The organism is Chitinophaga barathri (assembly GCF_003807585.1).
GTDB classification, from domain to species: Bacteria; Bacteroidota; Bacteroidia; order Chitinophagales; family Chitinophagaceae; genus Chitinophaga; species Chitinophaga barathri.
The window spans coordinates 230,687-288,187 of sequence record NZ_RMBX01000002.1 but is presented as its reverse complement, the minus strand read 5'-3'; the positions used below and the strand labels follow the sequence as shown (position 1 = coordinate 288,187).

The following is a 57,501-nucleotide window of genomic DNA, read 5'->3' as shown; positions in this document are numbered from 1 at the left end:
ACAGGCCGGGTTGAAGTTCAAAGGCAGGTACGGAACGTTGGTTCCGCATAAAACGGACCTGAAACCAGGGCGGCTTTTATGGCAGATAAGCCCCCGGAAGCAAGCCTGAACGGCTTTTCTAATTTGTAGTACCTTTGCACCCGAATGCCCCGTACCGGGTAAACTAAATGATCTCATATGCACCGTGCAGGATTTGTAAACATCTTCGGTAAACCAAACGCCGGAAAAAGTACTTTGCTCAACGCTTTGCTGGGCGAGAAACTGGCTATTGTGTCCCCGAAGGTACAAACCACCCGCCACCGCATTACCGGCATCGTCACCGAACCCGGCTACCAGGTTGTGTTTTCGGACACGCCAGGGATCATAGACCCGAAGTACAAGATGCATGAGAAAATGATGGCCGCCGTGAAATCCGCCCTCGAAGACGCGGACGTGGCGCTGCTGCTCATGGATGCAAAAGACGATACCGAAGATTGCCTCGCCCTCTTCGATTCGCTGAAACTCAAAGCCACCTGCATTCTCGTGGTGAATAAAATGGACAACCTCGAAAAGGCAGCCCTGGATACACTGCGGGAACGCCTGGAGAAATGGGGCAAAGCCAAAGCCGTGGTATTCATCTCTGCCCTGCAAAAGAAAGGGCTCGGGGACCTGAAAAACGCCATCCTGCAGCTGCTGCCCGAAAGCGAGGCCTTTTACCCTGAAGATACCCTCACGGACCGCTCCACCCGCTTTTTTGTGGCCGAGATGATCCGCGAAAAGATCTTCCACCTGTTCGACGAAGAGATCCCTTATCATACAGCCGTGCTGGTTACCCAGTTCCAGGAAAAGGCCACCCTCACCAAGATCTCCGCGGAGATCATCGTGACCCGCGAAACGCAGAAAGGCATCATTCTCGGGGAAAAAGGAAAAAGCATCCGCGAGATCGGTTCGCTGGCAAGGGTGGACATCGAAAAGTTCCTGGACCGCAAAGTGTTCCTGGAGCTGCATGTAAAAGTGCGTGACAAATGGCGCGATAACGATACGTACCTGCGCGAGTACGGACTTATTTAAACAAGACATTTTTAAAACAAGATTGATATGCCTGGTTTTACAGTAGCAATTGTGGGACGCCCTAACGTTGGGAAATCTACGCTGTTCAACCGCTTGCTGGAGCAGCGGAAGGCCATTGTGGACGATGTGAGCGGCGTTACCCGCGACCGGCAGTATGGTTTGGCCGACTGGAACGGCAAGACCTTTAACGTGATCGATACCGGCGGATTTGTATCCCGGAGCGAAGATGTGTTTGAACGCGAGATCCGCAAACAGGTGAAGATCGCCATGGAAGAAGCCAACGTGCTCATCTTTATGGTGGACGTAACCACCGGTATCACGGACCTGGACGCGGATGTGGCAGACCTGCTGCGCCGTTCCGCCAAACCCGTGTTCCTGGCGGTGAACAAAGTGGACAACCATGAGCGCCAGCTGGAAGCCGCCGAGTTTTACAGCATGGGCTTCGAGAATATATTTTTCCTGTCGTCCATGAGCGGTAGCGGCACCGGCGAACTACTGGACGCTGTAGCCGAACTGATCCCCGAAGACGATCAGGCTATTGCCGGCGCAGATGACGGCATTCCCAAGATTGCGATCATCGGCCAGCCGAACGTAGGCAAATCCAGCCTGCTGAACGCGCTGATAGGCGAGGAGCGGAACATCGTTTCGGACATTGCAGGCACCACCCGCGATACGATCCATACCCGCTACAGGCTCTTCCAGAAAGATTTTATACTGATAGATACCGCCGGTATCCGCCGGAAAGCCAAGGTGCACGAAGACCTGGAGTTTTACTCCGTGATCCGCGCCATAAAAGCCCTGGACGAAGCTGATGTATGCCTCCTGCTCCTGGATGCCGAAAAAGGTATCGCCGCGCAAGATCTCAGCATCTTCAGCCTGGCGGCCCGTAAAGGCAAAGGCCTGGTGGTAATGGTGAATAAGTGGGACCTGGTAGAAAAGGAAACCAATACCGCCCGGGACTACGAAAAAGTACTGAAACAGCGCCTGGCGCCGTTTACAGACGTGCCCATCATCTTTGCCTCCGTAACCGAGAAACAAAGGATCTTTAAAGCGATAGAAACCGCCCTGGAGGTATACGAAAACCGCCAGCGCAAAGTGCAGACTTCCAAGCTGAACGATGTGATGCTGAAGGCGATAGAAGCGTTCCACCCGCCGGTGGTGAGGGGGACGGCTATCAAGATCAAATATGTGACGCAATTGCCCACGCAAACGCCGTCTTTTGCATTCTTCGCCAACCTGCCGGATGACATAAAAACGCCTTACAGGAATTACCTGGAGAACAAAATCCGCGAAAACTTTAATTTCCAGGGTGTTCCGGTGCGTATTTTCTTCCGGAAGAAGTAAAATTCCTGTTATTAAATAAAAATATATTTTGTATTAAAGGAATTTTGAATAACTTTGCGCCGATTTAAAAACAAAATCAACATGAAAAAATTATTCGTATTAGCTATCGCTACAGGTATGTTCGTTGCTTGCAACAACTCCTCTTCTTCTACCACTGACTCTACTACAACCGCTGATTCTGCTGCTCTGCAGTCTGCACCTGCTGCTGACTCTGCAGTAATCGTTGCTGACTCTACAGTTGTTGCTGCTGACTCTACAGTAGCTCCCGCTGCTGACAGCGCTCACAAACACTAATCAGGGTTTGCGACAAGAATATGGTCCCTCCGGCAATGCCGGGGGGATTTTTTATTGCCCCAACCCCGGGATGAGCTTCCTGCCTCCTGAGCCCATATGCCCCGCTGCCGCGGCTTCGCGCGAATTTATTGCCCCGGCTCCCTGTGAATTTTATTGTCTGCCCCGGCAGGCAATTTTGGATGTGGCCCCACGTTTATCAGGACTGACACAGCCTTTGGCACAGCAATTGTTTTAAGGGCCCAGCAAACCGAGACCGTCTAAAGATGAAAAAGTTCCTGATTACCTTGCTGCTTCTTGCCGCAGCACATATTTATACGTTCCCCCAAACCCCCGGGGACGACTATATTTTCCGCTTTCCCGGCACTGATCTCCAGGGCCTTGCAAAGCTCCCCGCCCCCGCGCGCGACAGCATCATGGATGCCTTCTCCCGCTTCGACCCCGCCCAGATCTCATTTGAAGGCACACAGATCTCCGAAGAGAACCGCACCGAGCTCAAAAGCGTGATACTGGAGATGATGGAAGCCGTAAAGACCGTCATCCGCGACCCCTCATCTGCTCCTGCGATGGAACGGAAAATGAGCGGCCTCCGGAAAAAGATGGACGACGTACAGGCAGACATCCAGCTGGATGAGGCGCTCACGGACCTGAAAGCGGATTATGAAAAGAGCCGCAGCCGCCGTACCAAAGAATTTGAAGACAGAACCTACCCCTCCGATAAAGATAAACGCGTGGCCCGCAGGGAGTTGGAACAGGAACTCCGGGATCTGAAACGGGATTACGAGGAAGACCGCGCCCGCATCCGTAAACGCTGATCCATCCCCCGTTGGTGTCATATTTAGGATTATGGGAATATGTATATTTGGACTACCGAATATACCTATAACCGTATACCTATGTTCTCGTCCAAATTGACCCTCTACGTCATCCTGGTGTGGCTTACCAGTTTAAGCCTGCCACCGCTGATCATTCTCGCCATTTTCCAGCTGAACGAACAGTCCGTTTACGCATCCTGGAGCTTTAGTTTCGTATACATCCTTGCCTTGCTGGGATCGGTGCTGTACGGCCTGCCCGGCCTGTTGTTTTTTGCATGGCTGGCATACCGCGCTTTCCGGAAGGAGGGCAGCATGAAAACCAAAAGGTTCGCCATGGTGAAAGCCGTGGGGCTGAGCGTGGCGCTCACTTTTCTTTTGTTGCCGCTGATAGACCCCGCCAATATTTTTGATGAAGGTTTTGGCTGGGGCAGGGCGTTTATCGTGCTGGTGTATCTCACCACGGCGATCGCCGCCGCATGGTGTTTCCCGCTGGAAGACCGGCCCGAAATAAAAAACCTCCCGCAATAGCGGGAGGCTCTCCAATGTTTATTTTGAACTTCTTTATTTGATCTTCGCCATTTCTTCCACCGCGCGGTCTATCACTTTATCGCCGTGATTGATCACGATGTAATAGCCTTCGCTTCTCCAGAGCTGCCTTGCCAGCAAGGCTTTCAGCCGCAGGGAGATTTCGCTGACGTCGTTCTGGCCCATCTTTTCCGTTTTCACCTTTTGTTCGTTGGCGAAGTTGCGGAAGGCGGTGAGCAGTGAATTGTCCACGGTGAACCTTGTATTAAAATCCTCCGCGTTTTTGTATTGTTTGAACGTAGCCGCGTTCGCGGTATAGTATTCATAGATGAAGTTCCCGAAAATATTGCGGGTATACAGTTCCGTTAGTAACTGGGAATAACGGGTGGTGTCGAAAGGAATAAACACATCCGGCATGATGCCGCCGCCGCCGTACACTACTTTGCCGCCGGGCGTTTTGTATTTCACGGTGCTGTCCACGGGGCGGATGCTGTCCAGGTTCAGGAACTCGCCGTGGTTGTACCGGTTGGAGATATCTTCTTCGTATGCCTCGCGCCCGTTCTGGTAGCTTTTCTGGATACTCCGGCCGCTGGGCAGGTAATACCGTGCGATGGTAAGCCTGAGCGTACCGCCATTATTCAGATCGAAAGGTTCCTGTACGAGGCCTTTGCCAAAGCTGCGGCGCCCGATGATCTCGCCACGGTCCCAGTCCTGCACGGAGCCTGCCAGCACTTCGCTGGCCGAGGCGGAGCCTTCGTCTACCAGGATGGCCAGCCCGCCTTTTTCGAATACGCCGGGGCGGCTGCACGTATAATCCTGGCGGGGAGAGTTTTTACCCTGTGTATATACAATGAGTTTCTGACCGTCCAGCAGCTCGTCCGCCAGGCGGGTGGCTGCATCCAGGAGGCCGCCGCCGTTTTGCCGAAGGTCGATGATGAGCTTTTGCATACCCAGCTTTTGCAGCTTGCGGGTGGCTTCCATGAACTCCGTATAGGTGGTGGCGGCGAATTTGTTGATCTTGATATAGCCCACACCGGGAGCGGCCATATAACTGGCGTCCACGCTGTTCAGCGGTATCACGCCGCGTTTGATGGTGATGTCCAGCTCCTTGCTGCCGCGCAGCATGGTGGCTTTTACCGTGGAGTTGCGCGGGCCGCGCAGCAGCTTGCGGATGCCGTCGTTGGAGATGCCTTTGCCGGCTACGGCCACGGAGTCGTTCACACGGATGATCTTGTCGCCGGTGAGCACGCCCGCGGCGTCCGACGGGCCGCCGGATATCACGCTGAGGATGTTCACCGTATCGCGGATGATATTAAACTCTACACCGATGCCTTCAAAATTACCGTCCAGGTCTTCGTTCACACCCTGCACATCGGCGGGGGGAATATATACGGAGTGCGGGTCCAGGTGGGAGAGGAGGCCTTCGATGGCTTCTTCCTGCGCCGCGGCAACGTCCAGCGTGTCCACATAATTATATTTCAGCAGGTCCATTACTTCCTGGATGGTGCCTTTGTTGTTCCTGAAAAAATTGCGCGAATCGCTGTTGCGGGTTTGGGGCATCTTATGCCCGAGGTACATGCCCAGCGCCAGAACCAGGGCAAATAACAACGGCAGAAACACTTTTAACTTCCTGTTATCCGACATATGAATATTTAAAACGTTGACGGGAATGACCCTTTTGCTTAACTTGTGAACAAAAATAACATATTCATAAGCAAAACATCTACATCTAAACTTTAATTTCATAAACGATTGGATATGGCTTCGAAAGTAACGCTGGTAGCGGATAGCGGCTCCACCAAAACGGAATGGTGCCTGATGGACGGTAAGCAACGCAGCACTTACCTTACACAGGGTATCAGCCCCTATTTCCAGACCAGCGTGCAGATGGAGGAACTGATCAGGGCGGAGCTGCTGCCGCAGATGGGAGACCAGGCGCCGGACGAGCTCCATTATTACGGTACCGGCTGTGCGGCGGAGCAGAACGTAAAACTGGTGCATAAATCCCTTCACGCCATATGGCCGCATGCAAAAGTATCGGTGAACACAGACCTGATGGGCGCCGCGCGCGCCCTTTGCGGGCGTGAGCCGGGCATTGCCAGCATCCTCGGCACCGGTTCCAACTCCTGTTATTACGACGGCACGGAGATCGTCAAAAACAATCCCGGCCTGGGTTTTATCCTGGGAGACGAAGGCAGCGGGGCGTTCCTCGGCCGGAAAGTGCTGCAATACTATCTCTACCAGACCTTCGACGACGAGATGCGTTTCCGCTTCGACCAGAAATTTAACGTCGGCAAAGACCAGATACTGGACAGCGTATACCGCCAGTCCCTGCCCAACCGTTACCTGGCCTCCTTCACGCCTTTCCTGGCGGAGAACCGCGGTCATTATATGATCGAGAACATCCTGGAAGACGGGCTGAATGAATTCTTTTTTAATCACATCTACAAATACAGCGAAAGCTGGACGGTTCCCCTCCACTTTGCAGGTAGCGTGGCATGGCATTTCAGGGATATCCTGGAAGAGCTTTGCCAGCTCTATGAACTGCAGCTGGGCAGGATTCTCAGGAACCCGATGGACGGTCTCACTGTTTTTCACGAAGAAGCATAATTTCTCCGATATGGCATTTACCAAAGTAACCGAACAAGCAAGTCATTACCGCCACCTCGAACAGATGACGGTGCAGGAAGTCCTGGCGAACATCAACAAGGAAGATAAAACCGTTCCCGACGCCGTAGAAAAGGCAATACCGCAAATCACGAAACTGACGGCAGCCATTGCCGATAAAATGCTGGCGGGTGGCCGCCTCTTTTACATGGGCGCCGGCACCAGCGGCCGCCTCGGCATCCTGGACGCTTCGGAATGCCCGCCCACTTATGGCGTGCCCCAGGGCCTGGTGGTAGGCCTCATTGCCGGTGGCGACTCCGCCATCCGCCGTGCCGTTGAAAACGCGGAAGACGACCGCGAGCAGGGCTGGCGCGACCTCCAACAATGGAACATTACCGACAAGGACGTGGTGGTAGGCATTGCCGCCAGTGGCACCACACCCTACGTGATCGGCGCTTTGCAGGCCTGCAGGGCAAACGGTATTACCACCGGCAGCATCAGCTGCAATCCCGGCGCTCCCATGTCCGAACATGCGGACTTTCCCGTGGAAGTAGTGGTAGGCCCCGAGTTCGTAACAGGCAGCACCCGCATGAAAAGCGGCACCGCCCAGAAGCTCGTGCTCAATATGATCTCTACCACGGTGATGATCCAGCTGGGCAGGGTAGAAGATAACAAAATGGTAAACATGCAGCTGAGCAACGATAAACTGGTGGACAGGGGCGTGAAAATGGTAATGGAGCAGCTCCATCTCACGGATTATGAGGCCGCCCGGGAATTGCTGCTGGAGTTCGGCAGTGTGAAGAAAGCAGTGGAAAGCAAAAAGTAAAAAATTATTAAATTGCCGTCATGCATGAGATAGAACCCTTCTATAACTGGCGGCACCTGTACACAGCCGAAGAAGATGAGCTGTCGCCGTTCTATGGGCGTGAATATAGTGAGTTTGAATTCTCCAACACAGTTTATAACTACTACATTCATCCCCAGTGGGATGACTTTGGGGCTGCGAACCTGTACATGAAGATCCTTTTTGCCGATTACCAGTTCAATTATGCGATCATTGAGCTGATCGGCGAGTGGAACGATGCCGTGGAAAACAACGTCATGACCCTGAAAAGAGACATCGCAGATATCCTTATATCCCAGGGCATTTATAAATTTATCCTCATCGGGGAGAACGTGCTGAACTTCTATTCCTCGGACGATTGTTATTATGAGGAATGGTGGGAAGACATCCGCGACGAAGGCGGCTGGATCGTGCTGCTGAACCTCCCCGTTCAGACCCGGCAGGAGTTTGAACGCTCCCGCCTTGAGAACTACGTAAACCTGCTGGATGAGCCCAAATGGCGAACTTTTCTCCCCCAGCACTTGTTTAATCTCGTAGATAACTGGATGATGCGCCGCCTTGAATAAGGCTTTTTGGTGATAAATATCATTTGGTTTTAATTTTTCATGTTATAAATTTGCCCGACATTTCACTTATCTTATTTATTCATACTAAAGGAAGCTTAGAACGTATCTTATGAAATGGTCGCAATTCTTTAATACCTCTATTGGTAAAAAATTGCTGGTAGGCGCTACCGGTCTGTTCCTGTGCTCATTCGTGATTGTGCACCTGGCCGGTAACTTTTCATTACTGAAAGAGGACGGGGGAGAGGCTTTTAACACGTATGCCGCCTTCATGGGGCACAATGGCCTGATCCAGTTCATCGCCTGGGGGTTAAAAATCGTGATCCTCATCCACGCAGTAATCGCCATCCAGCTTACCATCAGGAACAGGGCCGCCCGTCCTGTTAAATACGCAGTTCGCCCCGGTAACAAAACCTCCTCCTGGTACAGCCGGCAGATGGCCGTCATGGGCAGCGTTCTTTTCATTTTTATCGTTATTCACCTCTCACAGTTCTGGTGGGCTATGCACTACGGCGATATCGGCAAAGTAAGCTACGGCGCCGTTACCGAAGTAGGCAACCTGTACGAAGTGGTTTGGTTCGCATTTAAGGAATCCTGGATCGTAGCATTGTATGTGCTCGGTATGGTGGCGCTTTCGTTCCACCTCATCCACGGTTTTAAAAGCGCCTGCCAGACATTCGGCCTGAACCATCCAAAGTACAACGGACTCATCAGCTTCATCGGCGTATGGTTCTTCGGAATCCTCATCCCGCTGGGTTTTGCTGTAATACCGGTTGTTATTTACATTAAACAAATCTGATAAAGCAAGGATATTATGTTGGACGCAAAAATTCCTGCCGGCCCTCTCGAAACAAAGTGGAGCAAATATAAAAGCACCGTGAAGCTGGTGAACCCGGCCAACAAACGGAAGCTGGAAGTGATCGTGATAGGCACCGGTCTTGCCGGGGCCTCCGCTGCTGCTGCACTCGCTGAACTGGGCTATAAAGTAAAAGCGTTTTGTTTTCAGGATAGCGCCCGCCGCGCGCACTCTATCGCTGCGCAGGGTGGTATCAACGCTGCCAAAAACTACCAGAACGACGGTGACTCCGTGTTCCGTCTTTTCTACGATACCGTAAAAGGTGGCGACTACCGCGCCCGCGAAGGCAACGTTTACCGTCTTGCCGAAGTGAGCGCCGCCATCATTGACCAGTGTGTGGCCCAGGGCGTGCCCTTTGCCCGCGAATACGGCGGCCTGCTCAGCAACCGCTCTTTCGGCGGCACACAGGTACAACGTACATTTTACGCCGCGGGGCAAACCGGCCAGCAATTGCTGCTCGGCGCCTACTCCGCCCTCCAGCGCCAAGTATCCCTTGGCAACGTAAAGATGTACAACCGCCACGAAATGCTCGAAATTGTTAAGGTAGACGGCAAAGCGCGCGGCATCATCGCCCGCGACCTCGTAAGCGGCAAACTGGAAAGACATTTCGGCCATGCCGTGCTCATTTGCAGCGGCGGTTACGGCAACGTGTTTTTCCTCTCCACCAACGCCATGGGATCTAACGTAACAGCTGCCTGGAAAGCCCACAAACAGGGCGCTTACTTCGGCAACCCCTGCTTTACGCAGATCCACCCCACCTGCATCCCCGTTTCCGGCGACCACCAGAGCAAACTCACGCTCATGTCCGAATCGCTCCGCAACGACGGCCGCATCTGGGTACCCAAAAAGAAAGACGATAACCGCAAGGCTACCGATATACCCGAAGAAGAAAGGGATTATTACCTCGAAAGAAGATACCCCGCCTTCGGTAACCTCGTACCCCGCGACGTGGCTTCCCGCGCCGCCAAAGAAAGATGCGACGCCGGTTATGGCGTAGGCGCTTCCAAAATGGCGGTATACCTCGATTATGCTGAAGCGATCGTGCGTTATGGCAAGATCGAAGCGAGCAAAAAGAGCCTGGACCATGCCAGCGAACAGGAGATCATTGCCATGGGGAAAGCCGTGGTAGCCGAGAAATACGGCAACCTGTTCGATATGTACGCCAAGATCACCGGAGAAAACCCATACGAAACCCCGATGCGCATTTACCCTGCGGTGCACTACACCATGGGCGGCCTCTGGGTGGATTATGATCTGATGACCACCGTACCCGGCCTCTACGCCCTCGGCGAAGCGAACTTCTCCGACCATGGCGCTAACCGCCTCGGCGCTTCCGCGCTTATGCAGGGCCTGGCGGACGGTTATTTCGTGATCCCTTACACCATCGGTAATTACCTCGCGGACGAGATCCATACCAAGCCCATCCCGCTGGACCACCCGGCGTTCGTGGAAGCGGAAAAAGCAGTGAAAGGCCAGCTGGACACGCTCATGGGCATCCAGGGCAAACACTCCGTGGATCACTTCCATAAAGCGCTCGGCAAGATCATGTGGGACAAATGCGGTATGGCGCGCAACGCCAAAGGCCTGCAGGAAGCCATCACAGAGATACAGGCGCTGAAAGAGGAATTCTGGAAAGACGTGCGCATCCCCGGCAAACAGGAGGAGTTTAACCCCGAGCTGGAGAAAGCCGGCCGCGTGGCGGACTTCCTGGAACTGGGCGAGCTGATGTGTAAAGACGCACTGCAGCGCAACGAATCCTGCGGCGGCCACTTCCGTGAAGAATCACAAACGGAAGACGGTGAGGCCAAACGTAACGACGATGAGTTCGCATTCGTAGCAGCATGGGAATACAAAGGCCCGAGCAGCTCAGAACTGCACAAAGAACCGCTCACGTTCGATATCGTTCATCCTTCGCAGCGTAGCTACAAATAAAGTTGATAAGGGACATATAAATCTAAAATTATGAAGCTCACATTAAAAGTTTGGCGCCAACAGAACTCGCAGGACAAAGGACGTTTCGAATCCTACCAGGTTTCGGACGTATCCACAGACATGTCTTTCCTGGAGTTGTTTGACGTACTGAATGAGCGGTTGATCAACGAAGGCAAAGACCCGATCGCATTTGACCACGACTGCCGCGAAGGCATCTGTGGCGCCTGCTCCATGTATATAAACGGCCGTGCACACGGCCCCTGGCACGAAACAACCACCTGTCAGCTCCACATGCGCGCCTACAACGACGGCGATACCATCGTGGTGGAACCCTGGCGCGCGGCTGCTTTCCCGGTGATCAAAGACCTCGCGGTGGACCGCAGCGCCTTTGACCGCATCATCCAGGCGGGCGGATATATTTCCGTGAATACCGGTAATGCTGTAGACGCAAACGCTATTCCCATCGACAAAGTAGATGCGGACGCCGCATTTGCCGCCGCTGCCTGCATTGGTTGCGGAGCCTGCGTAGCTGCCTGCAAAAACTCTTCGGCCATGCTGTTCACTTCGGCTAAGATCTCCCAGCTGGCATTGCTGCCGCAGGGCCGTCCCGAACACAAACAACGCGCTGAAGACATGGTGGCGCAGATGGACAAAGAAGGTTTCGGCAGCTGTACAAACACCGGCGCCTGCGAAGCGGAATGCCCCAAAGGTATTTCCATCACAAACATCGCCCGCCTCAACCGCGAGTTTATCACAGCAGGTTTTACTTCTAAATAAGCTGTACTACAAGATTATAAGTAATGAAGCCGGCCGGTTGGCCGGCTTTGTTGTTTTGATGGTTGTATAGAACGATTATTGAATGATATAGAAGACTGCGAGCATATGAATTTCTTCTTTAGGAATTAAATAATATTGCGGTGCTTTGTTTGCTAAAAATATTAGTATATTTGAAATTAAAATTGTTTGCCTAATAGTTTATTTTTGCTAAAAGTACTCTTATGGAAGAATTGATATTTATGGTAGAAGAAAGCCCGGAAGGTGGTTATACAGCCAAAGGATTAGGCGTGTCCATTTATACTCAGGCAGAAACAATAGAGGAATTGAAGACAGCTGTTATCGATGCTGTGCACTGCCATTTTGATGATAACCAAAAAAGAATCATCCGGTTACATATTGTCAGAGAAGAAGTAATAGCTGCATGAGAATACCCCGCGACCTTACTGGACAAGATCTTATAAAGCATTTAAAACCCTATGGCTACTTTGTAACCCGACAAACTGGCAGCCATATCAGACTTTCCACCGAACAAAATGGACAACATCATATCACCGTTCCTAATCATGATCCGTTAAAAATAGGAACGCTGTCAGCAATTCTCGGGGATGTGGCGACTCATCTAAATAAGACCAAAGAAGCGTTAATGCAGGAGCTTTTTGGATAAATGTTTCATTTTTTAGCATGTTAGCGCCTTCCACTTCCTGGAACAATCCTTTCATATAAGCACATTACCTGCTAAAACAAGCCCGGCAAGGAATGTGAACCATCAGGCCCCCGCTTATACAATCACCATTGCATTTTCCCGCCCGCTGTATTATCTTGGGCATATGTCTACAAATTCCCGTCGCAAGTTCATCAAACAACTTGGCAGCACCGCAGCATTGCTGGGAGCAGGTTCTCTCAGCGGCCTGGCAGCAGACCCGGCCATTATCCTTCAACCCGAAAAACGCATCAGCCCGAACGATAAGATCCGCATCGCCGGTATCGGCATGGGCATCATGGGTTTCGGGGATGTGAACACCGCTTTGAAAGTCCCGGGCGTGGAGCTCGTGGCAGTAGCCGATCTGTACGACGGCCACCTCGAAAAAGCAAAATCCGTATATGGCAACCACCTCTTTACCACCCGCGATTACCGCGAGATACTGGAAAGAAAGGATATTGACGCCGTAGTCATCGCCACGCCGGACCATTGGCACGATACGCAGAGCATTGCCGCCATGGAAAAAGGCAAAGCCGTGTATTGCGAAAAACCCATGGTGCAGCAGATATCAGAAGGCCACCAGGTGATCGCCACCCAGCAGCGCACCAAAGCCGTGTTCCAGGTGGGCAGTCAGCGCGTGAGCAGCATTGCCCTCGCGGAGGCCCGTAAACGTTACCTCGCGGGGGACATCGGCCGGCTGAACCTCGTGGAAGCCAAAATAGACCGTCACAGCGCCCTGGGAGCATGGCAATATTCCATCCCCACGGACGCTTCGCCCAAAACCGTGGATTGGGACACCTTCCTGAAAGACACGGCCAAAATGCCCTTCGACCCGGTGCGTTTTTTCCGCTGGAGAAACTACCAGGCCTACGGCACCGGCGTACCCGGCGACCTGTTCGTACACCTCATCACCGGCCTGCACTTTATGATCGGCTCCAAAGGCCCCAGCCGCATTTACAGCACCGGCAACCTCGTACAGTGGAACGATGGCCGCGATGTACCGGATGTAATGGTTGCCATCTTCGAATACCCGGAAACAAAAGAACACCCTTCCTTCCAGATGCAGCTGCGCGTGAACTTCGCGGACGGCGGCGGTGGATCGGAATACACCCGCCTGATAGGCACGGACGGCGTGATGGAGCTGGGCTGGAACGACTTTAAGATCAAACGCCACAAACTCCCGAAAGCCCCTGGATATGGCGGCTGGGATACCTTCAATACCTTTACCAAAGCCCAGCAGGAAGCCTACATCAAAGATTACAACGCCAAATACAGCGAAGCGGACCGCGCCCAGATCAAAACGGAGGAATCCGCCTATAAGTCACCCGCGGGCTACGACGACCGCCTGGACCACTTTACGAACTTCTTTGAAGCCATCCGCAACGGCAAACCCGTGGTGGAAGATGCCACCTTCGGCCTGCGCGCCGCAGGGCCGGCCTTGGCAGCCAATGAGAGCTATTTCCAGAAGAAGCTGATAGACTGGGATCCGGAGAATATGAAGATCCGCTAGATAATTACAGGAATCGGGGCCACTGGCCCCGATTTTTTTAACCCTATATTCCTTAAATTTAGTAATCCTAAACCTGTATTATGAAATGTAACAGCCTCCCTTTGCTTGCTTTAGTGATACTAACGGCCTGCAACAATAAAACAGATAAAAAGACAGAGAAAATGAATGTGACACCACCAGTGGCAGAGAAGATAAAAAAAGAACTGACGGTCCACGGAGACACCCGGATCGATAATTATTACTGGCTCAATGAAAGAGAGAACCCCAAGGTGATCGCTTACCTGGAAGCGGAGAACAAGTATACGGACACGATGCTCAGCCCCGTTAAAAAGTTCCGCGAAGACCTCTTCTCCGAGCTGAAAGGCAGGATCAAGGAAAAAGATGAAAGTGTGCCAGTGTTCAGCAACGGCTACGTGTACTACGTGCGGTACGAAGAAGGCAAGGAATACCCGATCTATTGCCGCAAAAAAGGCTCTGACGCGTCGCCCGAAGAAATATACCTGAATGTGAACGACCTGGCCCAGGGCCACGAATATTACCAGGTAGCCGGCACCAGCATCAGCCCGGACAACAAACTCCTGGCGTATGGCGTGGACACTGTAAGTCGCCGCCAGTATAACATTTACATCAAAAACCTCGAAACAGGCGAAGTATACCCTGACGTAATGGTGAATACCACCGGCGGCAGCACCTGGGCGAAAGATAACAAGACCCTCTTTTATACGTACAAACATCCCGTGACGCTCCGTTCTGAAAAGATCTACCGTCATACCCTGGGTGCCGACCCGAAAAAAGACGTGATGATATTCCATGAAAAGGATGAAACCTACAACACCTACGTAGGCAAAACCAAATCGCGCGACTTCATCGTGATCGGCAGCGGCAGCACGCTTTCTTCTGAATACCGTGTACTGGATGCGGCCAGTCCCACCGGGGAGTTCAAAGTATTTCACCCGAGGGAAAAAGATATGCTGTACGACATCGATCACCGCGGCGATAAATGGTACATCATCACGAACTACGAAGCTAAAAACTTCCGCCTGATGGCCGCACCGCTGGCCAGCACCGGCAAAGCCAGCTGGAAAGAAGTGATCCCCCACCGCACGGACGTGCTGCTGGAAGGCATGGACCTCTTCAACGACTACACCGTGCTTTCCGAAAGAAAAGGCGGCCTCACGCAGTTGCGTATTATGAACAACAACGGCACCGAACATTACCTGGACTTCGGCGAAGCCGCCTACGTGGCCTCCACTTCCTCCAATCCTGAAATGGACACAAAAGTGCTGCGCTACAGCTACACCTCGCTCACTACGCCCAACTCCACGTACGATTACAACATGGACACCAAAGCCAAAGAGCTGAAAAAACAACAGGAAGTGATCGGCGGTTATGATCCGAAGAACTATGTAACAGAACGCATCTTTGCCAAAGCAAAAGACAGCACGCTGGTGCCTATCTCGCTGGTATACAAAAAAGGATTTGAGAAAAACGGTAAAGCGCCGCTGCTGCTCTACGGTTACGGCTCTTACGGCGCCAGCATGGACCCTTATTTCAGTTCCAACCGCATCAGCCTGCTGGATCGCGGTTTCTGCTACGCCATCGCGCACATCCGCGGCGGGCAGGAGCTGGGCCGTGCCTGGTATGAGGACGGTAAGATGTTCAAAAAGAAAAACACTTTCACAGACTTCATCGATTGCGCGGAGTTCCTGGTTGCGAATAAATATACTACCAAAGAACACCTCTACGCCATGGGCGGCAGCGCCGGCGGCCTGCTGATGGGCGCGGTGGTGAACATGCGGCCGGACCTCTTCAAAGGCGTGATCGCGGCGGTTCCTTTCGTGGACGTGGTAACCACCATGCTGGACGAAAGCATTCCCCTAACCACCGGGGAGTTTGACGAATGGGGCAATCCCAAAAACAAGGATTCTTACGAATACATGAAATCCTATTCCCCGTACGACAACGTGGAAGCAAAAGAATACCCGAACATGCTCGTGACCACCGGTCTGCACGACTCGCAGGTACAATATTTTGAGCCTGCCAAATGGGTGGCCAAGCTGCGTGAAATGAAAAAGGGAGAGGAGATACTGCTGATGGAAACAAATATGGAAGCGGGCCATGGCGGCGCCAGCGGGCGTTTTAAAGCGCTGAAGGACGTTGCCCTGCAATATGCGTTCCTCTTCTACCTGGAAGGGATCGAAAAATAAACAATGCACGTCATCATAGAAACGGTAAGGGCTGCCCCATCGGGGCAGCCCTTTTTAACATAAGCATAATTCAGAAATTCGTCGGGGCTTCCGGGCCGGTTAGTCGGTTCACGGAATGGGAAGTTTAAATATGTTTGAACTCTTTAGACACCTTTTTGAGCCTGAAACCTACGGAGATCAAAAAAATTCCCAGGAAAAGCGCATAGATCCCGAGCCACCAGGATATCACCACTACGCCCGCGATAGGTTGCATAAACAGCAATATCCCGAAAATAACCGAAAAGATCCCCGCAACGATCAGCATCCATTCACCGGTGATCTCTTTCCGGAGGCGGATGGCGATGACAATTTCCAGGATCCCCGTAACAACCGACCACAAAGCCACCAGCGTAACCAGGAACAGGGCGGTGATGCCCGGCATGAACAGGGCAATGAGCCCCGCCGCGATCCCGGCCAAGCCTACCAGCACAAACCCCCACCAGCTGCGGTCCGTCTTCATGACCGTGAAGCCGTGAATAAGCGCGAAAATGCCGTCCACCAGCAGGTAGGCCCCCAGGAAGACCACCAGGATGGCCAGTGTAATGGCAGGCCAGATGAAAGCCACCAGGGCAAAAAGTACGGCCAGCACGCCCCTGAGCACCACCAGCCACCAGTATTTCGCAAGTTCATGAATCATAGGGTTACTTTTTAGTTGTAATTGATAACAGTACATATCGGAAAATTGTTCAATAACGATGGTTAAATGCCCGGGCGGAATCCATGGAGTTATGCCCGGGATTTCGTAACTTTGCGGCTTCAAATTCACAAGCCAGGTATGATCAGTGTTAAAAACGTCACGCTTTCTTTCGGCAAACGGGTGTTGTTCGATGAAGTAAATCTCAACTTTACAAAAGGGAACTGCTACGGCGTCATCGGCGCAAACGGGGCAGGCAAGTCCACTTTCCTCAAGATCCTTTCCGGCGAAATAGAGCCGAACAAAGGAACTGTGGAAATCACCCCGGGCGAGCGTATGTCCTACCTCAAACAGAACCATTACGAGTTTGATGAGGTAACCGTGCTCAATACAGTCCTGATGGGCAATAAAAAGCTCTGGGAGATTGCGCATGAAAGGGATTCCATCTATGCGAAGGAAGACTTTACCGAAGAAGACGGTATGCGCGCGGGCGAACTGGAAGCAGAATACGGCGAAATGGGCGGTTATACCGCCGAAAGCGACGCCGGTGTGCTCCTGGGCGACCTGGGCGTGAAAGAAGACCTGCACCAGGCGCTGATGAAAGACCTGAGCGGCGCCATCAAAGTAAGGGTGCTGCTGGCACAGGCCCTGTTCGGCAACCCGGACATCCTGCTGTTGGACGAACCTACGAACCACCTGGACGTGGAAACGATCGGGTGGCTGGAGAACTTCCTGGCTGATTATGAAAACATCGTGATCGTGGTGAGCCACGACCGTCACTTCCTCGACGCCGTGTGTACGCACGTGGCGGATGTGGACCGTGCCAAGATCAAAATATTCACCGGTAACTACACCTTCTGGTACGAATCAAGCCAATTGATCGCGCGCCAGGTGAGCGATAAGAACAAAAAGATGGAAGACAAGCGTAAAGACCTGATGGACTTTATCGCCCGGTTCTCCGCGAACGCCTCCAAATCCAAACAGGCTACTTCCCGTAAGAAAGCCCTGGAGAAACTGGTGATCGAGGACATCGAGCCTTCCAGCCGCAAATACCCCGGCATTATCTTCAAACAGCTCCGCGAAGTAGGGAACCAGATCCTGAACGTGGAGAAACTGGAGAAATCCATCGACGGCCGCAAACTGTTCAGCGACGTGACCTTCTCCGTGAACAAAGGAGACAAGATCGCGTTCCTGTCCAAAGACCACCTGGCCCTCAGCACCTTCTTCGACATCATCAACGGTGATCAGCAGCAGGACAGCGGCAAGCTGGAATGGGGCACTACCGTTACCAAAGCATACCTGCCGGACGACAACGCCCAGTTCTTCACCGGCCAGTACAACCTGATGGACTGGCTGCGCCAGTATGTGCCCGCACACGTTACCGACGTGGATGAGCCTTTCCTGCGCGGGTTCCTCGGCAAAATGCTGTTCAGCGGCGACGAGATCATGAAAAAGACCTCCGTACTGAGCGGCGGCGAAAAAGTACGCTGCATGGTGAGCCGTATGATGCTCCAGGACCCGAACGTGGTGATCCTGGACGAACCTACGAACCACCTGGACCTGGAGTCTATCCAGAGTTTCAACGAAAGCATGAAAGACTTCAAAGGCATCGTGCTCTTCACCACCCATGACCATACGTTCATGCAATCCGTGGCCACCCGCATTATCGAAATCACGCCAAACGGTATCATAGACCGACTGAGCACCTTCGATGAATACCTGGAAGACGAGCGTGTGAGAGCCCTCCGCGCGGAAATGTACGGACAGGCAGTATCAGCATAAAAAATGAAGAATAATAAAATAGAAAGAGCGGACATTACGTCCGCTCTTTTTTATGGGTTACTTTTTTGGGTATTAGCTCTCTTTTTCAGAGATATTTTTCGATTTCTTTCATTTTTGATCTGTCCAGCGGCTTGGTGATATAAGCCATCAATTCCGGCGTTTTGCGTACTTTTTCCAGGTCCTGTATGTTCATGGAAGAAGAACACATAATAATGGGCACATCCTGCGGCAGCTTGTTTTTAAAGCCCCTGAAAGCCTCTATAAAGTCCCACCCGTTCATCCGCTGCATGTTCATATCCAGGATGATCAGGCAGGGCAGGTTGTTCGCCGCAAACGAAGTCAGGTCTTCTATGGCGTCTTCAGCGGAAAGGAACGAGTTCACGCTAACGTCCCATCCCTGCAAACCAAACATCTTCTTTACAATAAAGTGGAAAATCTCATCGTCGTCGATTACATAAACTACTTTATTCGTGTGTTCCATCTCGTGTATATTATCGAATAGCTCCATAAAATAAGTTGGCTTTTCTTCAAATCCCACAGCTTCAAAAGCATTGTTTCCAATTAAATCTTCCTTTTTGCGTATCCGGTAAGCTGGTTCGTAATTTCTTCGCAAAGAAAGTTAATTTTATTTTATTTTCATATATATTTTAATTCCAATAACTAGCTCTTAACAAACACAGAAAAAATGCAAAAAGGGCGCAGCTTGATGCTACGCCCTTTCCTATGAATGTTGGATTGTCTATCCTTAGTTAAACAGGCCGCCCTTTTTCAGGTTCACTTTGCCTGCGCCGATCTTGAATCCACCCTGGTAGATCTCCACGGTGTAATCGCCGGGCTTGAAATCGGAGTTCTGTTTCCAGTCCATGCTTACAGGGGTAGATCCGCCTGCTTCGTAGGATACCAGTTTCTTCACGGTGTACAGTTTTTCTGTACCGTCTTCCAGTGTGAAACGGCCGCTGCCGAGTGCTTCTACCGCGAGGGGAGAACCGTCGGGGGCGGTGATGGAAACAAAGATCTCTTTGTCGCCGGAGGTGGCAATACGGTTGTCCAGGTCAAATGATACCCTCATCATGTCCGCGCGTTTGGCTTTGGTCGTTACTTCTTCCTTGCCGTTGCGTTTTACGTTGATCGGGGCCAGTTTGATGTTGGACGCATGCAGTACGGAACCGAGGTCCACGCGTTTGCCGAGGCTGTCTTTTACAGTGGTCACGGAATCGCGTTCTTTACGTGCTACGTCGCGTTCGCCGGTGATAACGATCTTTTCGCCTTCCAGCCTTTCGATGGTGGCAACATAATTTTCGGTGTTGCTCTTCAGCTGTTCGATGAGCCTGCGCGCTTCAGCGAGTTCGGCGGCAGTCGCATTTTTGTTGCTGAGGATGCTCGTGATACGGCCTTTCATGTCCGCTATTTCTTTATCCTTGCTCTTCACGAGGCTGTCCATGCGGGAATTCTGGGAGATCAGATCATCCAGACGTGCCTGGGCTGCGTCGTATTCAGATTGCAGTTCGTTCCTGGAGGTGCTGAGGGTGTCCAGCTGGTTCTCTTTGGTAACGAGTTCCTTGCTGGTCTGGCTCTTGTCGTAAAACATGTACCCCCATGTTCCCACCAGGGCGGCAATGAGAACGCCGTAGATTATCCCGTTTTTGTTGCTCTTTGGTTTTTCAGGTCCGGAAGTACTGGGCGTACCAGTATTAAAGGTGTTTTCCGCCATAGTGTTCTTTTTTATTTAATTGATTGTTATATGGGTAAAATTTTCTAAAATCCCTAAACGTTAATTTTTACTTAAATTACACGTTTTAAATCCTTTGGCTGTGCTCAATAATGTTGCTCTCGATCAATTACTTCTCTTCGATATAGAAACTACGCCACTCTATTCATCATTTAACCATCTGCCAGAGGAGCTTCAGCGCCTCTGGGAGGAAAAAATTACAAAAACTGCGCCAGAATCTGAAAACCCTTCGGAATCATTTGGCGAAAGAGCGGGTTTATATGCCGAATTCGGGAAGATCGTTTGTATCTCCGTAGGCCTCTTCTTTACGGAAAATGGTCAGTATCAGCTACGTATAAAATCTTTTTACGGTCACGACGAAAAAGAGCTGCTCGCCGGGTTCACAGACCTTGTGGAAAAATTCTCAGCAAAAAATCCCCGCTTCCAGTTCGCAGGGCATAACATTAAGGAATTCGATATTCCCTATATTTGCCGCCGCGCCGTGATCAACAGTCTTCCGCTGCCCGTGGCCCTGCAGATCCACCAGTACAAACCCTGGGAAATGCCCCTGCTGGACACCCTGCAGCTCTGGCGTTTCGGGGATTTTAAAAATTATACCTCCCTCAAACTGCTGGCCGCCGTACTGGGCATACCCACGCCCAAGGACGATATAGACGGCAGCATGGTTGGGAAAGTGTATTGGGAAGAGCAGGACCTGCCCCGGATCGTGGAATATTGTCAGAAGGATGTGCTGACCGTGGGCCAGCTGCTGCTGCGCTTCAAGGGCCTGCCCCTGATGGAAAAAGAAGGCGTATCGGTGGTGTAAAAAGGAAAATTTAAAGGACAGGAAACATGGATTACCAGGATATCATCAAGGATTGGAAAAATAATAAGTTCCGCTCGCTCTACTGGCTGGAAGGAGAGGAGGATTTTTTTATTGACCAGGTGGTGAACTACGCGGAGCACAACCTGCTTAGCGAAGCGGATAAAGGATTCAACCTCACCGTATTGTATGGAAAGGAGACGGACTGGGTCACCGTGATCACCGCCTGCCGCCGTTACCCCATGTTCGCCGAACGCCAGGTGGTGATACTCAAAGAAGCCCAGGCGATGCGCGACCTCCTGAAACTGGAGCCCTATATCGATAAACCGCTGGATTCCACCGTGTTCGTCGTGGCACACAAACAGGGCAAGATAGACGGCCGCAGTAAAATGGCCAAACTCATCAAGGACCGCGGCGTGATGCTATCCACCAAAAAACTGTACGATAACCAATTGCCCTCCTGGGCGGAAACCTACGTCCGCACCCAGGGGCTCGCTATATCGGAGAAAGCCTGCATCCTGCTGGCGGACCATATCGGCAACGATCTTTCGCGCATTGCGAACGAAATCGACAAACTCCTGGTGAACCTCCCGGAAGGAAAAAAGATAGACGAAAGCGACATCGAAAAATATGTGGGCATCAGCAAGGAATACAACGTATTCGAATTGCAGAACGCCATTGGCCAGATGGACATGGTGAAAGTAATGCGCATCGTAAAATATTTCACCGCAAACCCCAAAGCCGCGCCTATCCAGATGCTGATACCGGCTTTGTATAATTATTTCTCCAAAATGAACCTGCTCTTCGGCATCAAGGGCGGGGAGAAGGAAATGGCCGCCGCGCTCGGCGTGCACCCGTTTTTCCTGAAAGATTACACGGCCGCCGCGCGCAAGTTCGGCCCGGAAGGCACGGAGCGCGCCATCCTTTTACTGCACCGGTACAACCTGCGCAGCATCGGCATTGGCGATAGCGGAAATGAAGATGGGGAATTGCTGAAGGAACTGGTGTTCCGGATATTAAGGCCCTGAGCCTACGGCCCCGACGTGATCTCTCTTGCCTGCAGCACGTCGTCTTTCATTTGCAGTACAAGCGCCTCCACGGAATCAAACTTTTTATCGGAGCGGATATATTCCAGGAAATCGACCCGGATTGCCGCGTCGTAAATGTCCTTGTCAAAATCGAGGATGTATACTTCTATGCGCAGTTCGGTACCGTTGAAAGTGGGGCGGGTACCGATGTTCAGCGCGCCTTTGTACCAGTTGCCGCCCACGGATACCGTTACCGCATATACGCCCTGGGCGGGTATCAGTTTGCGGGGATCGTTCAGGCCGATATTGGCCGTGGGGAAGCCCAGCTTGCGGCCCATTTTGTCGCCATGCACTACGGTGCCGTTGATAAAATACGGGTAACCCAGCAGCTCGTCCGCCAGCTGGATGGCGCCTTCCTGGAGGCTTTTGCGGATCTTGGTGGAGCTCACGGCAAGGTTGTGCACTACCTGCTGCGGTATCTCCAGCAGCTGAAAACCGTATTGCTGCTGCTCCGCTTCAAGCAGTTCCAGCCCGCCCTCGCGGTTGTGGCCAAAGCGGTGATCGTAGCCGATGATGATGGTATGGGGGCGGAATGTGCTGATCAGGAAATCTTCCAGGTAAGCCCTGGCGGACAATTCAGAGAAAGCTTTGGTGAAAGGCACCACCACGAGGTGATGGATACCGAATTTTTCCAGCAGGTGGATCTTTTCGTCCAGCGTGGTGAGCAGGCGCACGGTTTTGTCGTGCGGGGCCAGCACTTCACGCGGATGCGGGTCGAAAGTGATGATCACGGTTTCACCGCCGCAGGCCGCCGCCGCTTCCTGCAATTGCTGCAGAATGTACTGGTGGCCGGTATGCACCCCGTCGAAAGTACCGATCGTGATCACGGCATTCCTGAAAACGGGCAATTGTTGTAAATCTCTGTGAACCTGCATGGTTAGATGATCATATTTTCAAAAACGCCGTGCAAATCTAAATGTTTTGAACGGATTACAATACTTTTGCACTTTAATACAGACTAATCAGGACAATCGTGGATCAAAACCTTTACGCCAAAAGAGGCGTTTCACACGGTAAAGAGGATGTGCACAATGCTATCCGCAATATTGACAAAGGGTTATTCCCCCGTGCATTCTGCAAGATCATCCCGGATATACTGGGCGGAGACGCGGAATGGTGCAATATCATGCATGCGGACGGCGCCGGCACCAAATCTTCCCTGGCGTACGCCTACTGGAAAGAAACCGGGGACCTCGGCGTGTGGCGCGGTATTGCGCAGGATGCCATCATCATGAATACGGACGACCTGCTGTGCGTGGGCGCTACGGACAATATACTGCTTTCCTCCACCATCGGCCGAAACAAAAACCTGGTGCCCGGTGAAGTGATCGCGGCCATCATCAACGGTACGGAAGAGATTCTGGAAGAGCTCCGCAGCTATGGCATGGGCATTTACAGCACCGGCGGGGAAACCGCCGATGTGGGTGACCTCGTGCGCACTATCATCGTGGATTCCACGGTTACCTGCCGCATGAAACGCGCGGACGTGATCTCGAACGACCGCATCAAAGCCGGAGACGTGGTAGTAGGCCTTTCTTCCTATGGCCAGGCTACCTACGAAAGGGAATACAACGGCGGCATGGGCAGCAATGGCCTTACATCCGCCCGTCACGACGTGTTTAATAAAACGGTGGCGGATAAGTTCCCGGAAAGTTACGACCCCGGTATCCCTAAAGAACTGGTGTTCAGCGGCAAAAAAGCCCTGACCGATATGATAGATATTCCCGGCTTTTCGCCGGTGACGGCCGGCCGGCTGGTGCTGAGCCCCACCCGTACCTACGCCCCCGTGATCCGCCAGGTGCTGGAGCATTTCCGGGCGGATGTGCATGGCATGGTACATTGCAGCGGCGGCGCGCAGACCAAAGTGCTGCATTTTATCGACAAGCTGCATGTGATCAAGGACAATCTTTTCCCCATCCCGCCGCTTTTCAGCCTGATACAGGAGCAATCCGGCACGGCCTGGAGGGAAATGTACCAGGTGTTTAATATGGGCCACCGTATGGAGCTGTATGTGCCTGAGCATATCGCGGAAGACATCATCCGCATCAGCCAGACCTACAACATCGACGCGCAGATCGTGGGCCGTGTGACAGACAGCCCCGAAAAGAAAGTGACCGTAAAAAGCATTCACGGCGAGTTTGAATACGCATAATCGTTTTTATTGCATAACAAAGGGCCGGTTGATTTTTCTTCAACCGGCCCTTTGTGTTATGTCCCCCACCTGGATTACCTGGTTTTATACACGGCGGTGATCGTATGCTCGCCTTTATTCGACCTAAATACCCTTACAAGCACCATACGGCTGGCGGAAATCTCCCGCAGCGTAAGGATCTCAGGCTCATCCGTATTGTAATCCTTTGTGCTGAGCTGCCTGGTGGCGGCATTGTATGTCCAGTCGCCGGTTTCTTCTGAAGATACCTCGTCATCCCCGCATTTGTTTTTGCCATAATCCTCCACGATCTTGCCGCTGCCCTTAAACATCCTGGCATCGTCTTCCTGGCACTCTTCGAGCAGCACGCTGATACTGTTATCCGGCTTGCCGTCCATATCGAGGTCTACGGCGGGCACTACGGTGGATGACTCATACACCCAGTATTTGTCGATGAAAGGCGCCTGCCGGCCCGCGGAGGGCGCAGTGAACGAAACGGCGGCGGCCAGGCTGGTTATGGCCGCGGCTGTATAGAGCTTTTGCAATATTTTCATAAGGTCAAAAATCAGGTAAATCCGGATGCGTAAGCGCGGTGTGTGCTTCAAGTGTTGGTTTGGAGGGGTGAATGGCCTGATTTTGCGCTTTAAATGCATTTTCCGCGCATCGGCCGGACAATGGCCCGGTAATGCCCTGGAACGGCTCGTAACGGTCTTATATCGGCCTTTAGACCACTGTTGGATGGCCGCACCCCTCTCTTCACACAGGCGACATGCTGGCCTTATTGGCCTTTGGGGCCAGCACCCTTAAAGTTTTCAGTTGAAACACTATCAGCGGCACCTGAAGCATATCAAAAGCATAGCAAGAGCATATCAAAAGCGTATCAAAAGCATACTTACCCCCACCCGCTGCCATTTTGATCGTCCCTTTCAGGCAAAATGACAGCCTTACGCTGCGGCATAAGGGCATTTATCGGCCTTTGACCTTTTTCAGGCAGGCAGCTCGCTGGCTGCCGGGTCTACACCGGGTCTACACCGGGTCTACACCGGGTCTACACCGGGTCTACACCGGGTCTACACCGGGTCTACACCGGGTCTACACCGGGTCTACACCGGGTCTACACCGGGTCTACACCGGGTCTACACCGCAAATCATTGTAAACCTATACCAGGACAAGACCCTATTCCTAAGCAGCACAGAAGTAGCAAACTAGTAGTAAAAGAGTAATAACCGGGTTCAAAGTGCCTGCTCCCCTTTAAATAACAAAAAAGCCCTAAGCAGACGCTCAAGGCTTTGTTAATCAAATATTTATGTGTTTCACTCTAGTTGTGTAGTTTAAATTGCAGGGGCAGGTTGAACTGTACCGATACATTTTCGCCGTGATGTTTACCGGGTGTCCAGTCGGGCATTCCTTTCACCACGCGGATCGCTTCCTGCTCCAGCCCGCCGCCTTTGGGCGCACCGACGGTTTTAATATCCTTTACCACCCCTTTTTCATCCACTATGAACGATACAAAGACGGTTCCCTGGATGTTCTTTTTAGTGGCTTCCTGCGGGTAGCGGATGGTTTTGGAAAGATATTTATTGAGCGCTTCATCACCTCCTTTGTAAGTGGGCGGTTGTTCAACAAAACTGTATATACCCTTCTCGTTTGGTTTATAAATGTCTTTGTCGGGTTTTTCATTTAGCGGGTTCTGGAGCGTGAAGCGGATGGGGAGGTTGAACAGCATATTTACATGGTTCCCGTTCTGTTTGGCGGGGTTCCAGGCTGGCATGGCTTTTACCACACGTATGGCTTCTTCTTCCAGGCCGCCTCCTTTCGGTGCGCCTACTGTCTTGATATTGGTCACATGCCCGTCTTTCGCCACCACGAAGTTCACGAAAACGGTGCCGCTGATGTTCTTTTCAATAGCGCTTATGGGGTAACGGATATTGTTGCTGAGATATTTGCCCAGCGCATCATCCCCACCTTTGAATGTAGGCGGCTGCTCCACCATCGTAAATATTTCTTCATTTTTCGGAATGGTATCAATGGGTGCGGCGATGGGTTGCGCAGCAGGGACAGGGGCCGTTTCGGCAACGGCGGTCACTGCCTTTTTATTTTCCGGAGCTGGCGAATCAGGAGCCACGGCGGCATCGGTGGCTTGTTCCGTTTTGATTTCAGGGGCCTGGACGGGAATACTGAGGTTCTCGCTGAGGCGGTCCATTTTGTCTTCGGTTACAAACGCAAGAGAGCTGAATATCAGCACGGCTACGGGCAGGATGAGTATCCTGCGCAGGTAGCTGAACCGGAAATTACGGGATTGTGTAAGCATAAGGATCCTTCTTTTGATAGGCTGATGTGAAAAATTATTGGTCAGATTAAAAGCAGGGCCGGCCTGTAATGCAGCATGGAGGATGGTTTGCGCGTACGTGGCTACGTCGCCGTTTTCCACGGACCGTTTGTCCGCGATAAATTCATGCACGAGCGAAAGCTCCCGTTTAACGAGATGGAAAAAGGGATTGATCCAGCATACGGCTGTCACGACCTCCATAAAAAGTTTATCGGTACTGTGATTTTCCTGCAAATGCACGATCTCGTGCCGCAGCATCTGCCGGCCTTCTGGCGTGGATGCGCTCATGCCGCTGTTCCAGAAAATAAAACGGAAGAACGAGAACGGCGCGGCGATCTGTTTGGACAGCACCAGCCGGTAAGGCAGCAATGGTTCGATGTGGCTGGTGCGCACGAGTTGCAGTATCTTAAAATATCCCCAGCCGATGCGCAGCACCAGCAGCGAGATTACGATGCCGTACAGCAGGGCGGTGAGGTTGAAATGTTGTACCTGGGGTGCCTGCACGGTAAATACCTGTTCGCGCAGCGTCGCTACCTGTGCCGTATACACGTAGATGTCCGGCGCTTCCGTGCCTGTGAGAGACAGCGGGATGCGCATCAGCGGCACCACGAGGCTCAGTATGGTAATGCCCAGCAGGTAAAAACGGTTCCACTGGTGGAAACGGTTGTTGCGCAGGGCCGCGTGATAATAAGCGTACAGGATGCCTGAGCAAATGATCACTTTAACGAGGTAGGCGAGGAAAGGTGTCATTTTTCCGGGTTTTTGGATTGTTTGATCTGTTGCAGGAGCTTTTCAAGATCGCTCACACTCATGTCTTTTTCTTTCACAAAGAAGGAGACCATATTGCTGAAAGACCCTTCGAAATAACCTGTCACCAGGCTTTTCACCGTTTTGTGGCTGTATTCTTCCTTGCTGATGAGGGCGTAATACTGATGGCTTTTGCCGTACGCCTTAAAGCTTACAAAACCCTTATCCACCAGGATCTTCACGAGCGTGGAGATGGTATTGTAATGCGGCCGCGGCTCGGGCATTTCCTCTACCATGTCTTTCACAAAAGAAGGCCCCAGCTTCCATAATACCTGCATGATCTGTTCTTCTGCTTTTGTCAGCGTTTTCATTGTTTTTTGATTTGCGTGGAGTATCGACTAGTCTCATTTCAAATGTAAAACTATTATTTTAGTTTACAAACTAATTTTATAGTTTTTATGCAATATGCATCACTTACAAGTAATTGGTTATTTTTGGATTTCAAAATGGAAATATAAATGGTGGACCAACCCATAGTTCAACTGACGAATGTAAATGTATACCAGGGCAATTCTTTGATTTTATCGGATGTGAACATCACGGTGAACAGGGGAGAGTTCGTGTACCTGATCGGAAAAACAGGCACGGGCAAATCCAGTTTGCTGAAGACCCTTTACGGAGATCTGCAGTTGCGTGAAGGCAGCGGGCAGGTGGCGGGGTTTGATTTGACGAAGATGGACTGGAAGAAGGTGCCTTACCTTCGCCGGAACCTGGGGGTGGTGTTTCAGGATTTTCAGCTGCTGACAGACCGTACGGTGCACGACAACCTCAAGTTTGCCCTGAAGGCAACGGGTTGGGCGGACCAGTCGCAGATAGAGGAGAAGATAAAGGATGTGCTGGAAAAGGTGGGTTTGGGCACGAAGGGTTTTAAGATGCCGTATGAGCTGAGCGGCGGGGAGCAGCAAAGGGTGGATATTGCCCGTGCGCTGCTGAACAGCCCGAAGCTGATCCTGGCGGATGAGCCTACGGGCAACCTGGACCCGGAGACCTCGGACGGGATCATGCAACTGCTGTTCCGCATCTGCCGGGAAGACGGTACCGCGTTGATCATGGCAACCCACGACTACATTGTATTGCAGAAGTTCCCCAGCCGGGTGCTCCGCACGGAGAACGGGCAGGTGACGGACAATGCTGCCGTAAATTTTGTATAAATAAAGTGCTGGTTTTCAATAAATATGCTTTCCAAATTCAATTTGGAACTTGCCATATTACTTCTTACCTTTGCACCGGAAAAATAGCGAGTTAAAAAATTATTATTATCAAAGATGTCTTACTTAACTGTAGAAAAAAAAGCTAATATTTTCAAAGAATTCGGTGGTAGCGAAAAGAATACCGGTTCTGTGGAAGCACAAATTGCACTGGTAACGGAACGTATCAACAGTATCTCCGCCCACCTGAAGCAAAATAAAAAGGACTTCTCCACTCACCGCGGTCTTATGAAAATGGTAGGACAAAGAAAGCGTTTGCTGTCTTACCTGTCTAAAACCAACCTCTCCGGCTACCGTGCCCTTATTGAGAAGTTAGGTATCAGAAAGTAATCTGAAACTATTTATAGCGCTATTCCCAACTCTTTATAGTTGGGAATAGTTTTTTTGTATGTGTACCTTATTAATCCTCACACAAGTATGAATCTCACACCTACTTCGGTTAAATTTGATATAGGCGGAGGCCGCGAGGTGACGATAGAAACCGGCAAAATGGCCCGTCAGGCCGATGGAGCCGTTACTGTCCGCCTTGGCAACTGTATTCTGCTGGCTACCGTAGTGGCTAACAAAAAGCCCAAAGAAGGCCAGTCCTTTTTCCCGTTAACCGTAGACTATCAGGAGAAATTCGCATCAGCAGGCCGTATCCCCGGTTCTTTTTTCAAACGCGAAGGTAAACTGAGCGATTATGAAGTGCTGATCTCCCGCCTGATAGACCGCGCGCTGCGCCCTTTGTTCCCCGACGATTATTTATGCGATGTACAGGTTCTGGTAACCCTCGTTTCCTCCGATACGGAAGTGATGCCCGATGCACTGGCAGCCCTCGCGGCTTCCGCCGCGCTCGCCGTTTCTGACGTGCCCATCCAGGAGATCATCTCCGAAGTGCGCGTGGCACGCGTTGGCGGCGAATTTGTGATCAACCCCACCCGCAGCCAGCTGGCTACGGCAGACATGGACTTTATAGTGGCCGCCACTGCAAAGAACATTATGATGGTGGAAGGCGAAAGCAAGGAATGCCAGGAAGAAGACCTGATCAAAGCGATCGAGCTCGGCCACGAAGCGATCAAAGTACAGGTGAAAGCCCAGGAAGAATTACGCGCCCTGGTAGGCAACCCCGCCAAACGCGAATACGATAAACCTCACCAGAATGATGAGCTGAAAGCCAAAATTGCCGCTTTCGCACAAGCCCGCATCCTGGAAGTGTCCAAATCAGCCCTCGGCAAACACGAGCGCACCGAAGCCTTCAAGAAAATTGAAGAAGAACTGGTGGTATCACTCGGCGAACTGCCTGAAGAAGACGCAGACCTCGTAGGCGACTATTTCCACGACCTGGAAAAAGAAACCGTACGTAACATGATCCTGGACCAGAGCATCCGCCTGGACGGCCGCGTGCTGGACCAGGTACGCCCCCTGGCCATGGAAGTGGACCTGCTGCCTTCTCCCCACGGCTCCGCCCTGTTCACCCGCGGCGAAACACAGTCCCTCACCACCGTTACCCTCGGTACGCCTGATGACGAACTGCTGATCGAAAGCGCCGCCACCTCCAACTACGTTAAGTTTATCCTGCACTATAACTTCCCCCCATTCTCCACCGGTGAGGTGAAAATGATGCGCGGCCCCGGCCGTCGCGAAGTGGGCCACGGTAACCTGGCACTGCGTTCCCTGAGAACAATGATGCCCGGCAGCGACTACGCCTACACCGTGCGCGTTGTATCCGATATCCTTGAATCAAACGGTTCCTCTTCCATGGCTACCGTTTGCGCCGGTTCCCTGGCACTCATGGATGCAGGCGTTCCCATCCCGAAACACGTTTCCGGTATCGCAATGGGCCTCATTTCCCGCGCAAGCGATGGCAAATGGGCCGTATTGAGCGACATCCTCGGAGATGAGGATCACCTCGGCGATATGGACTTTAAAGTAACCGGTACCCGCGACGGTATCTGCGGTGTTCAGATGGACATCAAAGTGGATGGCCTCAGCATGGACGTAATGCGTAAAGCACTCGCCCAGGCACGCCAGGGCCGCCTGCACATCCTCGATGCGATGTACAGCACCATCGAAAATGCCCGTCCTGAACCGAAACCGCATGCTCCCCGCATGGAAAAACTGATCATCGACCGTGAATACATCGGCGCAGTGATCGGGCCCGGCGGTAAAGTAATCCAGGAGATCCAACGCGAAACCGGTACTACCATCAACATCGAAGAAGTTGGACAGACTGGTGAAGTAAGCATCTTCGCGGTACAGAAAGAAAACCTCGACAAAGCCCTCAGCTGGATCAAAGGCATCGTTGCCGTTCCTGAAGTGGGTGAAGTATACGATTCAACCGTTAAGAGCGTAATGCCTTACGGCGCGTTTGTAGAGTTCCTCCCCGGCAAACAGGGCCTGCTCCACATCTCTGAAGTTTCCTGGAAACGTCTGGAGAACATGGACGGCGTACTGAGCGAAGGCGAGAAAGTGAAAGTGAAACTGGTAGGCACCGATCCTAAAACCGGAAAGTTCAAACTCAGCCGCAAAGTGCTGATGCCGAAACCTGAAGGTTACGTGGAAAGGCCTGAGCGTGACGATCGTGGCGAACGCGGAGACCGTGGTGATCGCGGCGACCGCAGAGGTGGCGACCGTGGTGGTGACCGCAGAGGCGGTGACCGTGGTGGAGACCGCAGAAGCGGCGGCGATCGTTTTGATCGTGGCGACCGTGGCGGAGATCGCGGCGGCAGCCGTCCTTCACAGTCTGAGCAATCAGAAGGACCTGAACTGGGCCCGGTATTTGACGAACAATAGAACAGATTCCGATAAAATGAAAACGTCCCGGCACCCGCCGGGACTTTTTTTTATGCAGGCAATCAGGCTTTAAAAACAAACGTCCCGCCATTACAGCAGGACGTTTTTCATTTTTCATTTTTACCAGGTGTACTTTAAGCGTTGAAGCCGGGTTTGCCGGCATGAGTATCGGTTTAGCGCTGTACGTTGTGCATCTGCTCCATGAAGATCTCGCTTTCGCGGAGCATCAGTTTGCCAACGTCCCGGGTGTTCACTTTTTCGAACCGGAAAATGCGGAAGGTTTTCAGATCGATGTCTTCATAATCGATCCTGAACTGTTTCACCCTTTTTTTCGTAGCACGGTCCTGCACCTGCACCCAGCCCTGCTCCAGCAGTTCGGGCAATATCTCGTCCAGGTATGGCATGAGGATCGTTTCGCTGTCGTTCCAGAAAAGCGAGATACGGTCCGTGGAATAGCTCATGGGATTGGCTTTGGCATTGGCCCAGAATTTAGTGACCATGCCGTAATGCCGCTGCACCTCTTCTTCAGTGAGGTGGGCAAACTGGATGTTGCGGTATACTTTTTTATCGTATTTGCGCTGTACCAGGATGGTGTCCAGCCCTTTGAAATAATCTTCCACGTGTTGTTTGTCAAAAATGAAAATGGCATTTTCAACCTGGTATACAATGGAATCTTTCATGGGAATGTCGAACGGCTTAACGATCGTTTGCGCTGATGCACAAACACAGCTGACCAGAACGGCCGCCAGCAGAATGAGTTTTTTCATAGGATAAGGTTATATTATTATAATTCAAATATAACACAGGCGTGTTACCCGGCAAAGGATTTTTTAAAATCGTCATTTCCGTATTGGGACTGAGGAATTTGTATTTATCTTGCGCCCATGTCACATATCGCGATCACCATATCCGCGCCCTCTGAAATAAAGGATATACTCATCGCCCAACTGGCAGATGTTGGGTACGAAGGGTTTGAAGAAAACGGAGACCAGCTCATAGCCTATATTCCCGAAGAGCAGTTTGACGAAAATACCATTACCGGCATGCTGGGCTCTCACGGCCTGGACTATACGAAAGAGACCATTGCGCAGGCAAACTGGAACGCTGTATGGGAAAGTAATTTCCAGCCGGTGCTGGTGGATGATTTCTGCGGCATCCGCGCGGGTTTTCATGCATCCTTGCAGGGGCAGGTGAAACACGAGATCGTGATCACGCCTAAAATGTCTTTTGGTACGGGGCATCATGCCACCACCTATTCCGTGATCAAACTGATGGAAGGGATGGACTTCAAAGGCAAACGTGTATTCGATTTCGGAACGGGCACCGGCATCCTGGCGATATTGGCGGAGAAACTGGGGGCCGCCCGGATAGATGCCATCGACAACGATACCTGGGCGGTGGAAAATGCACTGGAAAACGCGGACGCCAATGGGGCGGGAGCGGTGAATATCTGGCGCGAAGATCACCTGGAATCGCTGGAAGGAGGGAGTTACGACATCGTGCTGGCGAACATCAACCGCAATATCCTGCTGGCCAATATGAACCACATGAAAAGAATCCTCAAAATGCATGGAATATTGGTTTTGAGTGGTATATTGCAGATAGACGAACCTGCAATTGTTAAGGCCGCCGGGGAAAATGGACTTGCCCTGGATAAGAAGGCAGAGAGAGAGCACTGGCTGGCGCTGTCGTTTACCGCCGGTTAATGTGGAAAAAAATTACATATTTTAATTGCTGATTTACGAGTAATTGCCTTAACATTGCTGTTAAATTTGTATCCTTATTAACAGTTTATTTACTATCTTAGCACTCTAACTTATTGTGATGACAGAATTATTGCTTTTAATTGGCGCCTATCTGATAGGCTCTTTTGCGACGGCTGTTTGGGTCAGCAAAGGAGTTTTCGGTATCGATATCCGCGAGCATGGTTCCGGTAACGCCGGCGCAACCAACACCTTCAGGGTGCTCGGTCCCAAAGCCGGCACTTTCGTAATGGTGGTGGATATGCTGAAGGGCGTTCTTGCAGTGAGGCTTTCTTATCTCATTCCCGCCTATGATTCACCAGAGCAACTTATCAATCTCCAGGTAGGGCTTGGCCTTGCAGCCGTTGTAGGCCACATCTTCCCGATATGGGCCAATTTCCGCGGGGGTAAAGGCATCGCCACCCTGTTCGGGATGGTGCTCGCCATACAGCCGCTGGTAGCCCTGTGCTGCGTAGGCGTATTCCTCATGATCCTTTTCCTGACCAGGTATGTTTCGCTGAGCTCCATCATCGCCAGCATTGCTTTCCCTGTACTCATCCTCTTTATTTTCAGGGAGCAGGAGGTGTTTTACCGCATTTTTGCCATCGCTGTGGCTTTGATGGTGGTATTGACGCACCAGAAAAATATTGTCCGCCTGTTCAGGGGCAACGAATCCAAAGTGCCCATCTTCAAGAACCGCAAGGGAGGCAAGGACGGTGAGAATAATCCTTCTTACTAAACGTATTTCCTTATCATCATTTTACGGGGCTTCCGGCTTTCCTGTTGTTCAAATCCGGCACAACGATTGCACTGTTTGAGGAAAGTGGTAAATTCGCCGCAGCAAATAGCGCCTTACGGCAGTTTGCGGGAAAACCATCTATTCTTCTAAATATTAACCGATGAAAAAAGTCGCATTGTTATTCATTGCCGGATCGGGGCTGCTGTTCGCTTGTTCGAGAGTACCCATCACCGGCAGAAGCCAGTTAAACCTCATTCCCGAAAGCCAGATGCAGAGCATGGCCGTACAGGAATACCAGTCTTTCCTTTCCCAGAACAAAGCGATATCACCCAACTCCAGCAAAGACGCCGAAATGGTGCAAAGGGTGGGCGGCCGCATTGCGCGGGCTGTAACCACGTATATGAACCAGAAGGGCCTTGGCAACGATATCGCCAGCTACAAATGGGAGTTTAACCTGGTGAACGATAAAGCCGTGAACGCCTGGTGTATGCCCGGCGGTAAAGTAGTGGTATATACCGGCCTGCTTCCCGTAACCCAGAATGAAACGGCGCTCGCCGTGGTAATGGGGCATGAGATTGCGCATGCCATTGCCCGTCATGGCAACGAGAGGATGAGCCAGGGCCTGGTAGCCCAGGGCATCCAGATAGCAGGCGCCGTGGCGCTCAACAAAAACCCGCAGGCGCAGAACGTGTTCATGCAGGCGGTAGGCGTGGGCGGACCGCTTGGGCTGATGGCTTATGGCCGCCAGAACGAGCTGGAAGCGGATCACCTGGGTGTGATCTTTATGGCAATGGCCGGTTACAATCCCCAGGAAGCCATTCCTTTCTGGCAGCGTATGGCCAGCGCAGGCGGCGGTCAGAAGCCACCGGAACTGCTCAGCACGCACCCCAGCGACGAAAAACGCATCCAACAATTGCAGAACCTGATGCCGGAGGCGATGAAATATTATGCTACCCAGAAATAATCTGTAACAGTATACAAACGAAAAAGGGGCCGCTTTCCATGAAGGCGGCCCCTTTTCTTTTTGCCGGCTTTGATGCAAGCGGCGGGAATATGATCTCCTGGTTTTATTCCAGTATCTGTGAAAGATTGATCAGCTCATCGTATTTGTACTGTTCCTTGTCGTTGCGGAAACATTTGGCCATTTCCTCCATCAGGAACTGTATGATGCGCTGGTTGCTCTGCGGCTTGTAATATGCCGGCAGCGCGGGCACGTTCACCCTTTTGAAGTATGTTTCCACGTCCTGCTGGGTATAGATCTGCCCCTGGATGGGATCTATGAAAAAGAGGATGCGGTAATCCCCCGGGTCCGCGGGCTCCGTGAAATCGTAGAAAGTATCGAAGTAGGCGAGGATAAACTGGCGGGGGATGTTCACCGCGTACACCGGCAGGTCCAGCATGGCGCATAGGGCCTGGTAGATGATGCCGTTGGTAACGGGATTTCCTTTTTTGCCTTCGATCACCTGGTTGATGAAAAACTGGTTCTTACGCTGGTAGGAAACTTCCTCGCCTTTCAGCCCGAAATAATTATAGATCATGCTGTTCAGCACATTGATCTGTTCGAGCGGGGTGAGATAATTATTCAGCTCCAGCCATATATTCCTTTTGATGCGGTCTATTTCGGTATTCACCTGTGTGGCGGAAAGGTCCGGGTATTGGTACCTGGCGGCCAGAATGGCGCCCTGCATCAGTTCCTGCGATCCGTTCTTCCCCCAGATGCGCACAGCCTCCTGGAGGTCCTGGTAATGCACGCGGTGGATGAGCAGCTCTATCCTTTCCTGGATGGATTCATCATAGGTCGTTTCCCAGAGGTGCTCCAGGTTTGGTATGATGTCTTTCCCGAAAAGGAGGATCTTGCTGGCCACCGTATCAAATACTTCCTGGTCAGGATCGTCCAGCAAATGGAACAACGCGTTTATTTCCCTCGTTTCGTGCAATGGATTCAGTTAGGTTTATGTTATCAATTTACGAATTGTAAATCGATAATGAATGTTTGCAATTCTTCAATTATTTCTGTATATTCTTTACTCTGCTTTCTTTTTGCGGGGAGGCGCTTTTTTCTTCGGCGGATTGGCTTTCAGCTCTTCGATAATGGCTTTTGCTTCTTCTACTGTAATATCCGCCGCAGTTTCCTGTTTGTCTTTCGGCAGTTTGTAATTCCTCAGGCCCACCTTCAGATACGGACCGTAAGGCCCTTTCAGCACCTGTATCTTTTCTTTTTCAAACACCTTGATGGTACGCTCGTCTTTCGCCGTGCGTTTCTCCGCGATCAGCGGCGCCACTTCTTCCAGCTCTACAGTATACGGGTCCATTTCCTTTTTGAGGGAATAGAATTTTTTATCGTGCTGCGCATAGGGGCCGAACCTTCCGATGTTCACCAGCACGTCCGTGCCTTCGAACAGGCCGATGTTGCGCGGCAGGCGGAACAGGTCCATCGCTTCTTCCATGGAGATGGTCTCAATACTCTGCGTCTGCTTCAGTTTGGCAAAGCGGGGTTTTTCCTCATCTTCTACCGTACCGATCTGCACCATGGGCCCAAACCGTCCCATACGGGCCGTTACGGGCTTGCCTGACGTCGGGTCCTGGCCAAGGAGGCGCTCGCCTTTCACACGCTCGGCTTTTTCCAGCGTCTCTTCCACGTTCTGATGGAAAGGATCATAGAAGTCGTGGAGCATGATGTTCCATTTCTTTTTGCCGTTGGCGATTTCGTCAAACTCTTCTTCGATCCTGGCGGTGAATCCGTAGTCCATTACGCGCTCAAAGTATTGTTTCAGGAAGTCCGTCACCAGCATGCCCAGGTCCGTGGGGAACAGCTTGGATTTCTCCGCGCCGGTGTTTTCCTGTTCGGTCACTTTCGTGATCTGGTCATTTTTGAGGCTAAGGATACGGAAGTCCCTTTTTACGCCTTCTTTATCGCGTTTCTCCACATACCCGCGCTTCTGGACGGTAGTGATCGTGGGCGCGTAGGTGGACGGGCGGCCGATGCCCAGCTCTTCGAGTTTTTTCACGAGGCTCGCCTCCGTATATCGGGGGGCGGCGCGGGTGAAACGCTCGGTGGCTTTCATTTCCTTCAGGTCCAGCGTTTGTTTCACTGTGAGGGGGGGCAGCACGCCTTCCTGTTCTTCATCGCCTTCATCTTCCTCGTCGCGGCCTTCCATATATACTTTCAGGAAGCCGTCGAACTTCAGTACTTCACCGCTGGCGGTCAGCTCCTCATTATTAGTGGAGATGCCGATCTTGGCGATGGTCTTTTCCAGTTCCGCATCGGCCATCTGGCTGGCGATGGTACGTTTCCAGATCAGTTCGTACAGGCGTTTCAGATCCGAATCATCTACGGTGGAATTTTCCATGTAGGTGGGGCGGATGGCTTCGTGGGCTTCCTGCGCGTTTTCGTTTTTATTTTTGTATTTACGGCTCTGGAAATAACGTTCGCCGTAATTGGTATTGATGGCTTTGCTGATCTCCCCCATGGCGGTTTCCGAGAGGTTCACGGAGTCTGTACGCATGTAGGTGATCTGCCCGCTTTCATACAGTTTCTGCGCCAGCAGCATCGTTTTGGACACGCTGTAGCCCAGCTTGCGGCTGGCTTCCTGCTGAAGGGTGGAGGTGGTGAACGGTGCGGCGGGTGATTTTTTACCCGGTTTTACCGTGATATCCTTTACGGTATAGGCGGCGCCTACGCATTGCTGGAGGAATGTTTCAGCGTCTTCGGCGGTTTTGAAGCGGCCGGGGCCTTCCGCTTTGAAGGTAATGGTGCGGCCCTGGATGTCTTTGGCCAGGAAAAACGCTTCTACCTTAAAGCTGCTGGTGGTGGCAAAGGAGTTGATCTCACGCTCGCGTTCCACGATCAGTCTTACGGCTACGGATTGTACACGGCCGGCGGAGAGTGAGTTGCGCATGCTCATCTTCCTCCAGAGCACCGGGCTGAGCTCGAAACCAACGATACGGTCCAGGATACGGCGGGCCTGCTGGGCGTTCACGAGGTTCATGTCCAGGAGGCGGGGCTCCCGTACGGCTCTTTCGATGGCAGGCTTCGTAATTTCGTGAAATACAATGCGTTTGGTGGTTTTCGGGTCCAGGCCCAATACCTCGGCGAGGTGCCAGGATATGGCTTCCCCTTCCCGGTCCTCATCCGTTGCCAGCCAAACCTCGTCGGAGTCTTTCGCTACTTTTTTGAGTTCCTTTACAACCTTTTCCTTGTCTTCCGGTATTATATACTTGGGTTTAAAGTTGTTCTTAATGTCAATACCCATATCGTCCTTTTCAAGATCGCGGATATGACCGAAACAAGATTTAACCTCAAAGTCTTTACCTAATATTTTTTCGATAGTTTTTGCCTTTGCCGGGGACTCAACAATCACGAGATTTTTAGCCATGAACGCCTGCTTTTATTTCGAAGATTACGCAAAAATTTGCACAAAAGTTATAAATCCGATTTGTGCAAGTATATAAAAGTAGGTTGATATAAAAAATAGAATCCCTTAAATACTTGATATCCAGCAGGCAACGACCGTGTATTAATTATAATTATCTCCCATTGGCGGAAAGACAGTAATATTACATGTTAAATTAAAACCATGTTTTGTGCCGGTTGGCATGGAATTGGGACCTTGTAGGTTCCGGGCATACAAAAATCATATCATGGACATAGTTATTATAGGAGCAGGCAATGTGGCGCATTGTTTCGGTCATTTAATGAAACTGCACGGCCATCATGTAAAACAGGTGATCAGCCGTAACAAGGAACATGCCCGGGAACTGGCGGAGCAGCTGCATGCCGAACCGTCGGATGACCTGATAGATATAGATATGGAGGCGGACGTGTACCTGCTGGCCGTAGGGGACGATGTGATCGTGGAGCTGAACGACCAGCTGAGGCTGGGCCGGCGTATTGTGGTACATACCGCCGGGGCGGTGCCCATGGATGCGATCTCCCGCATTTCGGTGAACACCGGGGTGATGTACCCCCTCCAGAGCATCCGGAAAGAAAGTAAAAACTACCCCGAAATACCTTTGCTGCTGGAAGCCGCAAACGATGAAGTGCTCAAACGCCTGATGGCCCTCAGCCAGAGCATCAGTGCATCCATTTCCGTAGTGAACTCCCAGCAGCGCCTCCAGATGCACCTGGGCGCCGTATTCTGCAACAATTTTACCAATCACCTCATTGCCCTCGCCAAATTCTATTGCGAGCAGGAGGGGAGGGACTTCTCCCTGCTGGCCCCCATTATCCGGGAAACGTTCCAGCGGCTGGACAAGTACCCGCCCGAAAGTATGCAGACCGGCCCGGCCATCCGCAACGACGAGCGGACCATGGCCCTGCATGAGTCCCTGCTCACCAATTACCCTTCCATGGCGCAGATCTACCCGCTGCTCAGCGAAAGTATCCACCAGTTCCACAAATGATTGGCGGTGTCATGATTAACCGATATTTTTGCGCACACTGACCCTGAACCCGTCAGTGAGAAACAATAGTCATGAACGTTTTGGAACTATTCACCCGCATCCGCACTTTTGTATTTGACGTGGACGGCGTATTGACGGACGGCACCGTACAGCTGCTGCCCAACGGGGAGCAAAGCCGGAAAATGAACATCCGCGACGGGTATGCGCTTCAACTGGCCGTGAAGATGGGCTACCGTGTAGCCATCATTTCCGGCGGCCGGTCGGAAAGCGTGATCAGCCGGCTGAACGGCCTGGGCATCAAAGATGTATACACGGCCATCACAGACAAAGCGAATAAACTGGAGGAATACGTGATGATCCACGGCCTGAAGTGGGACGAAGTGCTGTATATGGGAGACGATATCCCGGACTACCGCGTGATGCAACTCACGGGCCTGCCCACCTGCCCTTCGGACGCTGCGCCGGAGATCAAAAGCATCAGCCGGTACATTTCCCCCGAAAAGGGCGGCGAAGGCTGCGTGCGGGATGTGATAGAAAAAGTGCTGAAACTCAATGACCACTGGCTGATGGACGAAGGCGTGGCTTCCAGATAATTATTATTACCTATTTGAACTTTATGAGTTTACTCGCGGCGTTTTTCAGAATGGTCAGGTATCCGAACCTGATCTATATTGCGCTCACGCAATTCCTGCTGCAATACTGCGTGGTGGAGCCCGTGCTGCAAAACAGCGGGTCTGTGCCCTCGCTTTCATTCCCGCACTTCCTCATGCTGTGCATCTCCACCGTACTGGTGGCGGCCGGCGGTTATATCATCAACGATTATTTTGACATCAATATAGACCTGGTGAACAAACCGGAGAAAATGGTGGTGGACAAGATCATCAACCGGCGCTGGGCTATGGCCTGGCATACCATATTAAATATGACCGGGGTATCCCTCGGGTTCCTGGTGGCTTTCCAGATCGGGCAGTTTTACCTGGGTTTCGTACAGGTGCTCTGTACCCTGCTGCTATGGTTTTATTCCACCTCCTTCAAACGGCAGGTGCTGATAGGCAACGTGGTGATATCCATACTGACCGCGCTGAGCGTAGTGGTAGTGGGTTTCTACGAAAAACAGATCTATGAAAGTTTTGCCGCCATCCTTTCCTACGCGGGCCGCAGGCTCATCCAGATCATCGGTATCTACGCCCTCTTCGCCTTTTTGCTGTCCATGATACGGGAGATCATAAAAGACATGGAAGACATGATCGGCGACAGCAAAGACGGCTGCCGCACCCTGCCCATCGTATGGGGCGTGAAAAAAGCGAAACATTTTACCCTCATGCTCACCTGGGCCCTGCAGCTGCTGCTGGCCGTGATCATGATCGCAACGGCCATCAAAGGCTGGTACGCGGCGGTGGCCTACATTGCCGTATTTGTATCACTGCCGCTGGGCCTCAAAGTACAAAAGCCCCTGGCCGGAGCCTTCCAGCCGGAACAATATCACCAGATCAGCACATGGATCAAGATTGTGATGCTCACCGGCATCCTTTCCATGATCTTTTTCAAAATCATGTTGTAAATGTATACAGGCAAACCCGTGATACTGGCTTCCCAGAGCCCGCGCAGGCGGCAATTGCTCGAGCAGGCCGGCATCCCGTTCCAGGTAAAAGTGAGCGAGGCGGAAGAAACCTTCCCTGAAGAGATGGCCATCCCCGAAGTACCCGTGTTTATTGCACGGCAAAAGGCGCTGGCAGTAAAGGCGTTATACACGGAAAACGATGTGATCGTGGCCGCGGACACGATCGTGGTGCTGGACGGGCGGATCATCGGCAAACCCACGGACCGGGCTGATGCCATCAGCATACTTACCGCCCTCAGCGGACGCATACACGAAGTGATCACGGGCGTGGTGATCCTGTACAACGGTTCCGAACAGGCCTTCAGCCAGACCACCGAGGTGCATTTTAAACCGCTCACCGCGGAGCAGATCGCCTACTACGTGGATCATTACCAGCCTTACGACAAAGCCGGGGCCTATGCCATCCAGGAATGGATAGGGGCGGTGGGCATAGACCGCATCAACGGCTGTTTTTATAACGTCATGGGCCTGCCCGTCAGCCAGGTGGCAGAGCGCTTATCAAGATTGTAAAATTCCTACACATTATAAATTTATTGTTTATATTTGCATGTGTAATGCAATATTGTTGACCGTACCCTTACCTGTTAAGCCTGGAGAAACGGAACGTTGCCATTTCAGATAAACCGGAAATTTTCAATACCAGATACTATGAAAAAAGCGCTGCTGGGCTTTGCGCTCCTGACCATTTTATACGGATGTTCCAAAAATAACGATGACAAGACCACACCCGAGCTGCCGCACGACACATACGTGGTAACACGGGTAAAGGCGGAAAACGATTCCATGGTCTTTAAACACAACGAAGACGCGCTGATCACGCAGTTTGCAGACTGGGTTGGTAATACCGCGGATTCTTTCGAAGTGAGCTATAACGAAAAAGGCCTTTCCGAATTCAAATATTTCACCCTCGCCGGCAAACGCACGGACCGGAAGTTTGTCTACAGCGGCAACAGGCTCGCGGCGGTTGAATATTACAACCTGGACAACAACGGGCAGCTGATCGTCACCGATAAAGACTCCCTGGTGTATGTGAACGATAAACTGGCCGAATACCATGAAATATCCGGCGGCGTGCGCGGTGGTGTGTACAAGCTCACCTGGAACGGGAATAACGTGAACAAAGCGGAGTTCTTCCTCGTAAACGGCACAACGGAAATACCCACCGTGGTGAACACTTATACCTATAATACCGAAAAGACCGGCTACCAGCATGCCTTCAAAGCGGATTTTCTCCTGCGCTACGAAAAACATAACTTCTCCCACCTCAGCACCAATGCAGTGACTAAAGATGAACAGAAAGCCGCCGGCAGCGGCGTGCTGCTTTATGTCACGAACTATACCACGGCCTACAACGAGCAGGGATACCCGGCAGAAGTTAAGATCGTGAAGGATGACAAGGAAAATAACCAGGTCATCAGCCGCACGTTGAGGCTGGAGTATGCGGTGCTTAAGTAAACATATCCAATTCCTATAATTAAAATTCAACCTGCCCTATCATGAAAAAAATCATGCTTAGCCTGACGGCTCTTGCAATGCTCGCCGCATGCTCCGACAACGACAACCCCACACCGGAACCACCCCAGGATGTCTGGTATCTCAGCGGTTACGATTCCAAGTTTTCCGACGAGCAGGACACTTCCTTTATCCGTATTTTTTATAATGCAGACAGCACCGTGAAAGAAGTGAAAGACTGGTATAAAAACGATATGGATACTTTTTATAGCTACATGACTTACCAGGGTGGCAAACTCAGCGAGATCAACGAAAAAGACGGCGGTGACCCTGTAGAACTGAGGAATAGCTACGACTATAAGAACGGCGTATTATCCAAGGTGAAAAACTGGTCGTACAACACACCAACCAGCGCGGAGATCCATTCTTACGACACCCTCTACTACAATGCGGCCGGCAAAGTGATAGAAATGCATTCCATCTACAACATACAGCCTGAGTACAACAACAAAAAATACATACTCACCTGGACCGGTGGAAACGTGACCAAAGTGGAAATGTACCGTATTTCGAACGGCAATTTCATTTTGGATGAAACTGAAGTATACACTTATGGCGACAGGCCCAACTATTTCAGCAACTCATTGAAAGATGAGTATGTCTGGAAATCAGACAACATTTCCTTTGAGCACCTGAGCGCCAATAACGTGACGAAAGTGGAGATGACGGAGGCAGGTACTACCTTCCGGAAAGTACGTACGGTGACTTATACCTACAATGAACGTAATGCCCTGGCTACGATGAGCAACCTGATGGAGTCATTTAGCGGTACAACGCTCAATAGCTCCTATACAGCGGGCCTGGTATTTAAATACGCGAAGAAATAATGGGTTAAAGAATGACAATAAAATAAAAAGGTGGTCACGTTGACCACCTTTTTTATTATGCTTCATGCTCCAGGACGAGCAGGTTGACTTCTTTGTTCCTCAACCATTCCGCTTCTTTCAGCTTCTCCAGGTTGATGGTGCCTACCACGTAGCGGCAGTCCGGCGATTCGTACTTTTCAGAGATATTGTAGAATTCCGCAAGGTCCACCTGGTCCGGCGTTTTATAACGCACGTATACTTTCAGCTGTACGTCGTTCGTGAAAGTCGGCTGGTTGGATTGTTTGATCTTTTTGTATTCGTAACGGTAGTTGTACAGCAGCGCGGAAATGTCGCTGAGTACTGCGCTGCCGGTGGCGGTGCCGCCCGCGCCTTTGCCTACGAAGAACTGTTTGTCCGTAAACGCGCTCTCCAGCAGTATGCCGTTATACTCGTTGTATACATCGTAGAGCAGGTTGTGCTCGCGGATGAGGTGGGGCAGTACGTATGCGTTCACCGATCCGTTCTGCCGGCGGCAGTTGCCGATCAGTTTGATGGTGCAGTTGCGCTGGCGTGCAAACTGGATATCGAAATCGTTCAGGTGATTGATACCGAAGTTGAACACCTCTTCCGGTTTCACAAAAGTGCCGAAAGCGTGCAGCAGCAGGATCACGATCTTAAACTTAGGATCGTAGCCTTCCACGTCCAGGGTAGGGTCGGTTTCCGCGAAGCCGAGGTCCTGCGCCTGTTGCAGCGCGGTTTCAAAGCTGAGGTTCTCTTCGAATATTTTGGTGAGGATATAATTGGTGCTGCCGTTGCAGATGCCTTCCACGGCATTCAGCAGATCGTTGTCGTAGTATTCTTCGAGGTTGCGGATGATGGGAATACTGGCGCAGCTGGATGCTTCGTAGAGGAAAGGCACTTTGTTTTCCACCTGCAGCTGGTAAAGGGCGGGCAGGTTTTCTGCGATCATACGTTTGCTGGCGCTTACCACGGCTTTGCCGTTTTTCAGTGCGGTGCTTACGATCTGGAAAGCGGCTTCCGTATCGTTGATAAGTTCCACCACAACATCGATGGTGGGATCGTTCAGGATATCATTCGGGTCCGTCGTGAAATAGCTCATGTCTATCGGACGGGGTTTGTTCGGGTCTTTGATACAGATTTTTTTGATCCTTGCGTTGATACCTTTGGTACGGTTCAGCACTTCGTACAGTCCCTGGCCCACACAGCCAAAACCGAAGATGCCGAGATTGATGTTCTTCTTTTCCATAGTTTATTGCAGTACAGTAATTTGTTTGCCGATAGGCTGGTTTAATTTATCCAATGCTTGTTTCAGGTCATTGATCAGATCTTCCGCGTCTTCGATGCCTACGGAGAGGCGGATGCAGGATTCCTGGAGGCCGGCCTTGCGGCGGAAATCCTCGGGGATGTTCCGGTGCGTCATCGTAGCGGGATGGTTCAGCATACTTTTTACGCCGCCGAAACTTTCCGCCAGTTTAAACAGTTTGGTGGTATTGACGATGCGGATGGCGCTTTTGATCTGGTCTTCCTTGAGGGAAAAGCTGACCATGCCGCCATATCCTTTTTGTTGTTTGCGTGCGATGTGATGGTTTTTGTGCGTGGCCAGGCCGGGATAAAATACTTTATCCACCGCCGGGTGTTCCGCCAGCCAGCTTGCGATGGCCATGGCGTTCGCGCACTGTTTTTCCAGCCTGAGGCTCAGCGTTTCGATGCCGCGGATGGTAAGCCAGGCTTCGAAGGGGCTGAGAATGCTGCCGGAAATGTTCTGGTTGAACTTAAGCTGGTCCGCCAGCGTTTTGGAATTCACCACTACGAGGCCTGCGATCACGTCGGTATGGCCCGCAAGGTACTTGGAGGCGCTGTGTATGATGACGTCCGCTCCCAGCGGGATGGGCTTTTGCAGCAGGGGAGTGCTGAAGGTATTGTCCACCACCAGCAGGATGTTGTGCTGTTTGGCGATCTTGCTGATGGACTTGATGTCTGATATTTTCAACGTGGGATTGGTCGGCGATTCCAGCCAGATGATCTTCGTTTTGTTCGTGATCTTCTCCAGCACTTTGTCGGTATCGCTCATATCCACAAAGTTCACCTTGATGCCGAACCGCTCGAACATACTGTTGAAGATGGAAAAGATGCCGCCGTAGGTGTCTTCCACCGCCATGATCTCATCACCGGTTTTCAGCAGCTTCAGCACAGCGTCTATGGCGCTCATGCCGCTGGCGAAAGCAAAACCGGCATACCCGTCTTCCAGGCTGCAGATCAGGTCTTCCAGCACTTTCCGCGTGGGATTATTGGCCCGCGAAAATTCAAACCCCTTGTTTATCCCCGGGCTTTCCTGCACAAACGTGGACGTTTGGTAGATAGGCACGGAGATAGCCCCGGTCAATTCATCCACCGGTATGCTGTGGATCAGTTGTGTAGATGGTTTCATGTGGTCATAATTTGAATTTCAATTGTCACATGGCACCTCCCTTCGCTCGGTGTCATCTGGAATAGTTCAGTTTTTTAAAAATGTCAGATGTAACCTCGCCCCTGCTCGGTGTCATCAGTGTATTGCTTATCCGGGCCAGATTTTACCTCGCAAAAGCTCGGTGTCATCAGTTTGTTTTTTATCCGGGCGAGATGCAGTCCCGCAAAAAGCCCGACTGCATGGTTGGTCAATGTTTTTACGAAACGGACGCGCCGGTATTGTTCACTAAACAAATGTGATTCAAAAAACTCAGCTTATATCAGATGGAAATAAAAAAAGCCCTTCCGGGGTTGGAAGAGCTTTCGCAAATATGGTGATGTTTGCAAAATGTAAATCTCTGCCAACTTATCTTTCCCCTTCCGGGGCCGGAATTAGCACCTTTTTCCCACCTGCCGGTGGAATTGGTTGCTAAGGCTTCGCAGGGCCAGTACCCTCTGCCTTTCTGGATAAGTGATGTTTAAGAACTGTGCGCAAAGGTAATGGCAGAAACGTCAATTTTCCAAATACCTTCTGGTAATTTCGATTTTTACTAATTTTTATAGTAATTTATTAACCGAAAGTAATACTTTTTTATGTTGTCTGTTAACCCGCTCTGCTCGGAGGCTTTGCTCCAGTACATCTGGCTGTCCGGGCATTTCGACCCCTTTGGCCTGGCCACCGTCACCGGTGAGCCCGTTACCATCCTCAATCCCGGTCAACTCAACCGCGACGGCGGCCCGGACTTTACCGCCGCCCGCCTGCGCATCGCCGGTATGGAATGGGCCGGGAACGTCGAATTGCATTACCGCACTTCGGACTGGCGCCGTCACGGGCACCAGCACAACCCCAGGTATCACAACGTGATCCTCCATGTAGTGTTTGAACATGACCTTCCCGGGCCACCGCAGGGCATTCCTGTCCTGGAGTTGCAGCGCCGCATCCCGAAGATCCTGCTCCGCCGCTACCGCCACCTGATGGACCACACCGCCTTCGTGCCCTGCGCACCGCTGCTGCACCGCGTGCCCGAAGAGGTATGGGAAAGATGGACGCCCCGGCTTATCGAAGAAAGGCTGGCACGTAAAACGGAAGTTTTCCGCAACTGGCTGGAGCAAACCCGCTTCAACTGGGAAGAAGTATGCACCCGGGCCATGGCGCAGGGATATGGCATGCCGGTGAATACCGCCGCCTTCCTGGAATTGTTCCAGTCCATCCCTTTTATGCTGCTGGCCCGCACCCGCCCATACCGCCAGCGCCTGGAAGCCCTGCTGTTCGGCCAGGCCGGTATGCTGGAAACCGCCTTCCAGGACACTTATCCGAAAGAACTTCAATCGGAATACCGCTTCCTGCAGCATAAACATGGTCTGCAATCAATGCCCGCACACCGCTGGCAATGGCTCAGGATGCGCCCCACTTCATTTCCCAGCCTCCGGATCGCACATTTTGCGGCCGTATTACATAATACCCCGCACCTTTTCTCCCGCCTGCTGGACACGGAAGATATCCCCGCCCTGGAAAAACTATTGGAGGCCGGCCCATCGCCGTACTGGCAGTATCACTACCGGCTGGATGTACCTTCTGTAAGCACCGCAGCCCCGGGCAGGCATATCCTGCACCACATCATGATCAACACCGTGGTTCCGCTCCTGTACCTTTACGGCAAACACATGCGGCTCCCGCAATACCAGCAGCGCGCCCTGGACCTGCTGGATAATATCCCCGCCGAAAACAACCGCATCATCCGCGGTTGGGCCGAAGAAAAAGTACCTTCCATTACTGCCACAGACTCGCAAAGCCTGTTACAGCTCAAACAATGTTATTGCGATGCAAAACGGTGCCTGGAATGCAAAGTGGGGAAAAGCCTGCTGGGAGATGATATCAATGTATGCCGCGAAGACGAAGAGGACCAGCTATGGGGGGCGGAACGTTGATCGTGAATTTTCAAAAAAAGAACTGGGATGTGTATTTCAGGGCAGCGGGCACAGCTTTTTTTGAAAATTCACGATCAGCGTTCCTTTGTCTGAAAAAATATGTTTGTCAGTGGCTGGATTTTGGAGAAGGGCAGGGAAAGGGGAATGTTTTTGATGATTAGGGATATATCCCGTAACAGAAAAACGCCTAAAAAAGCCCGCATTACAGGGGGGCGGAATCAGAATATCCAAATTTGCAAAAAAAGCTGTGCCTACTGCCCTGAAAGACATTGCTCAGTTCTTTTTTTGCAAATTTGGATATTCTGATGGAGTTAATAATTGAAAGTGACGTTCTGTTTGATATCCGGGTGGATGCTTTCTGCCACCGGGCAGGTATAAGCGGCATTTTCGAGGATCTTGCGGTCTTTATCTTCGAGGCCGTGGCCGGAAGGGAAATCGAAACGGATATTGATGCCCGTTATACGGCGGGGCTCAGTACCCATGACCTTTTCCACGCTTACTTTGGTGCCCTCTATTTTCCATCCTTTGTCCCGGGCTTTGATGCCCATAATGGTGAGCATGCAGGACCCAAGGGACGTCGCCACCAGGTCGGTGGGGGAAAACCGCTCGCCTTTGCCGTTGTTGTCCACCGGGGCGTCTGTATTGATTTCCGTCCCGGAGCGGACGTGTGTAGCCGTTGTTCTGAGTTCGCCGTTATAAATGATCGTTGCAGTTTCCATGGTTATTGATTTTGCATGTAAAATAAGCGTATTTTTATAAATCATCCCGCCTTTGGACGGGGTGCCGGGGCAGGTAACTACCAACTTATTTCTGTATGTTTGTATAGGAATAAAACATAAATCATAATCAGGCGTTTAATAAATTATAATTGCGCAACACGGTGAAAAAAATCAATGTACTCTTACTGCTCTTGATGGCTTCCATAACGCTCTATGCCCAGAATACCGACAAGCCTTCCAAAAAAGAAGAACGGGAACAGAAAAGGCTGCGGAAGATTTCGCTGTTCAGGGAAATAGAGGAAGGGGACAATCTCTTCAACAGGGAATTCTCCGGCGGCGCACGCCTCAATACAGACGGCTGGACGGGTTTCCTCGAAATGGGCTTCCGCAAAACCGCCAGCAAGATCAACTATTTTCAATTTGAGTTTTCCGAGAAAAGAGACGGCAAACAGGATCGTTCTTCCAGGATGATCCCTGCCGGCGGCGGTTTCTATATCAGCAGCACTCCCTTCGTATACGGTAAAATGAATAACTTTTACCAGGCTAAGCTGGGCATCGGCCAGAAAAGGCTGATCGGCGGCAAAGGCAACAAAAACGGGGTGGAAGTGAACTACATCTACTACGGCGGCGTATCCGCGGGGCTTATCAAGCCATATTACCTGGAGCTCACTAATGACTCCGGCGATCCCAACTCCCGGAAGATCGTGAAATACTCAGATGAAGTGAGGGATGACTTCCTGAACCGCGACCACATTTATGGCGCCGGCGGTTTTGGCAAAGGATGGGGAGAACTGAGCATCACCCCGGGCCTGCATGCAAAAACAGGCTTCCGGTTCGACTGGGCCCGTTTTAACGACGTAATCTCTGCCCTTGAAGTGGGCATCAACGCCGAATACTATACCAAAAAGGTACAAATCATGGTCGATCAGGAGGGTAAGTCGTTCTTTTTCAATGCTTATGTAGGAATACAGCTGGGAAAACGCTGGAATAAGTAACTTTGTACCTTAAAGAAAGGATTTGCGATGCAAGAACTACCCGTAATCGCTGCCGGCGAACCGGCTGCGCAGAGAGTGAAAAAGCCCGACTGGCTTCGTGTTAAACTGCCGATCGGAGAGAATTACAGACAGGTCAGAAACCTGGTAGATACCCATAAACTTCATACCATCTGTGAAAGCGGCAATTGCCCCAATATGGGCGAATGCTGGGGAGCCGGTACGGCCACTTTCATGATCCTTGGAAATATATGCACACGCAGCTGCGGATTTTGCGCCGTAGCCACCGGAAGGCCCGAAGCCGTGGACTGGGATGAACCCCAGCGCGTAGCCGAAGCCATTTACCTCATGAAAGTAAAACATGCGGTAATCACATCTGTGGACAGGGATGAACTGAAAGACGGCGGCTCCATTATCTGGGCAAACACCATCAAGGCCGTACGCGCCCTCAATCCGGAAACCACCATGGAAACCCTCATCCCCGACTTCAGGGGCATCTGGGAAAACCTGGACAGGATAATAGAAGTCGCGCCTGAAGTAGTGAGCCACAACCTGGAAACAGTGGAAAGGATGACCAAACAGGTGCGTATCCAGGCTAAATACCACCGTAGCCTCGAAGTGATCCGCCGCCTGAAAGAAGGTGGTATGCGCACCAAGAGCGGTATCATGCTGGGCCTTGGCGAAACCAAGGAAGAAGTAGTGCAGGCCATGCAGGACCTCTGCGACAATGGTTGTGATGTGGTAACCCTCGGCCAGTACCTTCAGCCCACTCCCAAACACCTTCCCGTGATCCGTTTTGTGCACCCGGATGAGTTTGCGGAACTGCGGGAGATCGGTTATGGTATGGGCCTGGATTATGTGGAAGCCGGCCCGCTGGTAAGATCATCTTACCACGCTGAAAAACACATCTTCAGCGGCAGGAAATAAACCGATGATAACTTGTTTGTAAATACAGCCCGGAGCCAATGGTTCCGGGCTTTTTGTTGTAAGCAGCTTCCTTTTGCCATGCCGGTTTCAGTTTGAAATAATACGTACATCCTGCTATGAGCAGCAGGCACGCTCTTTTATTTATCTATTATTTCCTCCCCCGGCCATCTGAATTCTCCTCCCGATTCCCTATTTTTCTGCCCATGAAACGTGTATTGATCCTATTAGCCATGCTTCCCGCAGCGGCCCAGGCACAACTCAGCTGGCAACGCTCCGCGGCGCACAGCGAAGGCCTTCCCGCCGGTATGCAGGTGTTTGAAACCAAAGATTCGCTGGATGGCAAACCCTTCCGGGCTTTTTATCTCGAATTTGACCCGGCGGACCCACAGATCGAAACCGTCGTGCGCTCCGGTAATGGCAAACGCCTCACGCCCGCGCAATACGACAGCCTGGAAGGCCCTTCCGTGCTCGCGGTGATCAACACCACTTTTTTCTCCTTCCAGACCAATCGCAGCCTCAATGTCGTGGTGCAGAACGGGAAAGTGATAGACGTAAACCCGAAATCGATCCCCAATCCTCACCGCACGATATACACCACCCGTGGCGCTTTCGGCCTCAGCCGCAGGAACAGGCCCGATGTGGCATGGGTATACAACGTGGGTGAGAAAAACACGCCTTACGCCTACGACGTGCCCGTTACGCCGGAGATCAACGGAACGGACACCGTGTACCGCCAGCCCGGTAAAAAATACCCCCGGGGCGCTCACCGCTGGAAAATGAAAGAAGCTGTAGGAGGAGGCCCCGTGCTGGTGCAGGACGGCCGTGCGCATGTGACCATGAGCGAAGAGCGCATGGGAGGCGTAAAGGATTTTCATCCCAGGTCCGCCGTGGGTTACCGAGCGGATGGGAAAGTGATATTGCTGGTAGTGGAAGGAAGAAACAAAGGAGTGGCCGAAGGCGCAACCTTACAGCAGCTGGCGGACATATTCACCAGCCTCCAATGCGTGGAAGCGCTGAACCTGGACGGCGGCGGATCATCCGCGCTGTACGTGAACCATCTCAATACCATCAAACCTTCCGATGCGGCCGGGCAGCGCCCTGTGCCCGCGGTACTGGTGATCAGGCGGAAGGGTTAGTTTTTTTGCCTGTTTTAACGCGTTTTTGCCCGTCTTCGTCAAACTCCTGGAGCAGGTGCCATTCTGTAAGGCCGGTGAGCAGCAGCGCGCAGAAGATCACAGGGGTGATGGTGAGATAAAGAAAAACGTCCGTCTGTGTCTTAAAGATAAATGCCATCAGCAGTCCGAAAGGGATCAGGATATACGCCATACAACGTGAAATATAAGCAGCATACTGGTTAGCTTCGTACCAGGTATCCTCATTGATCGTGGACGAGAAAGTGCGGTAACCGTACCATGTTTTTATGCTGCGTGGCGGGTATTTCCGGATCATAAATCCCATAAAAAGGAACAGTAATCCGACTAACAAACTGGCATTACAAAAGGGGCTGTATATAATGCTATTCATAAAAAAAGCGTGGCATCGTATGATACCACGCTTTATATTACAAGTGAACTTATTGTTTTGTTGAATCCGCTGCGGTGTTTTTGCGTTTGTTCAATAATCCTTTCAGGGTATTGTTCAGCGTTTTCTCCGCCGCTTTGCCCGCATCTTTGATGCCGCCTGATCCGGTGCTGTCTTTACCGCCGAGCAGCTTATTTTTCAGTTCGTCTTTTACAGCAGTTACCGCCTGGTTTTTCACCTGGGCAAGTGAATCTTTTACGGTCTGTTTTACCGTGTCCACTTTGTTTTTCACCATTGCAGTGGCCTGGTCTTTCAGGTTTTCCGCCGCTTTGCCTGCCGCTTCTTTCAGGTCTGTTTTTACGGAAGGTTTCATGATATTTCCGCCGAGCAATACGTTCAGGTATACCGTGTCGCTCACTTGTACGGGAATGCCTTTGCTGGTGGCCTGGCTCACGAGATTGTTCACCAGCGCATTGCCTTTCTGCCCCAGCAGGGCCCGGGGCAGCGCCAGCTGCATGGTGTAGTCCATGCTCTGGTCAAACCCATGACTGCCACCTATCAGCATGTTCATATTCTGGAGCTTTACGCGGAAAGGGTTCACCGTCATCCGGCCGTTCTGGAACGCGAAGTAGTTTTTGATATCTCTTACGGAAATGTCCTGGAGAGCGGAGACGTTCAGTTGCGTAGCCAACTGGTCCAACGGTGCGAACTTTTTCAGGAAACCCTGGATAAGCAGCAGGTTGCCATCGCCGGAGAGCGTGTTCAGCTCCGGGCTCATATCTTTTCCCAGCTTTCCTTTCATGGTGAGCTGCGAGCTGAGTTTACCGCTCAGGAACTGTGCAACGGGCATCAGTTTCTGTACGGTGTTGAAGGCTTTGAATGTCTGTTGTACGTCCAGTTCTTTTACATCGTAAGAGATACTGATATCGGGATGATTTTTATCTGTTTTGGTGGAGTAGGTGCCGTCTATCTCCATGCTGCCCTGCAGGGCTTTGGCTTTGATGTCTTTCATAAACACCGTCTCATCCCTGATCAGCAGGCCGCCGGAAAGATCGCTGAGGTCCACTTTGTCGTAATGCACTTTGTCTACCGCAGCCGTCACGGTGAAATCAAGATTGTTCGGCACTGCAAAAGGTACAGCGGCAGCGGTATCCACGGGTTTGGAAGACGTGCCGGCGGTGCTTTCCGTACCCATCCATTTATCAAGGTCGATATTGTCCGCCTTCAGCGCCAGGCTGCCGTTCAGCGCTTCGTTGCGGAGCACGTAAGCCAGCAGGTTATTGACTTCGCCGGTGGCGGCGAAATTGGTGCCGAGATATTGGCCGTTGAAGTCGGAAACGGTGACATTTTTCGGGTTGAACTGCATGTGGAGGGAAGATACTTTCACGCCGTCAGGGTAATCGCTGCTTTTGTACACCAGGTTGTTCACCGCAAGGTTTCCCGCCGCATGAAACGCTTCATACTGTTCTTTTTCAATAGCGCTCATGTATCCGCGCGCCTGGAGGTCCGCATTCAGCAGGCCCGAAAGCTGTGTGCCTTTTTCAAACTTAATGATCTGGCCTACTTTGCCGAGATCCAGTTTGCCTTCGGCCGCCGCGTCTATGTAAAGGTCAGATACCGGGGTTTTCATCATCAGGCGGAGGTCCACCGGGGCATCATCCATCTCAAGGTGCGCCTGCGGGATGTCCACGATGGTATGATCGGGCACGCCGTCAGGGTTGCTTACGTTCACCGTCAGCTGGATGTTTTTCACGGGTTTGGGAAGATCGGGGTATTGGAAAAAACCGTTCCTGATCCCCAGGTGCAAGCCGTATGCGGGTATCTGCTCACCGGCGTAAGTACCTTTTACAAAACCGGAGAAGTTCACGTTGCCGCTGGTTTTGATACTGGAAAAACTATTGGCATACACGGTAGGCACCAGTGAAAGAATGTCTTTAAAATCAGTGGACGGCGATTTGAACTGCACATCCATTTTGTAAGTGCTGTCGTTCACCAGTTGTACAAAACCTTCGGTAGACAATTTCAGGTTGTTGATCGAGATATTGTCTGTTTTGAAGGCATAGGTGCTCGTCTTGTTATCGATCTTAATATCCGTGGCTATTTCAACGCGCGTCTTTAACAGGTAAGAGATGTGACTGTAGGCGAAGTTGAGCGATTCGGCCGTGGTGGAAGTCTGCAGCACAAAATCATCCTGTGTGAAGTCTCCTTTCCCTTTGTGGTTGAGCCCCTCTATTTCCAGGTTGATGTGTCCCTGGAGGTCGTCGTATTTGATGAAGGCGTTCTCTATGCTGTATTGCTGGAGGCTCATGGAGAATTCGCCGGAGGAAGTATCTCCCGGCGCAGCGGTGGTGGTATCGGTATCCGGTTTGGTAATGTCCCAGTTGGCACGGCCCTCTTCGTCCACGAGGGCGTGTATGCGTGGCTGTTGCAGCACTACATTGTACACGTCTATCCGGTCCCCCTTGATCACGCTCATGAGATTCATGGCAATGTCCAGGCGTTTTACACCCAGCAGCGTATCGCCGCTAAAATGGTCCACACCGGTAATGGACAATTCTTCCAAAGCCACGGCGAGCCTGGGGAACCTCCTGAAAAGGCTGATATCCACATCTTTAAACTCTACTTTGGCATTCAGGCTTTTATTCAGCTCCGTTTTTATTTTGGCCATGATCTGGCCTTTAAAAAAGTAAGGGATCGCGATCAGCAGGGCTATCAGTACAAGCAGCCCGATCCCGATACCTTTCAGCACCTTTTTCAGTTTCATAGGATCCTTTTTGGTAAACAACGGCTAAAGATAGTAAATCGTCTTACTGAAACTAATTTCTGTTAATTTTACATGTAAAATTAACAGCATGACACCGGAGCGCAGAGAAAGGCTTTTGACCGTATTACACAACCGACAGGCGAACCTGACGGTTGTGCTGGAAAATGTGGAAGACCCCCACAACGTGTCCGCCGTGCTGCGTACCTGCGATGCCGTTGGCATCCAGGATGTGTATGTATTGACCACCAAAGCGCCCCGGGTAAAAAGGTGGGGTGTAAAAAGCTCTTCCAGCGCGGCCCAGTGGCTTACCGTGCACCAGTTCACCGATGTAAAGGAACTGATGACGGAACTGAGAAAAAAGTATGACCGGATCTTTACCACGCATCTCGCTTCCGGCGCGGTGAGTTTATATGATATTGATTTTAATGCTTCCGTGGCCCTGGTGTTTGGCAATGAGCAGACGGGCGTGAGCGAGGAGCTTCGTTTACTGGCGGACGGCAATTTTATCATCCCCATGATGGGCATCATCCGCTCGCTGAATATTTCCGTGGCCTGCGCCGTGAGCATTTATGAAGCGATGCGGCAGAAAAAAAACGCGGGCCATTATGCGGAACCTTCCCTTCCGGGGGCGCAGCGCGCTGCGTTGCTGATGGATTGGGGTTTTAAAGAAGAAGACTTATGAGAATCCTGTTGATCCTTTTGTTATGTTCATTTTCCGCCGGCGCCCAGCAGGTGCAGCGGATCAACCCGGCGCAGCTGGAGCAGCTGGTCAAAGAAGGCGATTCCGTAACGGTGGTGAACCTCTGGGCCACCTGGTGCGCGCCCTGCGTTAAAGAACTGCCTGCCTTCGAAAAACAGTCCCGCCTGAACCCCGCTGTGCGGTTCGTGTATATCAGCCTCGACCTGGATGAAGCGTATCCCGAGAAGATCAGGCAGTTTGTACGGCAGCGGAAGATCAGCGGGAAAGTATACTGGATGGAAGAATCCAATGCGAACAAATACGCCCGGATCATCGACCCGCGGTGGGAGGGAAGTATTCCCGCCACGATCATTATCAACCCCGCAAAGGCTTACCGGAAGTTCATAGAAGGCGTGATGGAAGAAGAACAGCTGCAATGGGAGCTGAGCCGCGCGAGATAACTTAATCTTCTGATAACCAGCATTTTTTTGGCAGTCTCGCAATTAATCTCTAATTTACTTTTATTAATCCCAGACATTTCTGCAATATCATTAACCTCAGGATTTTAACCGGTATTTATTGAGCCCCGAATCTGTGTTCGTTCCGCATTAGCCAAAGTACACCAGGCTGGATTCTTTTAACCCCTAATTCACGAAGGATATGAACGTCCCTCCCTACAGGCTTTTAAGGGGATATTCACTTGACCCCGCATTTTCCACCCGCCTGGATACCATGGGTATCAACGAAGTGACTTATAAAGTTCCATGGGAATCCCTTGCGGCCGGCCCCTGTGGCGCTTATTTCGAAGTGATCGACTATGACCCGCCCAGCAATTGCTGGTACGAGCCGGTGGATTTAAATCATACCTATGTGCTTGCGCAAAACGGTCTGCCGCCGAGCGAAGGCAACCCGCAGTTTCACCAGCAATTTGTATACACTATCGCCATGCGCACGCTGGTGCAGTTTGAGCGGTCGCTGAGCAGGAAGATCATCTGGAATCCAAGGGTGACAGAAGACGAAAGCGATCCTCGGAAAAAAACAGCGGAATATGTCCGGGCGCTAAGGCTTTACCCGCATGCATACCGGGCTTCCAATGCCTATTACGATCCTGAAAAACGCGCCGTACTGTTCGGTTATTTCGAAGCAGGCTCTAAGGTCAGGGAGATGAATATGCCCGGCGGCGTTATTTTTACCTGCCTTTCGCCGGATATTATCGCGCATGAGCTTACGCATGCCCTGCTGGACACTGTTCACCCGCGATTTATAGAAAACACCAATCCCGATGTAGCCGCTTTTCATGAAGGGTTTGCGGATATCGTTGCATTGATGCAGCGTTTCACCATTCCTTCCCTGATCGAGCACCAGATAGCACAAACACGCGGAAACCTGCGGGATTTCAGTTTCCTCGGGGAGCTGGCCACCCAGTTTGGCAATGCGCTCGAAAACAATCACGGGGCGCTGCGGAGTGCTATCGGTAAAATAAACAGCGAAGGCAAATGGGAAAGGATGATCCCCGATCCCAGTCTTTACAAAACGGAGTTTAAACCGCATAAACGCGGCGCGATCCTGGTAGCTACCATATTCGACGCGTTCTTACGGCTTTATACCCTGCAAACGGAAGACCTCATCCGCATAGCGACCAACGGCACCGGCGTATTGCAGCCCGGCGCCATCCATCCCGATCTTGTAAAACGCCTCGCCCGCGAAGCCTGCGAAATAGCCGATCACCTGCTGCATATCTGCATCCGGGCGCTGGACTATTGCCCGCCGCTGGACATCAATTACGGGGATTACCTGAGAGCCGTCATTTCGGCGGACCTGGATATTTCGCCGGTAGATACCAATGGTTACCGGGTAGCATTGATAGAGGCTTTCAGAAGCTGGGGCATTTTCCCCGAAACAGTCACCACCCTTTCCGTGGAAAGCCTCCGCTGGGAAAAGACGGATCAGCTGGACGAGGTCTTCAAAAACATCTGGAATAAGATCGCCCAGACCTTCCGTGAACCCTTGCGTGAGATTATAGACATCAGCCAGGATGAATCCAGGGACCGGCGCGAAGAGATCGTCGTAAAATCAGTGGCTTTACAGGCCAGACTTCACACAATGTTGCTGGAAAAGGGCGGCAGTCGTTTTAACGAAGAATTTTTAAAGCGGTATGACGTACGCCTTACGGATGAACAGTGGTCGGCTTTTATGGAGACAATAGGAGTGATCGACAAAAAACCTGAATTTAAGTATAACGGGAAACCCGTGGAGATTACAACAAAACCAAAGATCGAAATACACAAGATCAGGCCGGTATTCAGAGTGGGCCGGG

General features: G+C 51.6%; 54 protein-coding genes and 1 riboswitch (1 of these 55 running past the window's edge). Of the genes, 38 read left to right on the top strand and 16 right to left on the bottom strand.

Annotated features, from left to right (window positions below; translation table 11 throughout):
* Nucleotides 1-177 precede the first annotated feature (177 nt).
* The 5 genes from era to EG028_RS04340 all read left to right on the top strand — a co-directional run bounded on the left by era (nt 178) and on the right by EG028_RS04340 (nt 4,028).
* Nucleotides 178-1,050 carry a GTPase Era gene (gene era / locus EG028_RS04360; RefSeq protein WP_120515426.1) on the top strand — a complete coding sequence of 291 codons (873 nt, stop codon included), beginning with the start codon at nt 178-180 and terminating at the stop codon, nt 1,048-1,050.
* A gap of 27 nt (nt 1,051-1,077) precedes the next feature.
* Complete coding sequence (der, locus tag EG028_RS04355; RefSeq protein ID WP_120515427.1) at nt 1,078-2,394, top strand: ribosome biogenesis GTPase Der; 1,317 nt, start codon at nt 1,078-1,080, stop codon at nt 2,392-2,394.
* Nucleotides 2,395-2,475: 81 nt separating this feature from the next.
* Nucleotides 2,476-2,688: a hypothetical protein gene (locus EG028_RS04350; protein WP_123864553.1), complete on the top strand. Its 213-nt coding sequence runs from the start codon at nt 2,476-2,478 to the stop codon at nt 2,686-2,688.
* 263 nt (nt 2,689-2,951) lie between these two features.
* On the top strand, nt 2,952-3,500 hold the full coding sequence (locus EG028_RS04345) for a hypothetical protein (protein WP_120515428.1): 549 nt from the start codon (nt 2,952-2,954) through the stop codon (nt 3,498-3,500).
* An 81-nt stretch (nt 3,501-3,581) separates the two neighbouring features.
* On the top strand, nt 3,582-4,028 hold the full coding sequence (locus EG028_RS04340) for a hypothetical protein (RefSeq protein ID WP_123864552.1): 447 nt from the start codon (nt 3,582-3,584) through the stop codon (nt 4,026-4,028).
* Nucleotides 4,029-4,061: 33 nt separating this feature from the next.
* Here EG028_RS04340 and EG028_RS04335 read toward each other — a convergent pair whose 3' ends face one another.
* Nucleotides 4,062-5,669, bottom strand: a complete 1,608-nt coding sequence (locus tag EG028_RS04335; RefSeq protein ID WP_120515430.1) for a S41 family peptidase — start codon at nt 5,667-5,669, stop codon at nt 4,062-4,064.
* 114 nt (nt 5,670-5,783) lie between these two features.
* On the opposite strand from EG028_RS04335, the gene EG028_RS04330 reads away from it, so the two are divergent.
* From EG028_RS04330 to EG028_RS04285, 10 genes are all read left to right on the top strand, one after another.
* A complete protein-coding gene (locus tag EG028_RS04330) occupies nt 5,784-6,635 on the top strand; it encodes an N-acetylglucosamine kinase (RefSeq protein WP_120515431.1) in 852 nt (283 codons plus the stop codon).
* Between the two features lie 10 nt (nt 6,636-6,645).
* Nucleotides 6,646-7,458 (top strand): N-acetylmuramic acid 6-phosphate etherase, encoded by an 813-nt coding sequence (gene murQ, locus EG028_RS04325; protein ID WP_120515432.1) that lies wholly within the window; start codon nt 6,646-6,648, stop codon nt 7,456-7,458.
* A 20-nt stretch (nt 7,459-7,478) separates the two neighbouring features.
* On the top strand, nt 7,479-8,042 hold the full coding sequence (locus tag EG028_RS04320; protein ID WP_120515433.1) for a hypothetical protein: 564 nt from the start codon (nt 7,479-7,481) through the stop codon (nt 8,040-8,042).
* 109 nt (nt 8,043-8,151) lie between these two features.
* The gene (locus EG028_RS04315; RefSeq protein WP_120515434.1) at nt 8,152-8,838 is read left to right on the top strand and encodes a succinate dehydrogenase cytochrome b subunit; all 687 of its coding nucleotides are present in this window, start codon (nt 8,152-8,154) and stop codon (nt 8,836-8,838) included.
* 15 nt (nt 8,839-8,853) lie between these two features.
* A complete protein-coding gene (locus EG028_RS04310) occupies nt 8,854-10,827 on the top strand; it encodes a fumarate reductase/succinate dehydrogenase flavoprotein subunit (protein ID WP_120515435.1) in 1,974 nt (657 codons plus the stop codon).
* Nucleotides 10,828-10,857: 30 nt separating this feature from the next.
* Nucleotides 10,858-11,604 (top strand): succinate dehydrogenase/fumarate reductase iron-sulfur subunit, encoded by a 747-nt coding sequence (locus EG028_RS04305; protein WP_120515436.1) that lies wholly within the window; start codon nt 10,858-10,860, stop codon nt 11,602-11,604.
* Between the two features lie 221 nt (nt 11,605-11,825).
* Entirely contained in the window at nt 11,826-12,029 is a 204-nt protein-coding gene (locus tag EG028_RS04300) for a 2-oxoisovalerate dehydrogenase E1 subunit beta (protein WP_120515437.1), read from the top strand.
* The gene (locus EG028_RS04295; protein WP_120515438.1) at nt 12,026-12,268 is read left to right on the top strand and encodes a type II toxin-antitoxin system HicA family toxin; all 243 of its coding nucleotides are present in this window, start codon (nt 12,026-12,028) and stop codon (nt 12,266-12,268) included. Before EG028_RS04300 ends, EG028_RS04295 begins: the two co-directional genes overlap by 4 nt.
* A gap of 163 nt (nt 12,269-12,431) precedes the next feature.
* On the top strand, nt 12,432-13,814 hold the full coding sequence (locus EG028_RS04290) for a Gfo/Idh/MocA family protein (RefSeq protein ID WP_120515674.1): 1,383 nt from the start codon (nt 12,432-12,434) through the stop codon (nt 13,812-13,814).
* Nucleotides 13,815-13,894: 80 nt separating this feature from the next.
* On the top strand, nt 13,895-16,021 hold the full coding sequence (locus tag EG028_RS04285; RefSeq protein ID WP_120515439.1) for a S9 family peptidase: 2,127 nt from the start codon (nt 13,895-13,897) through the stop codon (nt 16,019-16,021).
* A 124-nt stretch (nt 16,022-16,145) separates the two neighbouring features.
* Here EG028_RS04285 and EG028_RS04280 read toward each other — a convergent pair whose 3' ends face one another.
* Nucleotides 16,146-16,697 (bottom strand): HdeD family acid-resistance protein, encoded by a 552-nt coding sequence (locus EG028_RS04280; protein WP_206614389.1) that lies wholly within the window; start codon nt 16,695-16,697, stop codon nt 16,146-16,148.
* 138 nt (nt 16,698-16,835) lie between these two features.
* Between EG028_RS04280 and EG028_RS04275 the strand changes: the two genes are divergently transcribed.
* Nucleotides 16,836-18,476: an ABC-F family ATP-binding cassette domain-containing protein gene (locus EG028_RS04275; RefSeq protein WP_120515440.1), complete on the top strand. Its 1,641-nt coding sequence runs from the start codon at nt 16,836-16,838 to the stop codon at nt 18,474-18,476.
* Nucleotides 18,477-18,561: 85 nt separating this feature from the next.
* Here the strand turns inward: EG028_RS04275 and EG028_RS04270 are convergent, their stop codons facing one another.
* Both EG028_RS04270 and EG028_RS04265 read right to left on the bottom strand, forming a co-directional pair.
* A complete protein-coding gene (locus tag EG028_RS04270) occupies nt 18,562-18,957 on the bottom strand; it encodes a response regulator (protein WP_162946305.1) in 396 nt (131 codons plus the stop codon).
* A 264-nt stretch (nt 18,958-19,221) separates the two neighbouring features.
* On the bottom strand, nt 19,222-20,187 hold the full coding sequence (locus EG028_RS04265) for a hypothetical protein (RefSeq protein WP_120515442.1): 966 nt from the start codon (nt 20,185-20,187) through the stop codon (nt 19,222-19,224).
* Between the two features lie 100 nt (nt 20,188-20,287).
* On the opposite strand from EG028_RS04265, the gene EG028_RS04260 reads away from it, so the two are divergent.
* Together EG028_RS04260 and holA are read left to right on the top strand one after the other, a co-directional pair.
* Nucleotides 20,288-21,010: a 3'-5' exonuclease gene (locus EG028_RS04260; protein ID WP_120515676.1), complete on the top strand. Its 723-nt coding sequence runs from the start codon at nt 20,288-20,290 to the stop codon at nt 21,008-21,010.
* Between the two features lie 26 nt (nt 21,011-21,036).
* Nucleotides 21,037-22,035, top strand: coding sequence for a DNA polymerase III subunit delta (gene holA, locus EG028_RS04255; protein ID WP_120515443.1), 999 nt, complete (start codon nt 21,037-21,039; stop codon nt 22,033-22,035).
* A gap of 2 nt (nt 22,036-22,037) precedes the next feature.
* On the opposite strand, the gene EG028_RS04250 is transcribed toward holA, so the two are convergent.
* On the bottom strand, nt 22,038-22,970 hold the full coding sequence (locus tag EG028_RS04250; protein WP_120515444.1) for a bifunctional riboflavin kinase/FAD synthetase: 933 nt from the start codon (nt 22,968-22,970) through the stop codon (nt 22,038-22,040).
* Nucleotides 22,971-23,068: 98 nt separating this feature from the next.
* Between EG028_RS04250 and EG028_RS04245 the strand changes: the two genes are divergently transcribed.
* Nucleotides 23,069-24,247, top strand: coding sequence for an AIR synthase related protein (locus EG028_RS04245; protein ID WP_120515445.1), 1,179 nt, complete (start codon nt 23,069-23,071; stop codon nt 24,245-24,247).
* 74 nt (nt 24,248-24,321) lie between these two features.
* Here the strand turns inward: EG028_RS04245 and EG028_RS04240 are convergent, their stop codons facing one another.
* The 3 genes from EG028_RS04240 to EG028_RS04230 form a co-directional block, all read right to left on the bottom strand.
* The gene (locus tag EG028_RS04240; RefSeq protein WP_120515446.1) at nt 24,322-24,798 is read right to left on the bottom strand and encodes a hypothetical protein; all 477 of its coding nucleotides are present in this window, start codon (nt 24,796-24,798) and stop codon (nt 24,322-24,324) included.
* Nucleotides 24,799-25,563: 765 nt separating this feature from the next.
* A complete protein-coding gene (locus EG028_RS04235) occupies nt 25,564-27,324 on the bottom strand; it encodes a M56 family metallopeptidase (protein WP_120515447.1) in 1,761 nt (586 codons plus the stop codon).
* Nucleotides 27,321-27,692: a BlaI/MecI/CopY family transcriptional regulator gene (locus EG028_RS04230; protein WP_120515448.1), complete on the bottom strand. Its 372-nt coding sequence runs from the start codon at nt 27,690-27,692 to the stop codon at nt 27,321-27,323. Before EG028_RS04230 ends, EG028_RS04235 begins: the two co-directional genes overlap by 4 nt.
* A 147-nt stretch (nt 27,693-27,839) precedes the next feature.
* Here EG028_RS04230 and EG028_RS04225 point away from each other — a divergent pair, with 147 nt between their 5' ends.
* From EG028_RS04225 to EG028_RS04215, 3 genes are all read left to right on the top strand, one after another.
* Complete coding sequence (locus tag EG028_RS04225) at nt 27,840-28,532, top strand: cell division ATP-binding protein FtsE (protein ID WP_120515449.1); 693 nt, start codon at nt 27,840-27,842, stop codon at nt 28,530-28,532.
* A 114-nt stretch (nt 28,533-28,646) separates the two neighbouring features.
* Nucleotides 28,647-28,919, top strand: coding sequence for a 30S ribosomal protein S15 (rpsO, locus tag EG028_RS04220; protein WP_120515450.1), 273 nt, complete (start codon nt 28,647-28,649; stop codon nt 28,917-28,919).
* 87 nt (nt 28,920-29,006) lie between these two features.
* A complete protein-coding gene (locus EG028_RS04215; protein WP_120515451.1) occupies nt 29,007-31,364 on the top strand; it encodes a polyribonucleotide nucleotidyltransferase in 2,358 nt (785 codons plus the stop codon).
* A 173-nt stretch (nt 31,365-31,537) separates the two neighbouring features.
* On the opposite strand, the gene EG028_RS04210 is transcribed toward EG028_RS04215, so the two are convergent.
* Nucleotides 31,538-32,131 carry a hypothetical protein gene (locus EG028_RS04210; protein ID WP_120515452.1) on the bottom strand — a complete coding sequence of 198 codons (594 nt, stop codon included), beginning with the start codon at nt 32,129-32,131 and terminating at the stop codon, nt 31,538-31,540.
* 117 nt (nt 32,132-32,248) lie between these two features.
* On the opposite strand from EG028_RS04210, the gene prmA reads away from it, so the two are divergent.
* From prmA to EG028_RS04195, 3 genes are all read left to right on the top strand, one after another.
* Nucleotides 32,249-33,070, top strand: a complete 822-nt coding sequence (gene prmA / locus EG028_RS04205; protein ID WP_120515453.1) for a 50S ribosomal protein L11 methyltransferase — start codon at nt 32,249-32,251, stop codon at nt 33,068-33,070.
* Nucleotides 33,071-33,188: 118 nt separating this feature from the next.
* Nucleotides 33,189-33,845 (top strand): glycerol-3-phosphate 1-O-acyltransferase PlsY, encoded by a 657-nt coding sequence (gene plsY / locus EG028_RS04200; protein ID WP_120515454.1) that lies wholly within the window; start codon nt 33,189-33,191, stop codon nt 33,843-33,845.
* A gap of 160 nt (nt 33,846-34,005) precedes the next feature.
* Nucleotides 34,006-34,809 carry a M48 family metallopeptidase gene (locus EG028_RS04195; protein ID WP_120515455.1) on the top strand — a complete coding sequence of 268 codons (804 nt, stop codon included), beginning with the start codon at nt 34,006-34,008 and terminating at the stop codon, nt 34,807-34,809.
* Between the two features lie 103 nt (nt 34,810-34,912).
* On the opposite strand, the gene EG028_RS04190 is transcribed toward EG028_RS04195, so the two are convergent.
* Together EG028_RS04190 and topA are read right to left on the bottom strand one after the other, a co-directional pair.
* A complete protein-coding gene (locus EG028_RS04190) occupies nt 34,913-35,782 on the bottom strand; it encodes a transglutaminase-like domain-containing protein (RefSeq protein WP_120515456.1) in 870 nt (289 codons plus the stop codon).
* Nucleotides 35,783-35,869: 87 nt separating this feature from the next.
* The gene (topA, locus tag EG028_RS04185) at nt 35,870-38,221 is read right to left on the bottom strand and encodes a type I DNA topoisomerase (protein WP_120515457.1); all 2,352 of its coding nucleotides are present in this window, start codon (nt 38,219-38,221) and stop codon (nt 35,870-35,872) included.
* A 265-nt stretch (nt 38,222-38,486) separates the two neighbouring features.
* On the opposite strand from topA, the gene EG028_RS04180 reads away from it, so the two are divergent.
* The 6 genes from EG028_RS04180 to EG028_RS04155 all read left to right on the top strand — a co-directional run bounded on the left by EG028_RS04180 (nt 38,487) and on the right by EG028_RS04155 (nt 43,208).
* Entirely contained in the window at nt 38,487-39,248 is a 762-nt protein-coding gene (locus EG028_RS04180; RefSeq protein WP_162946307.1) for a Rossmann-like and DUF2520 domain-containing protein, read from the top strand.
* Nucleotides 39,249-39,319: 71 nt separating this feature from the next.
* Nucleotides 39,320-39,841: a KdsC family phosphatase gene (locus EG028_RS04175; protein ID WP_120515459.1), complete on the top strand. Its 522-nt coding sequence runs from the start codon at nt 39,320-39,322 to the stop codon at nt 39,839-39,841.
* Nucleotides 39,842-39,864: 23 nt separating this feature from the next.
* Nucleotides 39,865-40,809 carry a geranylgeranylglycerol-phosphate geranylgeranyltransferase gene (locus EG028_RS04170; protein WP_120515460.1) on the top strand — a complete coding sequence of 315 codons (945 nt, stop codon included), beginning with the start codon at nt 39,865-39,867 and terminating at the stop codon, nt 40,807-40,809.
* The gene (locus EG028_RS04165; RefSeq protein WP_120515461.1) at nt 40,810-41,379 is read left to right on the top strand and encodes a Maf family protein; all 570 of its coding nucleotides are present in this window, start codon (nt 40,810-40,812) and stop codon (nt 41,377-41,379) included.
* Between the two features lie 138 nt (nt 41,380-41,517).
* Nucleotides 41,518-42,324, top strand: a complete 807-nt coding sequence (locus EG028_RS04160; RefSeq protein ID WP_120515462.1) for a hypothetical protein — start codon at nt 41,518-41,520, stop codon at nt 42,322-42,324.
* A 41-nt stretch (nt 42,325-42,365) separates the two neighbouring features.
* A complete protein-coding gene (locus tag EG028_RS04155; RefSeq protein ID WP_120515463.1) occupies nt 42,366-43,208 on the top strand; it encodes a membrane lipoprotein lipid attachment site-containing protein in 843 nt (280 codons plus the stop codon).
* A gap of 55 nt (nt 43,209-43,263) precedes the next feature.
* Here EG028_RS04155 and EG028_RS04150 read toward each other — a convergent pair whose 3' ends face one another.
* Together EG028_RS04150 and EG028_RS04145 are read right to left on the bottom strand one after the other, a co-directional pair.
* The gene (locus EG028_RS04150) at nt 43,264-44,454 is read right to left on the bottom strand and encodes a homoserine dehydrogenase (RefSeq protein WP_120515464.1); all 1,191 of its coding nucleotides are present in this window, start codon (nt 44,452-44,454) and stop codon (nt 43,264-43,266) included.
* 3 nt (nt 44,455-44,457) lie between these two features.
* Nucleotides 44,458-45,636: a trans-sulfuration enzyme family protein gene (locus EG028_RS04145; protein WP_120515465.1), complete on the bottom strand. Its 1,179-nt coding sequence runs from the start codon at nt 45,634-45,636 to the stop codon at nt 44,458-44,460.
* Between the two features lie 381 nt (nt 45,637-46,017).
* A riboswitch (SAM riboswitch) is annotated at nt 46,018-46,128 on the bottom strand.
* Between the two features lie 119 nt (nt 46,129-46,247).
* On the opposite strand from EG028_RS04145, the gene EG028_RS04140 reads away from it, so the two are divergent.
* Nucleotides 46,248-47,582: a DUF2851 family protein gene (locus EG028_RS04140; RefSeq protein ID WP_120515467.1), complete on the top strand. Its 1,335-nt coding sequence runs from the start codon at nt 46,248-46,250 to the stop codon at nt 47,580-47,582.
* A 311-nt stretch (nt 47,583-47,893) separates the two neighbouring features.
* Here EG028_RS04140 and EG028_RS04135 read toward each other — a convergent pair whose 3' ends face one another.
* Nucleotides 47,894-48,301, bottom strand: a complete 408-nt coding sequence (locus tag EG028_RS04135; RefSeq protein WP_120515677.1) for an OsmC family protein — start codon at nt 48,299-48,301, stop codon at nt 47,894-47,896.
* A gap of 194 nt (nt 48,302-48,495) precedes the next feature.
* Here EG028_RS04135 and EG028_RS04130 point away from each other — a divergent pair, with 194 nt between their 5' ends.
* From EG028_RS04130 to EG028_RS04120, 3 genes are all read left to right on the top strand, one after another.
* Complete coding sequence (locus EG028_RS04130; protein WP_123864550.1) at nt 48,496-49,296, top strand: hypothetical protein; 801 nt, start codon at nt 48,496-48,498, stop codon at nt 49,294-49,296.
* A 27-nt stretch (nt 49,297-49,323) separates the two neighbouring features.
* The gene (gene lipA / locus EG028_RS04125) at nt 49,324-50,220 is read left to right on the top strand and encodes a lipoyl synthase (protein ID WP_120515470.1); all 897 of its coding nucleotides are present in this window, start codon (nt 49,324-49,326) and stop codon (nt 50,218-50,220) included.
* A 203-nt stretch (nt 50,221-50,423) separates the two neighbouring features.
* Nucleotides 50,424-51,356 (top strand): phosphodiester glycosidase family protein, encoded by a 933-nt coding sequence (locus EG028_RS04120; protein ID WP_162946309.1) that lies wholly within the window; start codon nt 50,424-50,426, stop codon nt 51,354-51,356.
* Here the strand turns inward: EG028_RS04120 and EG028_RS04115 are convergent.
* Nucleotides 51,340-51,678 carry an SdpI family protein gene (locus EG028_RS04115; RefSeq protein WP_162946311.1) on the bottom strand — a complete coding sequence of 113 codons (339 nt, stop codon included), beginning with the start codon at nt 51,676-51,678 and terminating at the stop codon, nt 51,340-51,342. The genes EG028_RS04120 and EG028_RS04115 overlap by 17 nt on opposite strands.
* 115 nt (nt 51,679-51,793) lie before the next feature.
* On the bottom strand, nt 51,794-54,505 hold the full coding sequence (locus tag EG028_RS04110) for an AsmA-like C-terminal region-containing protein (RefSeq protein ID WP_123864549.1): 2,712 nt from the start codon (nt 54,503-54,505) through the stop codon (nt 51,794-51,796).
* An 88-nt stretch (nt 54,506-54,593) separates the two neighbouring features.
* On the opposite strand from EG028_RS04110, the gene EG028_RS04105 reads away from it, so the two are divergent.
* The 3 genes from EG028_RS04105 to EG028_RS04095 all read left to right on the top strand — a co-directional run.
* Entirely contained in the window at nt 54,594-55,187 is a 594-nt protein-coding gene (locus EG028_RS04105) for a TrmH family RNA methyltransferase (protein ID WP_120515474.1), read from the top strand.
* Nucleotides 55,184-55,645, top strand: a complete 462-nt coding sequence (locus EG028_RS04100) for a TlpA family protein disulfide reductase (RefSeq protein WP_120515475.1) — start codon at nt 55,184-55,186, stop codon at nt 55,643-55,645. The genes EG028_RS04105 and EG028_RS04100 overlap by 4 nt, the downstream gene beginning before the upstream one ends.
* A 199-nt stretch (nt 55,646-55,844) precedes the next feature.
* A protein-coding gene (locus tag EG028_RS04095; RefSeq protein ID WP_120515476.1) for a gluzincin family metallopeptidase crosses the window boundary here: on the top strand, nt 55,845-57,501 show its 5' portion. Its footprint extends 299 nt past the window's final position; 1,657 of the gene's 1,956 nt are visible here — the first part of the coding sequence; the start codon lies at nt 55,845-55,847; the stop codon falls past the right edge of the window.

Bases quoted from the DNA above. Each gene is read 5' to 3' on its own strand.
- era (WP_120515426.1), top strand. From the start codon at position 178: ATGCACCGTGCAGGATTTGTAAACATCTTCGGTAAACCAAACGCCGGA.
- der (WP_120515427.1), top strand. From the start codon at position 1,078: ATGCCTGGTTTTACAGTAGCAATTGTGGGACGCCCTAACGTTGGGAAA.
- EG028_RS04350 (WP_123864553.1), top strand. From the start codon at position 2,476: ATGAAAAAATTATTCGTATTAGCTATCGCTACAGGTATGTTCGTTGCT.
- EG028_RS04345 (WP_120515428.1), top strand. From the start codon at position 2,952: ATGAAAAAGTTCCTGATTACCTTGCTGCTTCTTGCCGCAGCACATATT.
- EG028_RS04340 (WP_123864552.1), top strand. From the start codon at position 3,582: ATGTTCTCGTCCAAATTGACCCTCTACGTCATCCTGGTGTGGCTTACC.
- EG028_RS04335 (WP_120515430.1), bottom strand. From the start codon at position 5,669: ATGTCGGATAACAGGAAGTTAAAAGTGTTTCTGCCGTTGTTATTTGCC.
- EG028_RS04330 (WP_120515431.1), top strand. From the start codon at position 5,784: ATGGCTTCGAAAGTAACGCTGGTAGCGGATAGCGGCTCCACCAAAACG.
- murQ (WP_120515432.1), top strand. From the start codon at position 6,646: ATGGCATTTACCAAAGTAACCGAACAAGCAAGTCATTACCGCCACCTC.
- EG028_RS04320 (WP_120515433.1), top strand. From the start codon at position 7,479: ATGCATGAGATAGAACCCTTCTATAACTGGCGGCACCTGTACACAGCC.
- EG028_RS04315 (WP_120515434.1), top strand. From the start codon at position 8,152: ATGAAATGGTCGCAATTCTTTAATACCTCTATTGGTAAAAAATTGCTG.
- EG028_RS04310 (WP_120515435.1), top strand. From the start codon at position 8,854: ATGTTGGACGCAAAAATTCCTGCCGGCCCTCTCGAAACAAAGTGGAGC.
- EG028_RS04305 (WP_120515436.1), top strand. From the start codon at position 10,858: ATGAAGCTCACATTAAAAGTTTGGCGCCAACAGAACTCGCAGGACAAA.
- EG028_RS04300 (WP_120515437.1), top strand. From the start codon at position 11,826: ATGGAAGAATTGATATTTATGGTAGAAGAAAGCCCGGAAGGTGGTTAT.
- EG028_RS04295 (WP_120515438.1), top strand. From the start codon at position 12,026: ATGAGAATACCCCGCGACCTTACTGGACAAGATCTTATAAAGCATTTA.
- EG028_RS04290 (WP_120515674.1), top strand. From the start codon at position 12,432: ATGTCTACAAATTCCCGTCGCAAGTTCATCAAACAACTTGGCAGCACC.
- EG028_RS04285 (WP_120515439.1), top strand. From the start codon at position 13,895: ATGAAATGTAACAGCCTCCCTTTGCTTGCTTTAGTGATACTAACGGCC.
- EG028_RS04280 (WP_206614389.1), bottom strand. From the start codon at position 16,697: ATGATTCATGAACTTGCGAAATACTGGTGGCTGGTGGTGCTCAGGGGC.
- EG028_RS04275 (WP_120515440.1), top strand. From the start codon at position 16,836: ATGATCAGTGTTAAAAACGTCACGCTTTCTTTCGGCAAACGGGTGTTG.
- EG028_RS04270 (WP_162946305.1), bottom strand. From the start codon at position 18,957: ATGGAACACACGAATAAAGTAGTTTATGTAATCGACGACGATGAGATT.
- EG028_RS04265 (WP_120515442.1), bottom strand. From the start codon at position 20,187: ATGGCGGAAAACACCTTTAATACTGGTACGCCCAGTACTTCCGGACCT.
- holA (WP_120515443.1), top strand. From the start codon at position 21,037: ATGGATTACCAGGATATCATCAAGGATTGGAAAAATAATAAGTTCCGC.
- EG028_RS04250 (WP_120515444.1), bottom strand. From the start codon at position 22,970: ATGCAGGTTCACAGAGATTTACAACAATTGCCCGTTTTCAGGAATGCC.
- EG028_RS04240 (WP_120515446.1), bottom strand. From the start codon at position 24,798: ATGAAAATATTGCAAAAGCTCTATACAGCCGCGGCCATAACCAGCCTG.
- EG028_RS04235 (WP_120515447.1), bottom strand. From the start codon at position 27,324: ATGACACCTTTCCTCGCCTACCTCGTTAAAGTGATCATTTGCTCAGGC.
- EG028_RS04230 (WP_120515448.1), bottom strand. From the start codon at position 27,692: ATGAAAACGCTGACAAAAGCAGAAGAACAGATCATGCAGGTATTATGG.
- EG028_RS04225 (WP_120515449.1), top strand. From the start codon at position 27,840: ATGGTGGACCAACCCATAGTTCAACTGACGAATGTAAATGTATACCAG.
- rpsO (WP_120515450.1), top strand. From the start codon at position 28,647: ATGTCTTACTTAACTGTAGAAAAAAAAGCTAATATTTTCAAAGAATTC.
- EG028_RS04215 (WP_120515451.1), top strand. From the start codon at position 29,007: ATGAATCTCACACCTACTTCGGTTAAATTTGATATAGGCGGAGGCCGC.
- EG028_RS04210 (WP_120515452.1), bottom strand. From the start codon at position 32,131: ATGAAAAAACTCATTCTGCTGGCGGCCGTTCTGGTCAGCTGTGTTTGT.
- prmA (WP_120515453.1), top strand. From the start codon at position 32,249: ATGTCACATATCGCGATCACCATATCCGCGCCCTCTGAAATAAAGGAT.
- plsY (WP_120515454.1), top strand. From the start codon at position 33,189: ATGACAGAATTATTGCTTTTAATTGGCGCCTATCTGATAGGCTCTTTT.
- EG028_RS04195 (WP_120515455.1), top strand. From the start codon at position 34,006: ATGAAAAAAGTCGCATTGTTATTCATTGCCGGATCGGGGCTGCTGTTC.
- topA (WP_120515457.1), bottom strand. From the start codon at position 38,221: ATGGCTAAAAATCTCGTGATTGTTGAGTCCCCGGCAAAGGCAAAAACT.
- EG028_RS04180 (WP_162946307.1), top strand. From the start codon at position 38,487: ATGGACATAGTTATTATAGGAGCAGGCAATGTGGCGCATTGTTTCGGT.
- EG028_RS04175 (WP_120515459.1), top strand. From the start codon at position 39,320: ATGAACGTTTTGGAACTATTCACCCGCATCCGCACTTTTGTATTTGAC.
- EG028_RS04170 (WP_120515460.1), top strand. From the start codon at position 39,865: ATGAGTTTACTCGCGGCGTTTTTCAGAATGGTCAGGTATCCGAACCTG.
- EG028_RS04165 (WP_120515461.1), top strand. From the start codon at position 40,810: ATGTATACAGGCAAACCCGTGATACTGGCTTCCCAGAGCCCGCGCAGG.
- EG028_RS04160 (WP_120515462.1), top strand. From the start codon at position 41,518: ATGAAAAAAGCGCTGCTGGGCTTTGCGCTCCTGACCATTTTATACGGA.
- EG028_RS04155 (WP_120515463.1), top strand. From the start codon at position 42,366: ATGAAAAAAATCATGCTTAGCCTGACGGCTCTTGCAATGCTCGCCGCA.
- EG028_RS04150 (WP_120515464.1), bottom strand. From the start codon at position 44,454: ATGGAAAAGAAGAACATCAATCTCGGCATCTTCGGTTTTGGCTGTGTG.
- EG028_RS04145 (WP_120515465.1), bottom strand. From the start codon at position 45,636: ATGAAACCATCTACACAACTGATCCACAGCATACCGGTGGATGAATTG.
- EG028_RS04140 (WP_120515467.1), top strand. From the start codon at position 46,248: ATGTTGTCTGTTAACCCGCTCTGCTCGGAGGCTTTGCTCCAGTACATC.
- EG028_RS04135 (WP_120515677.1), bottom strand. From the start codon at position 48,301: ATGGAAACTGCAACGATCATTTATAACGGCGAACTCAGAACAACGGCT.
- EG028_RS04130 (WP_123864550.1), top strand. From the start codon at position 48,496: ATGGCTTCCATAACGCTCTATGCCCAGAATACCGACAAGCCTTCCAAA.
- lipA (WP_120515470.1), top strand. From the start codon at position 49,324: ATGCAAGAACTACCCGTAATCGCTGCCGGCGAACCGGCTGCGCAGAGA.
- EG028_RS04120 (WP_162946309.1), top strand. From the start codon at position 50,424: ATGAAACGTGTATTGATCCTATTAGCCATGCTTCCCGCAGCGGCCCAG.
- EG028_RS04115 (WP_162946311.1), bottom strand. From the start codon at position 51,678: ATGGGATTTATGATCCGGAAATACCCGCCACGCAGCATAAAAACATGG.
- EG028_RS04110 (WP_123864549.1), bottom strand. From the start codon at position 54,505: ATGAAACTGAAAAAGGTGCTGAAAGGTATCGGGATCGGGCTGCTTGTA.
- EG028_RS04105 (WP_120515474.1), top strand. From the start codon at position 54,594: ATGACACCGGAGCGCAGAGAAAGGCTTTTGACCGTATTACACAACCGA.
- EG028_RS04100 (WP_120515475.1), top strand. From the start codon at position 55,184: ATGAGAATCCTGTTGATCCTTTTGTTATGTTCATTTTCCGCCGGCGCC.